Below are 50,489 nucleotides of genomic sequence, written 5' to 3'. Positions count from 1 at the left end.
CGTGTGGCATTGAAATTCTTAACGCCATTTTCTCAAGGCCGTTAATTTGTCATTATCCACAAAATCAACTGAAAGTTGTTGGTTACCTCGGGATGACCTTGACTTTTGAGACCCTTATTTTATTCTACAAACTGGCTTTAAAGGCTTCATAGCCAGTGTCGGTAGCAAGAGTGGTCTCACACCCAACAGATTCCGCCTGAGCATTAATGTCTGCAACACGATTTTCAGGACTAGGGTGGGTACTGAGAAATTCCGGAGGTGAAGCCTGACCTTCTTCAAGCAGCCTTTCAAAGAAAAAAGCAGCACCATTGCAGGCGTATGACGTTGCCGCCAGGTATACCACTGACTTGTTATCTGCTTCAGATTCATACTCCCGGCTGAATCTCAGACCAGCGACAGTACCAGCGATCTGTCCGGCAATCTGTTCCAGCGCATTGGGGTCTTTACCCAACACAACGCTCAATAATATGGAAACACCATACATCTTTTGGAGGTTTCTGCTCGTATGACGTAAGTCGGCATGTGCTATTTCATGACCCAGAACACCTTCAAGAGCATCCGCTGTTTCCAGGTATTTGATCAAGCCGGTATATACATAGATGTATCCTCCGGGGGTAGCAAAAGCATTAAGCACCGTGTCATTGTCAATGAGGGTTACCTCCCAAACAAATTCATCGCGATAAGCAACCTCTCCACTGTTCAGAATTTCATCAACCATATTATTGATGTATTCATAAGCTTCCGGGTTCTGCTCTTCAGGTATAAGCTTGAAGGACGGGTCTTTGCGTATCTCTTCGCTTACCTGGGCACCGAGCCGTCTATCATCTTCTACAGAGAAGATCACCAGGTTATCATTTTTATCACAACCCGACAAAATGAGCGCTATAAAAAAAAGAGCAACAGAAAATATAGCGGGGAAAATATATTTCTTCATCATATGCTATTTTGTTTTTTCCTGATAAGGAGTAAAAATTGTGCCAACTGATATTTTCGCCTATAGATCAACTCTTTACCCTCTAACAGTGGGCACTAATTTTCTGTTTAGCATCTTTTATCAATTTAATAGTATTTCCACATCTGTCATGCTATTTTTGCAGCATGGCAGAACAGATATTGATCCTAGATTTTGGCTCGCAGTACACTCAGCTAATTGCCAGGAGAGTCAGAGAGTTAAATGTATATTGTGAAATACACCCGTTTAACAACCCACCAGAGCTAACAGATGATATTAAAGGCGTAATTCTATCAGGTAGCCCCTGTTCGGTGAGGCAAGAGGATGCACCGGATGTTGACCTTGAAAACTATAGTGGAAAAGTGCCTGTGCTTGGCGTGTGCTATGGAGCACAGTTGATGGCACAAAAGAACGGAGGTAATGTTTTGCCTTCAAATATCAGAGAATACGGTCGCGCCAAGCTATCAAAAGTAGATCAGCATAATGATCTGATGAAGGAAATATCCATAGACTCACAGGTATGGATGTCGCATGCCGATACCATAGCTGAGCTTCCCGATGCTTATGAACTGATAGCTAGTACAGCCTCAGTGCGTGTTGCGGCGTTTAAGAAAAAAGGGGAAGATACCTACGGTATTCAGTTTCACCCGGAGGTTACTCATAGCCTGGAGGGCAAGACCATCCTCAGAAATTTCGTAGTTCACATTTGCGGATGCGCCCAGGATTGGACACCCGATATTTTTGTGGAGACTACAGTAGCTGGTTTGAAAGCGCAATTGGGAGATGATAAAGTAGTAATGGGCTTATCTGGAGGGGTAGATTCTTCTGTTGCAGCTACACTAATTCATCATGCTATAGGTAAAAACCTACATTGTATATTCGTAGATAACGGGTTGCTTAGAAAAAATGAATTTGAAGATGTATTGCATTCCTACAAAGACATGGGCCTCAACGTGAAGGGGGTAGATGCAAGGGAGCAGTTTTATGAAGCATTAAAAGGATTGACAGATCCGGAAGATAAGAGGAAAGCCATCGGTCGGGTATTTATTGAAGTTTTTGATGCAGAGGCTCATAAAATACAGAATGTAAAATGGCTCGGGCAAGGTACCATTTATCCTGATGTGATAGAATCAGTTTCTGTAAAGGGTCCGTCAGCCACCATTAAATCGCACCACAACGTAGGTGGATTACCCGATTTTATGAAGCTAAAAGTAGTGGAGCCGTTAAATACACTTTTTAAAGACGAGGTTCGTTTAGTGGGTAAGACTTTGGAGATACACCAGAATATCCTGGGAAGACACCCCTTCCCTGGTCCCGGATTGGGTATCAGGATATTAGGTGACATCACTCCGGAAAAGGTACACATTTTGCAGGAGGTGGATCATATATTTATCAATGGCCTTAAAAAAGCCGGATTATACGATGATGTGTGGCAGGCAGGGGCGATTTTACTACCCATTCAGTCTGTGGGTGTGATGGGTGATGAGCGTACCTATGAGCGCGTGGTGAGCTTGAGAGCTGTTACCAGCGTTGATGGTATGACTGCTGATTGGTGTCATTTGCCATATGAATTTTTAGCAGATGTATCTAATGAAATAATTAATACTGTCAAAGGAGTAAACAGGGTGGTTTATGACATCAGTTCCAAACCGCCGGCTACTATTGAGTGGGAATAACAATATGAAATATATAAAGAGTTTTGTTGTATTTTGGCTTTTTATTGGTCTTACGACCGCTTTTGCTCAGGTAAGTAACCAACAGCAGTATCTGAATGCAAAGGAATTATTTAACAATGGAAAATATAGCCTGGCAATGGAGGCCTTTAAGTCTCTGACTCAGGCGAATGAAAATAACCCGTTTGCACCATACGCCTCTTTTTACTATGCAGTGGCGGCCTACCGGGAAGGATACCCTCCGGTGGCGAAAAATATGTTTCTGCAGATCAGAGACAGATTTCCATCATGGTCTAGAATGAATGAGGTTAACTTCTGGTTGGGGAAGATCTATTTCGAAAATGAGGAGTATAACCAGGGGCTCAATGTACTCAAAAGCATTAGAGATAAGGCATTTCAAGATGATATCCGTAACCTGAAATATCATACTTTTTCAGGAATTGAGAAGGTAGAACGGTTAAAAGAGCTGTATAAAAATAATGCTGATGATAGGGTAATTGCAGAAGTACTGGCTAAGAACATTGCCAGTCAGACACTTATCAATCAGGACCAGGAGCTTTTAGATGAATTGATAAGGAAATTCGATCTGGATAAAGCGGGCCTGAGTGTAGTGAAGGTAGAAAAGAGCGTATTCAAAGACAAGTATAGAGTAGCCGTTCTTTTTCCTTTTCTCATGAACCGTCTGGAGCCAAACGACCGGAAAAAAGTTAATCAACTGGTATTGGATACCTACCATGGCATACAACTGGCAATAGATTCATTAAAAGCACAAGACATCAATATAGAGCTGTATGCCTATGATACTCGTGGAGATAGTACCGTTACCGCCAAAATATTGGAGAAAGATGAGTTGAAGAGTATGGACCTGATCATCGGACCGCTTTTCCCGGATGCAAGGGCTGTGGTTCAGCAATTTTCTTTTCGACATAAGATCAATATGATCAACCCCTTGTCCTCGGATTCTGACATTGTGGGCAATAATCCTTATTCTTTCCTTTTGAACCCAAGTAATGAAACAGTAGGGAGAAAAACGGCTGACTACATAGAAAAGAAGGCTCGAAATAAGAACTGCATTATTTTCTATGGTGAAACCAGGAATGATTCGGTGCTGGCTATTGCTTACAAGCAAAGGATAGAATCTTATGGCTTTAAGGTAGCTATTATGAAGGAGATCAAAAAGCGTAATTCTCGTCAAATACTGGACCTGCTTTTGATATCGGATGAGAAAATTAAGGAAGCTACTTCCGAAGAGGGCAGGAGTAACCTTACCATAGCTCAGGATAGCATTGGGCATATATTCGTTGCTTCCGATAATGATCTTATTTCCGCTAAAGTGATGAGTGCGGTGGAGACACGGGGCGACTCCATTATGGTAGTGGGTTCTGTCAATTGGCTGGATTTGCCTGCGATCAATTACGAAGCCTATCAGCGATTAGGAGTGGTGCTTTATGCACCATTATACATTCCCAAAGAGACAGAGGCGTATGAGGCCTTTAGAAGTAAGTACGTAAAAAAACATAAGGTGCCACCATCAAGGACCGCCGAAATTGGTTATGACCTGATGAAATTCTTAGGACATAGTCTTCATAAATATGGAAAATACTTTCAGTTGGGCTGGAACAAAGAATATTTAATGGATGGCTACCTCACCATCGGGTATTGTTATCATCAATCTCAGGATAATGAGGTAGTGCCGATGTTAACCTTCGGAGACGAAGGGTTAAAAGTAGTTTACGAAATTGAGCAAGAAGATGAAGATAGAAAAAAGTAGAGCGTTATTTTCCGAAGCACAAAAGTATATACCAGGCGGGGTAAACTCACCCGTAAGGGCCTTTAAAGCGGTAGGCGGAGACCCTCTTTTTATAAAATCTTCAAAGGGGGCATATATGTTTGATGAGGATGACAACAAATACATTGATCTCATCAATTCCTGGGGGCCGATGATATTGGGACATGGGCATGAAGGTATAGCTCAGGCTGTTCGAGAGGCTGTAGATCATTCACTGTCTTTTGGGGCTCCGACACGTAAAGAGGTTGAAATAGCTGAATTGATCACGCATATGATGCCATCTGTGGAAAAGGTGAGGATGGTAAACTCCGGTACTGAGGCCACTATGTCTGCATTAAGGCTGGCCAGAGGGTTTACCGGTCGTGATAAGATCATAAAATTTGAAGGCTGCTACCATGGTCATGGCGACTCTTTTTTAATTGCAGCCGGAAGTGGCGCGGCTACCATGGGTATTCCCAATAGCCCAGGAGTTACAAAAGGTACAGCTCAGGATACACTTACTGCTCCGTTTAATAACCTAAAAGCAGTTCAGGACCTGGTAGATAGGAATAACGGTAATATAGCGGCCATTATACTTGAGCCCGTTGCCGGCAACATGGGTTGCGTTTTGCCGCAAGAGGGTTATTTGCTCGGACTTCGCGATATCTGTGATAAAAACGGTATTGTTCTCATTTTCGATGAGGTGATGACCGGGTTCAGATTGTCAAAAGGAGGAGCTCAGGAGCTTTTTGGAGTGCGACCGGACCTGACTACCCTCGGGAAAATTATTGGCGGAGGTATGCCGGTAGGAGCGTACGGAGGAAAGGCTGAGATCATGGACTTTGTTTCGCCTGCAGGACCTGTATACCAGGCGGGAACTTTATCCGGAAACCCCGTTGCGATGTCAGCAGGATTGGCTATGCTTACTTACCTCAACGAACACTCGGAGATCTACAAATCCCTGCAAGATACTACTAGTAGAATAGCCGCAGGATACAGATTGAGTCTTGATAAACTGGACCTGAAGTATACCATTAACCATATTGGTTCTATGATCAGTATGTTCTTCACTGATCAGCCGGTATTTGATTTTGATAGCGCCAAAACCTCAAATACAGAGTTATTCGGCAGATATTTCAGGGGTATGTTAGAAAGAGGTGTTTATCTGCCTCCCTCGCAATTCGAAACCTATTTTATTTCCACTGCTATTGATAATAGCATCGCTGATGAGATTATCCGGGCTAACCATGAAGTGCTGGAAGAGCTGACGGTAGGTGCATAATCAAGCTGGTGTCAGGCGGATCTGACTCTTACATCTCGCCACTGCAATTTTATCACTGCCGGGTGCATGGATTGTGCTCTATACCCGTACTGACGGTTTTGAACCGTACAGACGGGGTCATCATCTCTGATGAGATCATGCGGGTGAACGGTGAAGTACCGAAAAACTGACGGGGGTATATAATAAACCTGGCGTCAGACGGTTCAAAACCCGTCAGCCTATCGGGGGTACTTTCCTAACCATAACATGAGTGCGATATAAAATGCTTAAAAAAGGGCAGTCTTCCTGACGCAACCAACAACTTTTCATTGATTTTGTAGATAATGACATAGCTTCAGAACGGCCTTGAGGAAATGGCGTTAAGAATTTCAAACTCACGTTAACCATAGGACTCCTACATCTTGCCACTGCAATTTATCCACTGCGGGTTGCATTGATTGTGCCATACCCGTACTGACGGTTTTGAACCGTACAGACGGGGTGGTGGGCATTTTAATCACTAAAAAAGCAGCATAGAGATGACCATTTCAGCAAGGAAGAATATCATTATAAAAAAGATGTAGATAAAGCCTGCAACATTGAATTTAATAAATGTCTTGAACCAGTGCTGCTTATAGACCTTTAAGAACGATATATATGCATAAGTGGATACTAAGATGAAGCTTAAGAGCGCAAGATTATTTCGTAGAGAGGAACCCTCCATCATAAAAAAGATAACCAGGAGGCTTATTCCATAAAAGAAATATGAAAATGTATGCAGGTGTAGGGCATGGATCAGGTGTTTAATATACAACTGTTTTCGTCTGACATATAGCAGCTTCAGGATCAGTGCAAAGATCGGTATAAGCAGCAGCATCATCAGGGGTATATTTTTCAGCATATATTCTACAAATTGCTCCTTATCAGCACGCTGTACCCGGATCGATTGCATAGCAAGGTGTCGATCAAACCCCGATAGTTCGCCAAGTTTCATCGAATCGAGTATTTCTGAGTCGGTATATTCCCTGTTGTGCTTCAATTCATTGATCAATTCCCAGTCCAGTCTTCCTAAAATGAAGCCACTATTTTCATTTTTAATGTACTCAGGCTTATTCTTCGTTGCTGTATTTTCAACATCAGCAATAGTATCCAATGAGTCAACCCTGGTACTATCCAAACCTAGCAATGCCAGGGTATTATTGCCAAAAGCATCTCTCAATGCCTCTTTGTCCTGATCGGTCAGGTTATTATTAAGCGCCTTTTGAAATTTTTCCAGATCATCATCACCCCGTATATCTTTGGCAATGGCTTTGACGGTATTATCGGATAAAATACTGTCGAGTTGATTTAGTGTTTCTTTATCCAGCCCGTCAATATCTTTAATAGAGTAAGAGGTTTGTATCACCGGTTTATCCTTGTCATCTTCACTGATTACTTTTTTTCCTACTACGGTGAAAATGAAAAAGAAGAATAAACTGATGATGAGGTACAATCGTAACGGATGAGCATAGCTTACTCGCTTTCCTTCGGCATATCGGTTGGTTAGGTGGCCCGGAGAAAAGAAAAAAGGTTTGATGGTTTTAGCTAACTTCGAGTCAAGCGCAAAGTAGGTATTAAAAAAATCACCTAGCAGGGTGCCTATCGAAACGTTATTATCATCATTTTCCTGGCCACAGTTGGGGCAGTAGTTATAAACCCGGTCAAGGGTATATCCGCAATTAAGACATTGATTTGTCTTTCTTCTTATCCGCATGAAGCTGGTCGAATTGAGGGGTGTAAATTATAAAAAATGTATTTTTTAATGAATACCAAAGAGATAATTGTTTTAAAAAAGTTACCTTGACGCAGATTCAACCATTAATTGAGTGAAACAGGGTTCAGGAAATAATTGTGGTATTTGTATCAGAATTTATTATTTTTATATCTTTGATTAACTGTTGTCTGCTTGGTAGAACCTATTTTTTAATATAATCATAGTGAAAAAGTCTCTCATTTTTTCTTTACTCATTCTTTGTGGAGTAGCTGTACATGCTCAGAAAAGAAGCGATCAACAGCCTGTCACTTACGAGGAATTATATGACGAACCTTATGCGATTAATGCATTGTTTGTGCAGTTTCAGCCCATTTATGGCGAGTTGTGGAAGGCTAATGTCAATGCCGGATTTGGTTTGGAGGCTACCTATTTCTTAAAAGATCAAATGAGCTTCAGGGCTCATGCCAGAAAGACCTATACAAGAAAGTTCGACCTGACAAGGGATATTGCACATAACAACAGCGATGTTGATAACCAAATAGATATATTAAACTACTTTGAGTTTGGGGCAACATACCACATCAAGGATTTCGAGGAAAGCTCTAAGACAAAAATGTACCTGTACAAAAAGAGCTACAAGGGTGATAAATGGGCAGCAAGGGTTCCTATAAATGCTGAAATACCCTGTAAAGTACGAAAGATCTACGGAGCGCGACTGGGAGGGATGTTCTTCGATACAGCTATTGATGTAGGGCGGGCGCTTGAGGCCCAGGATGAAACAATTGCGATATATACCGACCAGGGATTGCCGGCCACGGTTGTTGACAACGGAGAGGAAAGAGAGATCAATATATTCACTAGCATGGATGTGAAAGGTCTGTATGTCGGAGGGTCTATGAGCTGGATCAGGAATGTGGCTGTAGATTTCGATAATAAGTACCAGGAGGGTGTTGATGATCTGATACTAACAGCTTTTTTTGATGTACTAATTGCTCCTGCTATTACTGTTGACGATGTTTTATATCAGGGTACTGCATATTCTTCTGAAGATCTTAAGACGAGTATGATTGGGTTCAGAGCCGGTCTTGATGGAAAGTTTAACCGTACATTAAGCTGGGGCTATGGTGGCGAAGTGGGTATAAGACCAGGACTGAAAGGACAGGGTTTTTATGCCTTGGTGAAGATCAGCTTCCCTGTTTACAGTACAAACCTTGATTATTCAGTAGAGGCATTCGGTAAGTAAAAGAAAATATTAATAATAATAATGGAAGGCGGGTACCACAGAAGTATCGGCCTTTTTTATTTTTGTGGTATGGAAATACTCATTCAAAACATCAAAGGTCTGGTACAGGTAAGAGAGAAAAGCCCCAGGTGGGTTGCAGGAGTCGATATGGCGCATTTGCCGGTATTGGAGAATGCCTTTTTGCATCTGAAGGACGGCAAGATCGAAAACTATGGAGCAATGGAAGAGATGCCTCTCATTAACGCCGATGAGATCATCAATGCCTCAGGCAGATTTGTTTTTCCTTCATTTGTGGATTCTCATACGCATCTGGTATTTGCTGCCAGCAGGGAGGAGGAGTTTGTATACAAGATCAAGGGAATGTCATATCAGGAGATAGCTGCTAAGGGTGGCGGTATCCTGAATTCCGCAAAAAAACTGCAGCAAACTACTGAAGATGAACTGTTGGAACGTGCCATGATCCGTGCCGAGGAGATCATCGGTTTCGGTACCGGGGCTGTTGAAATAAAGAGCGGGTACGGTCTGACTACAAAAGACGAGATCAAAATGCTACGGGTGGCAAAGCGCCTGGAGGAAAACACTCCTCTGCGGGTGAAAACTACTTTTTTGGGCGCTCACGCTATTCCGAAGGAGTATTCTGATCGAAATGATTATATCAAGCTTATCAAGGAGGAAATGATACCGGCTGTAGCTGCGGAAGGACTGGCCGATTATATAGATGCTTTTTGTGAAAAAGGCTTTTTTACCCCCGAAGAGACGGAAGACATCATGGAGGCGGGCAAAAAATATGGGATGAGGCCAAAGATACATGCTAACCAATTGCATATTTCCGGAGGGGTGCAAGTAGGTGTGAAAACGGGTGCGTTAAGTGTAGATCACCTGGAGAGTATGGGTGAAGAAGAGATCACTGCGCTGCAAAATACAGACGTAATGCCTACATTACTGCCGGGGGCTGCATTTTTTCTAAACATGACATACCCTCCTGCGCGAAAAATGATCGAGGCAGGTCTTCCGGTGGCGCTCGCTACGGATTACAATCCCGGAAGTGCCCCTTGTGGTAAGATGCCTTTTATGCTTTCACTGGCATGCATAAAAATGAAAATGACCCCCGAGGAGGCCATAAATTCGGGCACCATCAACTCAGCATATGCCATAGAGCTACAGAATGACTATGGGAGCATAACAAAGGGAAAGGTAGCTAACGTATTTATTACCTCTGAAATACCTTCTTACGCCTATATGCCTTATGCATTTGGCGCAAACCTGATAGATGCCACCATACTTAATGGAGAGATCATACGGTCGAATTTTTTTTCAATACCTGAATAGCTGGATCACTCCCGAATAATTTCAGTGCTAAAAGTGATGTTGGCCTTAAGGGAAGAAGCAACAGAGCAATATTTTTCAAGGCTAAGTTTGGTGAGCTTCTCAACCTCTTCATTTGTTGCATCCGGAGACGTAACAATAAATTTGAGGTGAATATCCGTATAGTACCGCGGTGCATCGTCTCTTCGTTTTCCCTCTGCCTCTATCACCAGGTCTTTTAGTGTCTTTCTCCTTTTCTGTATAGTAAGCGCTACTTCTACAGCAACACATCCCGACAATGCCGACAATACCAACTCCATGGGAGACTGGTGAATTTTGCCAACATCTTTCATGTCAATGATCACCTTATTGCCTTTTTCATTGGCTGATTCATATTCATAGTCAGAAAGGTAGCGTGTGGTAGTCTTGGTGTACATGTCTTAATTTTTTTATTAGGTAAAAAGCGTTAACCAGGTTTTCATCCATTGCGTATAAATTCAAATGTGACCTGCACTTTTGGATTGCTTATGGATAAATCAGCGCCAAAAATAAGTTGAAAATCTCTGATGTTAAAGGTTTTGCCCAAAGAAGCAGTTCGTTTATTGCAAAATCATAAGAAGTTTAAGAATGAATGATGTAACGATCATAGACTATGCTCCCGAATATTCCCGGTATTTCAAGAGTCTTAACGTGGAGTGGCTGGAGCAATATTTCACGGTGGAGCCAATAGATCTGCCTATCCTCGATCAGCCGTTTGAAAAAATAATAGCGCCGGGAGAGGACGTTATATTCGCACTTTGGCAGGGTCGGGTAGTGGGTACCTGTGCTTGAAAAAAGTATAAAGACGATGTATATGAGCTGACAAAAATGGCTGTTACACCCAAAGCTCAGGGCCTGCAGATAGGTAAAAAGCTTGGGCTGGCAATATTGGAAAAAGCAAGGCAAAAAGGAGCCAAAGTTGTATATCTGGAGTCTAACAGACAACTACTACCGACCCTTAGCCTATACCGAAAGCTGGGTTTTGAGGAGAAGGAACCTCCCTTCGCGCAGTCGGTATATTCCAGATCGGATATTTATATGGAATTGAAGTGGTAGCCATAATAGTGGAGATAAATGGCTAACTTATTATTAGTCAATGTGCCATATTCAATTTTGCTTTTTGGGGTGATGTTTTTTTAGGTCAGTCTGGAAAAATACAATGGTAGAGGGTTAAAAAATCTGTAACATTCCGCTACAGGGGGTGTTATATTTTCAATGGAACAATTAGTTGAAATACCCGTTTTCCCTTTATCGATTCTTCCGCTTCCCAACGAGCTTATTCCTTTACATATTTTCGAAAACAGATATCGCGAACTACTTCAGGATATTGAAGACAAAGGAGGTGTTTTTGGTATTTACTACACCCATGGACTGAATACCGACAGGATCGGTTCACTCATGAAGCTCGAAGGAATACTAAAGCGTTACGATAGCGGAGAATCCGATGTGGTGACGAAATGTATCGATACTTTTTTACTGACCAAATTTTATAACCAATGGCTCCCTAAGCCTTATCCCGGGGGTGAAGTATACATGCTTCATGTCAATGCTGAGCAGCAGGTGAGTCAGCGGTTTTCGGATGAGTTCAGAGCTTATATGGCGTTAAAGAAGGTGTCCGATGTAGGCACGGATTTTAATATACACGACATTGCCAACGAGTTAAATCTGGATATTGGAGATAGGTTAAAATACCTGAGGCTCCTGACCAATGATAAGCGGGAAAGCTTCCTCCGTGAACGTTTGAAGTATCAAAAATTCATCCTGCAGCAGGAACTGAAACATAAGGATAATTTCTATTTAAATTAATGGCTTTCAAGCGGGGATCTGTTTTTGCGGGGGAAACCCACCCCTGCCCCTCCCAGGAGCTCCCAGGAGGGGATTGGGCCTGTGTTTATAGGAAGGGTTTGACTTGTGGTATAAGTATGTGCCCGAAATTGAAGTTTGCTTTATTTTACAAATAAAATACTAACCCTCAATCTGGTCTGCTGTGAGACTATCCACACTTTTATAGGGACTGCTGTCCAAAATCCCTCCAGGAGGGGCAGGGGTGGGTTAAGTCATTGCTTCCCTTCTTACATATTCCTCCTGTATTGCCCCCCCACTTCAAACAAAGCTTCAGTGATCTGCCCTAAAGAACACACTTTACATGCATCCATGAGTGCCTCGAAAATGTTGTGGTTCTGAATAGCCGTTTGTTGTACTTTTTGTAATTCGGTTTTGGCCTTTTGCTCGTAGTGCTTGTGAAGATTTCCGAGCATCCGGATCTGGTATTCTTTTTCTTCTTTAGTAGCCCTGATTACCTCTTGAGGAATTACCGTAGGAGAACCTTTAGAGCTTAGGAAGGTGTTTACACCGATGATCGGATATTCTCCGGAGTGCTTTAGCGTCTCGTAGTGCAGGCTTTCTTCCTGGATTTTACTTCGCTGGTACATCGTTTCCATTGCTCCAAGCACACCGCCACGTTCGGTAATCCTGTCGAATTCGCTCAGTACAGCCTCTTCTACCAGGTCTGTCAACTCTTCGATGATGAAAGATCCTTGTAACGGATTTTCATTTTTCGCCAGCCCCAGCTCTTTATTGATGATCAACTGGATGGCCATTGCTCTCCTTACAGAGTCCTCCGTTGGTGTTGTGATAGCCTCATCGTAGGCATTGGTATGCAATGAGTTGCAATTGTCATAAATGGCATAGAGCGCTTGCAGGGTGGTGCGTATATCATTGAAATCTATCTCCTGGGCATGCAGAGACCGCCCGGAGGTCTGGATGTGATATTTGAGCATCTGCGAGCGGGCATCCGCCCCGTATTTTTCTCTCATGGCCTTTGACCATATCCTCCTTGCTACACGACCGATCACAGCATATTCAGGGTCTATACCATTGGAAAAGAAGAATGACAGGTTCGGAGCAAATTTATTGATATCCATCCCTCTGCTCAGGTAGTATTCCACGTAGGTGAAGCCGTTAGCCAGGGTAAAGGCTAATTGTGTGATTGGATTAGCCCCTGCCTCAGCAATATGATATCCTGAGATAGATACTGAATAGAAGTTGCGTACATTTTTGTTGATGAAATACTCCTGTACATCACCCATCAGTCTGAGGGCAAATTCCGTGGAGAAAATGCAGGTATTCTGTGCCTGATCTTCTTTTAATATATCTGCCTGTACAGTGCCCCTTACGGCACTGAGTGTTTTTTGTTTAATATTTTCGTAAACATCTTTTGGTAGTACCTGATCACCGGTTACGCCCAATAGCATGAGTCCCAGTCCATCATTTCCCTGTGGCAATTGACCCTGATAGGAGGGGCGTTCATCTTCTCTTCCTTTGTAGAGCTCCTTAATCTTTTTCTCCACCTCTTTTTCCAGCCCCTGTTCTTTAATATAGACCTCACACTGCTGGTCTATAGCAGCATTCATAAAGAAGCCGAGCAGCATCGGTGCCGGACCGTTGATGGTCATGGAGACAGAGGTCTTCGGGTCAGCCAGGTTAAATCCGGAGTAAAGCTTTTTGGCATCGTCCAGGCAGCAGATGGAAACACCGGAATTACCTATTTTGCCATAGATATCAGGTCTGTAATCAGGATCATTACCATACAACGTTACTGAGTCGAATGCTGTTGAAAGTCTCTTCGCAGGCATATCCAGACTCACATAGTGGAATCGCCTGTTCGTTCTTTCTGGTCCGCCTTCTCCGGCAAACATTCTGGTGGGATCCTCGCCTTCACGTTTGAAAGGATAAATACCTGCAGTGTAAGGAAACTCGCCAGGTACATTTTCCTGCAGGCACCATTTTAGCAGGTCGCCCCAGGCCTCGTATTTTGGCAGCGCCACTTTGGGAACCTGACTGTGAGACAGCGATTCTGTATGTGTTTGGATGGAGATCTCCTTGTCTCTTACCTTAAACGTGTATACCAGATCTTTGTACTTCTTCTGTTTGTCGCTCCAGTCTTCCAGTATTTTTTTGTTTCGGGGGTCAAAGTCAAGGGCAATTTTTTCATATGACTCTTCTAACCCTTTTATCAACCTGTCCCTGTCATCGATTTCCGATTGTTTTAATGTGTCTATTGATTTCCTGATGCTGTACAGCTTTTGGGCTACCTCGGCCTGGGTAAGCACCCATTGGTCGTAATTTCGATTGTTCTCAGAGATCTCAGACAGGTATCTTGTTCTGTTCGGAGGGATCACAAATATCTTCTCCGACATTTCATTGGTGATCTCAAAAGTAGATTTCAACGGAGCATCGGTTTTCTTTACGATCACATCCATAATCTCCTTATACAGCCTGTTCATACCCGGATCATTAAACTGTGAGGCTATGGTGCCAAACACAGGTATATCATCATCTTTTACCTCCCAAAGGCCGTGATTACGCTTATATTGCTTCTTAACATCCCTCAACGCATCAAGGGATCCTCTTTTGTCGAATTTGTTGATAGCGATGATATCAGCAAAGTCTAACATATCTATCTTTTCCAACTGAGTGGCAGCTCCGTATTCCGGGGTCATTACATACAGGCTAACATCAGAGTGATCGGTAATTTCAGTATCAGACTGACCGATACCTGACGTTTCCAGAATGATCAGATCATATTCAGCGGCTTTAAGCACCTGAATAGCCTCACTGACGTGCTTGGATAGTGCCAGGTTCGACTGCCGGGTGGCAAGCGATCGCATGTATACCCTGTTATTTCTGATGGCATTCATCCGTATCCTGTCACCTAAAAGGGCGCCACCTGTTTTGCGCTTGGAAGGGTCTACTGAAACTATAGCAATGGTCTTGTCTTTGAAATCGATCAAAAATCGCCTCACCAGTTCATCTACCAGCGATGATTTCCCTGCACCTCCAGTTCCGGTAATGCCCAGCACGGGAGTGGCTACTTTTTCGGCTTTTTCATGAACTTGCAGCAGATCAGCCCTGGATTCCTCCGGGTAATTTTCTGCTGCAGATATAAGTCTGGCTATGGCCTTCGGGTCTTTTTCAGGCAGGTGACTCACTTCTCCATTAAGATTTTTCCCGGTTGGGAAATCGCTTTTTTCAACCATGTCGTTGATCATTCCCTGCAAGCCCATCGCTCTTCCATCATCAGGGGAGTAAATACGGGCGATGCCATAATCATGCAGCTCCTTAATTTCTTCCGGTAGTATCACGCCACCGCCACCGCCAAATATTTTGATGTGCTCCGCACCCTTTTCCTTCAGCAGGTCATACATGTATTTGAAATATTCTGTATGGCCACCCTGGTATGATGTCATAGCAATTGCCTGAGCATCTTCCTGAATGGCAGTATTTACCACCTCTTCCACACTGCGGTCATGGCCGAGATGGATCACTTCGCAGCCGGTGGCTTGTATGATCCGCCTCATGATATTGATAGCGGCATCATGGCCATCGAAAAGGCTGGCAGCAGTGACTATTCTGATCTTATTCTTAGGCTTATATGGAGCAACTTGTTTCATTTCAGTAAAATCGGTTCTACAATTTTCGCATTGAGCTGCAAAATTATTGAATTATTGGTGATTTTACTAACAATCATTAGTTAGCCTTGTGCGCACGGTGCCAACTACTGATTGACCAAAATGGAAGCAGGTACGGAGTTATCGCTAAGCAGGTTCTTTAACTTTTGAAGGGCCTCTTCATTCTTTTTAGTGTGGATATTTTCTATCAGACTTCGTTTTTCACGTCCTGTAAGTCTCCAACTTAATGAAGCACGTTGAACGTTCTCCATCCTCAGGCTATCAGATGTAGACAGATTTTCCTTGGCATAATCCTGAGGGATGTATTGAATATCAACCCGCTCTATCTCACCTTTAAACCAGGATTTGGCATACTCAATTTTGTTATCGTTGGTAATATCCTGGAGGCTTTCAAAATTTTGATAGATGCTGCTGATAGGTAGAGTGAAGCGTTCAAAAAGCGAGAGATTTGTTTCTTTGCTGATAGGGCCGTTCTTTTCAGAATCTCTTATTGAAACAAATACGACACCCCTTGTATTTTGGGCGATCCAGTCTTTAAAGGCAAACAAAAACCTGACAGCATCAGAAATGCCAAAATTATCAGTAATGCCAGCATCCATGATTTCAATGGGGGGTTCGCTGGGTAATGTAATATTAGGCGTGATGTATGGAAAGGTGGCGCTCATTCTCAAGCCACTGAGAAATCTCAATTCTTCGCTCTCCTGTTCTTTAAAGAATCTCAAAAATTCGACACCACTCACCTTTTCTCCGGTATATGTAGAGTCTACCGTTTCCATCATATAGGATATATGCTGAGAGGAAATATAAAGTTTTCGTCCGTCATTAATTATTGTAGGTGCCATGATCATCATCGGGATCTTACTTTCTCTTTCGGGTTTCCGGTAGTCGATAAGCTTTTTGTCAAGTATAAATTCTGTGTTTTTGTTGAGCTGCTGTTCGAAGGTATATCCTCGGTCTTTAGCATACTCATAGCCATTATATTTAAATTTTTGCATGCCTACAAAAGCATCGTTCATCAATAAACTAAAGATTATGGCATTGAGATTATCACTGCCGATCTTATCACGATAGAGTTTTGCATAGTGATCAATAGTATTGTCACTGAGTTGCCTCAGGTAGAGCTCCCGGTAATAGCTGGCTCCGATGAGGCCCCCGGAGGCCCCCGTGATTAACATCGTATTTTTCATTAACCGTCCTTCAGTAGTGCTGTCAGCCTTTTGCAGAGCATTAAGCGTCCATAACGCTGCCCGCTGTCCGCCACCACTAACGCACAGAAACACCATCCTGGGCTTTTCTTCTTTTGGAAATTTACTTCTCCAGGTGTCCAGGATCTTCAGTGTTTCCCGCTTGTCCTGCTCCTGATTTGTTTTGCTGTTGAGCTGATTAATACGCTGAAGGTTATAGCTGGCTAACTGGGTTGAATAGTCTAACCCAAATGCTTTGTAAGTTTTATTGAACATTCCTTCCTTAACAAGTGAGTTGACAATAAGCAAGACAATAATTGCGATGGTTGGAGACCAGCTTCCGAACCAGTAGGAAAATGCACCTGAGAACATTACAAAGATGGTTAAAAGGAGGACAAAACTGGCCGCTGCCGGTAGTTGAAATACTTCCTGGTCTCTGAAAATACCCATTAATAAAAGAAGCACCAGGATAAGTAGCTCAATGATCACCAGGTTAAAATGGTTTTGATCGAATACTTGCAGTATGGTATTCCTGTCATAAAATCTTTCTGAATCATCCACCTTTCTGGCTTCAAAGTCAAGATTCAGATAACTATCCACTCTTATCTGTTTTTTCTTGGCAATATTGAGCTTTTTCATGGCACTTGCCCGGGTGACTTTTATGTTTTGCTTGAGCTTTTCATCTACCTTGCAAACAACATATTTGAAGATGTCATTGTTGGTAAACCACAAGTAGATGAATATCGCCAGTGTCATAATAACATACCCTGACAATAAGCCCAACAGGTTTTTAAAGAGGAGATCATCAGTAATGAACTCATTGGATACCTGGTACTGTATGATATACACCACATAGCTAAAGAGGAAAATAAATGGTATAATGCTGTTGTTAAGGCTAAAAACCGTAAACGGCTTTGGTAAAACTCCAATAAATGAAAAGCGATGGCCATCAGTGATATAGCTGGTGATATGAAATGCTATACTAAAGCCTGCCAGAGTCACCCCCATGATAAAAAAGCCCGAGAAGTTAACTTTATTCAGGTATACAGGATCCAGAAAGAGGTAAGGAATGCCCAGGTAGTTGCCAAAATTACCGGAAATTATAGCAAAAAGTACCACCCAGCACAGCAATAGCACATGGTTTCTCTTGAAATGGTTTAACAGTAGTTGAACAGGGAAAGAATAATATAACCTTTTACCTATCTTTCGCAGCCTCTTGATCATCTATCCAAGATAATATTTTTTTTGCTACCGGCATATAATTCATATTCCAAAAGTCGACAGTCTATCTTACCGTTGAAAAATTCAATTCTACGCCTGGTCCTTAGCCCTATCTTCTTGGCCAGGTTCATATTTCCGGTGAAGATGTACCCGGTATAACCCTGGCATTTATTTTTGAAGAAGTCTCCGATCTCCTGGTAAATCGGTGTCAAATGAACTTCGTCTCCCAGGCGCTGACCATATTCCGGATTAATGAAAATTACACCTCCTTCTCCCTCCGGAACCTCTGTTTTTCTAAAATCACAGACATCAAAGTCGATAAATGCTTCTACCCCTGCTTCACGAGCATTATAGCGTGCCGCAGATACTGCTTCCGGGTTCAGGTCTGTAGCAATTATCTTAAAATTAAGTGTGTCCTTAATATGCCGCTTTGCATGGTGTTTTAGCTCTTCCCAAATATGTGGTTTGTACAGCTTTACATGCATGAAACCAAAGTTATCTCTGAATAGCCCCGGGGCATGATTTGTAGCCAAAAGAGCGGCTTCTATCGCCAGGGTGCCACTGCCACACATCGGATTGATAAAGGGACTATTACAGTTCCAGTGAGAAGCCAGGATGGTAGCAGCAGCCAAAGATTCCATCATTGGTGCTTTCATGGGTATTTTCCTGTAGCCATGCTTAGCAGTGGTTTCTCCTGAGGTATCGATATAAATGCTGGCATTTTCATCCTGCCAGTGCAGGAAAATGACTGTTTGAGATAAGTCTTTCCCGGAGTTGGGCCTTTTGCCAAATTTTTCGGAAAAACGGTCTACAATGGCATCTTTTGCTCGCAGGCTGGCGAAGCGAACATCCTGAATGAATTTATTACTGACGAAACTTTTAATGCTTATATAACCATCAACATCAAAATAGTCTTCCCACGGGATACTGGTTAGCCTTTTGTATAATTGATCGGGATGGTCAGCACGAAAACTCTTGATCAAAAATAATATTCTATTGGCCGTTCGCAGGTGCATATTGAGCTTTAGGGTGTCATCAAAGTTGCCTGTTAATTCCACACTTTGATGACTGGCCACAGTATCGGTGTAGCCGAGTTGGTTAATTTCTTTTTCCAAAACAGGGGCTATACGTGGGGAGCAGGTAACTACTATTTTTGTATTATTCATATTAAAAGGCTGATGATCTGGTGTTTTAGTTGAACAATTCGTTGATGTCGTTGTATTACTATTACCAATCGTTTTGTAAAACTAAGAAATACAGCTATGAAAAAGTTTACCATACTTCAATTATTAACAGGGAGTCTTTTGCTGGTGGTTTTTTATTCGTGTGCTCCAAAATATGGTGCACATTTTACTAACTCCGGCACCTTTTATCAGTCGAAAGCTGAGGAGCCCGCTGTCCGTCAGGAAGACGAAGTAGAAATTGCACAGGAAAATACGCCTGTGGAGATTAAAAGAATGGAAGCTAAGGGTGAAGAACCCGGTTACGCCATTGTAAGTAAGGACAGAGTGTTAACTGTTGTACCCAACCCCTCAATAGAGAAATTAGTGAAAAAGCATAAGGAGAGGGTAGAAGAGATCGAGAGTTCAGGCCTTGAATCTAAGGCTACCAGGAAGGAACTAAGAAAAGAGAAAAAAAGAGCCAGTAAGGAAATCAGGAAAGCGGTAAAAGAAGAAGTTAAGGAGATCAGGAAAATTGAAGGGCACAATGAAAGCGATCAATATGTACTGATGATGATTTTGGCTGTGCTTATTCCACCTCTTGCTGTAGGCCTGACCTATGGTATCGTAGATAAGTTCTGGATCAGCCTTTTGCTAACGCTATTATTCTGGCTGCCGGGAGCTATCTATTCGTTGATAGTAGTGAACAACTATTATAAATGATTGGCAGGCTTTTTCGGATATGGGAGCGTCTTTTAAATTGAGGCAGTTTTTTGGCTTTGCTTGATTTGATTCAAATGAAAGTAGTTGGAATCAGATGAAAAATAAGATATCAGCATCGTCATGAGGACCTTGTTGTATCTTTGGGTCAGCGTTGGTATGTGAGGGATCCAACACCGTCCGAATTGCGATGCGGGGCCTCGCGGCCCTGGAGCGTTACAGGCCGAGGCTAAGTGATGGAATAAACTTCTCGGGCAGATGAGTTAAAAGCCTACTTACTATGGTATAAAACAAAAATCATCCCGACTTAGAAATGATCTGTCATTTCCAGCCGGGATGACTTTTTGGAGACCGAAACGGTCAGTATCAGATATTATCCGAGCTAGATTTAGCTTTGATATACTCCCGGTTTAGTCGAGCTATATTTTCCAGGCTGATCTCTTTTGGGCACTCTGCTGAGCATGCTCCTGTGTTGGTGCAAGCTCCAAACCCTTCTGCATCCATTTGAGCTACCATATTTTCAACCCTGCTCTTCCTTTCCACTTTACCCTGAGGTAGCAGTGCCAACTGAGATACTTTGGCGCTGACAAACAGCATAGCCGAAGCGTTTTTGCAGGCAGCAACACATGCTCCGCAAGCAATGCAGGTAGCTGAGTCGAAAGCCTCATCAGCAATCTTTTTTGGGATGGGTATTTCGTTGGCATCAGGTATTCCGCCTGTGTTGACAGATACATAACCACCAGCCTGAATGATCCTGTCAAATGAGGTACGATCCACCACCAGGTCCTTCACCACAGGAAATGCCTGGGCTCTCCAGGGTTCTACTACAATAGTATCGCCATCTTTAAAACTTCTCATGTGAAGCTGGCAGGTAGTGGTTTGCTTAGGGCCATGAGGTTGGCCATTGATGTACATACTGCACATTCCACAGATACCTTCACGGCAGTCATGGTCGAAGTGTACAGGCTCTTCTCCCTTTTTTACAAGCTGCTCGTTCAGTACATCAAACATTTCAAGGAAAGACATGTCAGGAGATACATCGTCTAGCTGATAGGTCTTCAGCCCACCTTTATCCTGAGCATTTTTTTGTCTCCAAACTTTGAGTGTTATTTTCATCACGAAATTCGTTGATAGTTTATAAATTCGTTAATAGTTGTTGGTTAATGGTTAATCGTTGTTACTGTTATTTTTTGCACGTGTCAGATAGTTAATGTAGCCATTCAAGACAGCCAGAGATCTATTAATTTGCTCCACTACTTTGTCGTACTCTGATTGGGTGACGTACTTTTCGTCTAAGGCGATGATTGTATGATCAAGAAGTTCATACAACGAGCCTCTGCTTTGTCTGCAAAATTGAATATTCTCCTGAAAATGAAATCGTCCATATCCTTCTGCAATGTTGTTAGTTACTGATCTGGATGCTCTTTTCATCTGATCTGTCAACAAAAACTTTTCATCTTTGGGGAAATCAGCAAGCAGTTCCGAGATTAACCTGCGCAATTCTGTGCATAACTGCCAGCATTCCAAATCTTCAAAAGTCTTTATTTTAACCATTAACTAATAACGATTAACCATTAACCGATAACATTACTTATAGCTTCTTTGCGTTAGTTTTACATTTTCAAAGGCCAGGTCTTCTTTATGAAGCACTGCAGGTTTTTCAGGACCAGTGTACTCCCAGGCACCTACGTAAGAGAATTCATCATCTTTTCGCTTGGCTTCACCTTCCTCTGTTTGGGATTCTTCCCTGAAGTGGCCACCGCAGGACTCGCTTCTGTTCAAGGCATCATCTACCATTAGCTCTCCCAGCTCTAAAAAGTCCGCAACGCGATTGGCTTTTTCCAGAGACTGATTTAGCTCATCATTGGAGCCGAACACATTTACGTCTTCCCAAAACTCGGCTCGCAACTTTTGTATCTCTACTTTTGCTTTTTTAAGGCCTTCTTCGTTTCGGGACATACCGCAGTATTCCCACATAATATTACCCAATGCTTTGTGAAATTCATCCACAGTTCTCTTTCCTTTGATGCCAAGAAGTTTCTCGTTGGTGGCCTTCACTTTTGCCTCAGCTTCTTTAAAGGCTGCATGATCAGTAGAGATACGTTCATACGGCATGGTAGCCAGGTAGTCGCCAATGGTATAAGGAATTACGAAGTAACCATCGGCAAGTCCCTGCATCAAAGCGCTGGCCCCAAGCCTGTTAGCGCCATGATCTGAGAAGTTACATTCTCCAATAGCATACAAGCCATCGATATTCGTCATCAGGTTATAATCAACCCACAGGCCACCCATAGTATAGTGTACTGCAGGGTATATCTTCATTGGTGTCTCATAAGGGTTATCACCGGTGATCTGCTGGTACATGTCGAAAAGATTTCCGTACTTCCCTTCTATGGTAGCGCGTCCATCTCTTTTTATAGCATCTGCAAAGTCAAGATATACTGCCAGTCCGGTAGTGCTTACTCCTCTGCCCTCATCACACACATATTTGGCATTTCGCGAAGCTACATCGCGAGGCACCAGGTTACCGAAAGATGGATACCTTCTTTCGAGGTAATAGTCCCTTTTATCTTCAGAAAGATCGGTTGGTTTCAATTGTCCTTTTCTGATCTTTTCAGAATCGGCTATATCTTTAGGCACCCATACACGACCGTCATTTCTGAGTGATTCAGACATCAAAGTCAGCTTTGACTGGTGATCGCCTGAAACGGGAATACAGGTAGGGTGGATCTGCGTATAGCAGGGGTTTGCAAATAGAGCGCCTTTTTTATGAGCTCTCCATGCTGCAGTGGCGTTAGAGCCCATAGCATTGGTAGAGAGGTAGAATACGTTTCCATAACCACCCGTTGCCAGTACTACCGCATGCGCGCTGTGTGATTCAATGGCTCCTGTAATCAGGTTTCTGGTGACAATACCCCTTGCTTTGCCATCGATCATTACCAGATCGAGCATTTCATAGCGGGAATACATCTTCACCTTACCATTGGCTACCTGCCGGCTAAGCGCACTATAGGCACCAAGTAGCAACTGCTGTCCGGTTTGGCCCCTGGCATAGAATGTTCTGGAAACCTGCGCACCCCCAAACGAACGGTTAGCTAGCAAACCCCCGTATTCACGGGCAAATGGAACTCCCTGGGCTACACATTGATCGATGATGTCAACACTTACTTCAGCTAAACGATACACATTAGCTTCTCTTGAACGGTAGTCACCACCTTTTACAGTATCATAAAACAGCCTAAAAATGCTGTCTCCATCATTTTGATAGTTTTTTGCAGCATTAATACCTCCCTGAGCTGCAATGCTATGTGCTCTTCGAGGGCTGTCCTGGAAGCAGAATGCTTTTACATTGTAGCCAAGTTCTCCAAAGGAAGCTGCCGCTGATGCTCCGGCAAGGCCGGTACCTACTACGATAATATCATATTTTCGTTTATTGGCAGGGTTAACCAGCTTTATATTGAATTTATGCTTAGCCCATTTCTCAGCTATAGGCCCTTCTGGTATTTTAGAATCTAACTTCATCTATCAGACAGTTTTATTAGTTCGATTATAAGGTTTTCAAAAATATGATAATGGGAATAGCGGCAAACATGGCCGGTACTATGATTGCGAAAGCTACGCCAACAAATTTAATGGCAGGGTTGTACTTTACATGATTAAGCCCTAAGGTTTGGAAGGCGCTCGAAAAACCATGATATAGGTGGAACATTAAGCCTATCATACTCACAACATACAGTGCTACATACCACCATTGAGAAAAGACAGCTTCCACAGTAGCAAATAAATTCCTGTATTCCTGGCCGTCATAGTTGACGCTTGTAATCGGTCCCCAGTGCATTACATACCAAAAGTTCTTCAGATGAATAACCAGGAAAATAAAAACTATTGTTCCTAGAAAACCCATATTCCTTGAACTCCAGGTGCTATTGGCAGATGGTTTAGTCTTTGCATAACCAACAGGCCTGGCTTTTTTGTTGTTAATGGTAAGGATAACAGCCCAGATGATATGAATTAAAAAGGAGGCATATAATATAAATGAAGTAGTTTTTATCAGGGGATTGGAAGTCATGAATCTGGCATAAACATTAAATGCCTTTCCATCATCATCAAGTAATAGCTGTAGGTTTCCTGAAAGGTGTACTACTAAAAAAATAACTAGAAATAACCCCGTTAAAGCCATGATGACTTTCTTGCCAAGGGTGCTGGACATAGCGTTCGTGAACCAACTCATGGTGTAGTTTTTGAAGATTTTAAATTGTTAAAATTAAACCTTGCCAAAGGTACGTTTGAAAGGATTATCAAGCAATTTTGCCGATCTATTTTAAAACATTCTAAATAGATTGTGTAAGCGAATGGTACTAACATTGAGAGTAGATCTCAAAAAACAGCACCATCAATCCGAGGAGGAAAAGTAGCGTGACCAGGAGAAGATCCTTTTTTAACAGTCGCTGAATTTTTATACTTAATATCCTAACCCACTTCATAAGTCTTATCAAATAAAAACTTACCTGCAACTTACATACCACCCGAGATGTACCTTTCAAAATTGAATAAAATCAATCATTCAATACTTTATTTGGGGTCAATTTGGGAAAAAGTCTAATAACGGGATTGCTGAGGTCTTCATGTATAATGTTATTTCTTAAAGTAGTTTCTTACTTTTGCGCAAACTAAACCTACAAGGTGATGACTCCGGAATCTATACTGACCATTGTACTGATCATAATCACTGCTGATTTTTTGCTTGAACAGGTGTTGGAATACATCAACTTAAGGTCAGCTAAGGATGATATACCTGATGATATCGCTGCTTTTTATGACCGTAACGAATATAAGCGGTCCAGGGAGTACCAACGTACCCTCACCAGGTTTTCATTTTTAACAGCAACGTTCAGCTTTATTGTTTCATTTCTGCTACTAATCACAGGAGGCTTTGGTTATATAGACGAGTTGCTAAGACCTTTTTTTGAAAATGAGATATATCTGGCATTAAGCTATTTTGGAATCCTTTTTCTGGCATCGGACCTGCTCAATACTCCTTTCGAGATCTATCAGACCTTTGTGATCGAGGAAAAGTATGGCTTCAACAAAACAACACCGAAAATATTTATTATGGACAAGCTTAAGGGATACTTGCTAACCATAGCGATCGGTGGTTTGCTCATCGGCTTATTATTGTATCTTATTCTAAATATAGGAGAGAGTTTTTGGGTCTACTTTTGGGTAGTGGCGGCACTGTTCATCCTTTTTGTGAACATGTTCTACACCTCTCTCGTGTTGCCCTTATTCAATAAACTGACTCCTCTGGGGGAGGGTGAGCTGAAAACAGCCATTGAAAACTACAGCCGGAAAGTCAATTTTCCACTAGACAATATTTTTGTGATCGATGGGTCAAAGAGGTCGAAAAAGGCCAATGCTTTTTTCTCAGGGATCGGTAAGAGGAAAAAAATAGTGCTATACGATACGCTGATAGAGAACCACTCTACGGATGAGTTGGTAGCTATTTTGGCTCATGAAGTAGGACACTTTAAAAAGAAACACATCATTGGCAGCTTCATTTTTTCTATACTTCAGATCGGCATTATGTTATTCATTATGTCAAGAATGATCTATAATGAAAATCTCTCCCTGGCATTAGGAGCTGAGCAAATGGGGGTACATCTCAACCTGCTGGCATTTGGTATTTTATATTCACCGATATCTAAAGTGTTGGGGATTATCAGCAATGTAATAAGCCGTAAGAATGAATTTGAGGCCGATGCTTACGCTGGAACGACCTATGGAGGCTCCGCTCTGGCAGCTTCATTAAAAAAGTTATCGGTGGATAATCTGAGCAACCTTTATCCGCATCCGGCTTATGTGTTTATGTATTATTCACACCCACCATTGTTGAAGCGGTTGGGAGCTTTGAAGAACCAATAGTGGTGATTCCTGTAAGCATTCGTGCCACTACTTTGCTTTGGAGAAGTAGTGGCATGAAGTGACAGAAAGGAGAGACGGTAATTAAAGCTGTTTTTTGATTGTCCACCCTAAACTGCCAAGGAAAACCAGTAAGAGTAGTACCGAAAACGCTAACGTCACTTTATTGCCAACAAAATACGCCTCAGGTTCAAATTTGAATACAATAGTGTGCTTTCCTTTAGGTACTTGAAGGGCTCTCAGTACATAGTTAGCTCGTAATATTTCCACCTCACTGCCGTCAATAGTTGCTGTCCAGCCTTTTGGATAATATATTTCCGAAAATACAGCCAGCCCGTCTGTATTGCTTTCGGAGTCATACTCCAATCTGTTAGGTTGATAGTCTGTGAGCTCAATTGATGCAGCACTGTCATAGTTGATGCTTTCCGGAACATTAAATTTTGACACGTCAATAACTGCCCTATTTCTAGTGTTAATTTTGCATGTGGTCGTCAACTCATCATCAGGAGAATTTACCCTTTCAACGGACGATACAAACCATGCATTGCCCAGGGCTTCCGGATTTTTAATGATATTATTCTTTGCCGGACCAAAAGTCAGGTATTTGGCATTCAGCATGTTGATCACTCCGAAGCTGCTCAAATCGCGATTTCCGGCTTGCAAACTCTTTATCAGTTCGCCAGTTTCATTTTGCAGGCAGTAATCGTACAGGTCCTGATATCTCCTGAGTTTGGCTCCATGATATCCTCCTAATGACATGTGGTGATATGATGTTCGTGCTTCATTCCATGCACCCTGCAGGTTATATACCCTGTAGCTTAGGTCTTCATCTCTTTTTATTTCTTTATCTGCATCAGTAAGGGCAAAAAATGAGTTGTCCCGTTCTCTTTTATAGTTATCCTCATTAAAATATCGCCTGTCAATCACCCAAATGTCAACCAGGATAAATAAGGAGAGTAGCCCGGCAACAATACCAAAAGATAGCTTCTTTTTAAGGTGAAGGAAGATCACAAAGAAAGCAGCCAGTATGAAACCCAATGATCGTAATGCATCCCCTCGCATCAGGCTTTCACGGTCTTCCTGCAGAGCATTCAGAAACCATATGGGTAACTGTGATTCGCCTTCTTTTTCAAAGGACGCCATTCCTGCAAAGACGACCACTAGCAGGCACAGCCCGCCGGTAGTCCCCAGCGCTATAAAAAGTTTTTTTTGGGTTGCTTTGTTTATTCCTTGCTCCAAAAGTCGCTCTAATCCTATAAACCCCAGTAGCGGCATAGCCACGAGGGTCATTATAAGAGCGAAGGTAACGGACCTGAATTTGTTATAACCCGGAAAATAATCAAACATAAAATAGTTAAAAGCCTTGAAGCTATCGCCCCAGCTAAAGACGATTCCCAGTGCAGCAATAATAGTAAGCCAAACAATATACTTTTTGTCAGCGAATAAGAGACCGATAACAAATAGCAGGCAGATGATGGCGCCGGCATAATATGGCGCAGTAAGCGGCTGGTTTCCCCAATAGGCGGAGGTATAACGAGCCAGTTGATTGGCAGCTTGAGGGTCGCCTGTACGCTGGAGCGCCTTAAGTACCTCACTGTCTTCATCCTGTACCAGGAAATGGGAGCTAGCGCCACCGTAGAAGTCGGGGATCAAGAGGGTCATGGGCTCCAAAATGCCATAGCTGTACTGAAAGGCATAATCCTTTTTAAGGCCTGAGCTGTTTTCACCAGCTTCCACAGTAGCTGTCAACTCAGACTCCCCTCTCATCGAATACTTACTATATTCGTATGTAGCCCAAAATTTACCAAAAAAGGTACCTAGTGCTATGATTGCGGCAAGGATCAAAAGAGCAGTATTTTTCAGGAAGCTATTGAGCTCCTGCTTTTTTATAGCGTCTATTAACATTACCACACCGTAGACAGCTATCATCAGGATCAGGTAATAGGTTATCTGCAGGTGATTCTCCCTGAGTTCCAGTGCAACGGCTGTGGTGGTAACTCCAAAACCGAGTATTCGGTTTCTCGTGAAAGTGATATGGATACCTGCAAGTACAAGAGGCATCATAGCTATAGCTCCTATTCTGGCATTATGTCCCGCAGCAAGACCTATTATGAGAAAAGAGGAGAGGCCGAATGCCAGCGCCCCGCCAATAGCAAGGTACGGTCTCACTTTAAACGCCAGTAGCAGGATGTAGAATGAAAGAAAGGCGAGGTAAATATTCCAAACGGGATGTGGTAAAAACAATGCGGCCACCTTTTTTATGCCGGTAACGATCCCATCACTCCAGCGAACGTTGACCAGATAGGCCGGCATACCGCTAAACATGGAATTGGTCCATAGACCCTCCTCACCCGTAGCTTCTCTGAACTTCTCAAGTTCCTGAGCGCTACCTTTCCATTGTGTGATATCGTGCTGATCAAGCGTTTTATTCCCGAAAAAAAGCGGATTGAAAAATAAAATTGAAATGGTAAAAAATGCCAGTACGGCTATGATATGGGGTAAAACTTGCTGTCTGAAGTTGATATTTTTCATAATTACTCTATTATAGGGTGGTGCAAAATAGAGGTTTTATCTTTCTTTAAAAAAATATCAAAATGAAAACGTAAATCTTTATATCTGAAAAATGCTAGCCACCAATTGTAGACATCGATTCGTGGTTTTTCTTATCCTTGCGAGAAGCCTCGGCTGCCCAGCCATCCTTATGCCTTGAATTAATGGCTCGGATCAGTTCCGCTTTTAATGCTTCATCAGATGTGCTACTGCGTAATAGACTTTTTATATCCAGGGCGCCCCTATCGTACAAGCAGGTTTTCAAAACACCTTGAGAGGTAACCCGAATTCTGTTGCAACTGCCACAGAAAGTGCGGGTATAGGCAGCGATAATGCCTATATTACCAGAGGCGCCCGGAATTTTGTAGTGGCTGGCCGTACTGTTTTTTGGGTCTTCCATTTTGCTTATATCCGGATAGGTTTCTTTTAAAGTAGATAAAATACGCGCATGGTCCCATTTCAACGCTTTGTAGGTACCGGTGCCGTTAAAGGGCATTTCTTCAATAAATCTTACAGATACCGGCAGGTCACGGGTTAACTCTGCCATGGGAAGGATATCTTCAATATTTTTTCCATCCATTACCACCATGTTCAGCTTGAGTGGAATGCCCGCTTCAAGCAACAAGTTGAAAGTTCGCATTACCTTATTAAACTCATCTCTCCGTGTTATGGCCAAAAACCGATCAGGATCAAGCGTGTCCAGGCTTAAGTTAACGGACGATATGTTGATCGCTTTTAGTTGCTCAATGTAAGCGGCAGTAAAAACACCGTTTGTGGTGACATGCAGTTCATCTAACAGGGGAATTTTGCTGAGCTGCTCCAGGAAGGTGATCATATCTCTTCTTACAAACGGCTCTCCTCCTGTAATGCGCACCTTTTTAATCCCCAGTTCGGATGTTACGGAAATAAGTCGCTCCATTTCTTCATAGGTCAGAAGTTCCTTCTTCGGTAGATAGTTGATCCCCTCTTCCGGCATACAATAGAAGCAACGCAGGTTGCACCTGTCTGTTACAGCCAATCTGAGATATGTAATGGGCCTGCCAAAATTGTCTGTTAATTGAGCGTTAGGCATATCCAAATTTAACCTATATCCGCAAATTTTGGTTCTTTTTGTCGTTTTTTTAAATCCGCCAATAGTTCGCCTGATTGATAATCCATTACGTTAAGTGAAGCGTATACAAACAAATTCCGGAGTTTTGTAAGCAATTCTCCTCATATTATTGTTACTACTGAAAGGTTTTAAGTTATCTTAGTTTTACAAGGCAGTTTTACAAGGCATCACACAGAAGCACATGGATCTGAAGATTTTACTTTTTGGCATTACCAGGGATATTATTGGGGATCATTCATTTACGATCCGCCTAAATGAGGGGGGATATGTTGGGGACCTGAAGAAATACCTGTACGCGGAATATCCGGAAATGAAGAAATTACGTTCACTGTTGATAGCCGTGAATAACGAATACGCACCGGACGATCTTCGGCTTTCCGAAAAAGATGAGATTGCACTGATCCCACCTGTAAGCGGAGGATAATATGATAAAAATTACCGAGCACCCTCTAAACCCTGAAAATATCACAGCCACAGTATATGATGACAATGCCGGAGGAGTCAGTGTATTTATAGGTACTGTGCGTTCATCCACCAGGGATAAAAAAGTGATAAGGCTTGAGTTTGAAACCTATTTGAATATGGCCATAAAGGAGATTGAAAAAATCATTGAGGAAGCTAAACAAAAATGGCCTATTCTGCACATGACTATTCACCATAGAATCGGGAAGCTTACTATTGGAGAAATTGCCGTGGTCATTGCGGTCTCGTCATCTCATAGAAAAGAAGCTTTTGCCGCCTGCCAGTATGCGATAGATACACTAAAGCAGACAGTGCCCATCTGGAAGAAGGAAATCTTTGAAGACGGTGAGGAGTGGGTTTCGGCACACCCCTAAAGGAGCATAAAGAATACTACTACAATTGCTACGGAAACTATAAAGCTGAAGATGAAAATCCCAATCAGCTCTTTCGTAATGGTGTTGTTTTCTAAATCCTTCATCTGTATATAATTTAGTATTGAGATATTAGTATTGAGTATTGAGAATCAATTTACGATTTACGATTTTTGATTTACGAATTAAGCGACAAGCCGCAGGTTTCAAGCTGTAAGTTTTTAACTGAGACTATAAACTCAGTGTTATTTACTCTTTTACTCATGACTCACGACTAGGTACTCACGTCTCTCTTTTTTTGCCTATTGCTTCTGCCAACTGCCGACTATTTATCTCCGGCCTGGTATGGCTTAGCCCTATGGTTACTTTATGAGCTTAACGGTTGCTACAAATGAAGCATAGCAATAATAGTGCTTAACTTTGTGTTTATCATGAAGAAAATCAGCTACTTACAATTTTATGCATGCATAACTTCCTGTTTTATAACACTTAATAAATTTGTAGTTCAATTAAATTATTGATTCTGAAAAATGTAGAAGCTCTTCTACGAATTTTAAAGGAGTTCTCCCAAAATAAGACTCACGCAGCCATATTGGGGCTGATATTTATTCAATTCTCTTTTTTTCTTCAGGTGTATTAATGTTGACCAGTTTTGAAGTTAGCGATGCGTCTGCTTTTATATACTCTACCTTATTGATTTCCAGGAATATGCGTGGCCTTGGTCTTTGTTTTTCTAAAAATTCCTTCAAAGCTTCGAAGGCAGCAGGTTCCCAGATGGAGCATAGGGGTTCCGGGAAGTTTGTATAGTAGCAGGTAGCTAACATGTTTGGGTTTCGATTGCTGATCAACTGTTCGATCACCTCATTGTCAATTTTGGGCATATCACATGCAACAACCAGCCAGGCTACGTCAGGTCGATATGTGAAAGCGCTCATAATGCCGGACAACGGGCCGAAATCACGTTTTATATCGACTATGTATGGAAGGTTTAATTCATCAGCTTGTTCCTGGTTACATGATAAAAATACTTTTGAGCAGTATTGGTCGAGTAGATGATAAACCTGTTCTCGTTGATCTTTATCGTGGTATTTCAGCAGGCTTTTGTCTGTACCCATACGGGTACTTTTACCACCGATAAGCACCAGGCCATATAGAGGAGGGGTCATTATCGAAAAAAATCTTTTTTCCCACCCGTTTTGCTCATTAACCGGGTGTCTTTGATCACAATATCATGTGACAGGGCCTTACACATATCGTAAAAGGTGAGGGCTGCTGCCGATGCACCCGTTAATGCTTCCATCTCCACACCTGTTTTTCCCGTGGTGATGGCTGTACAGTCTATCACGATTTCATTCTGTTCTACATGTATACTGATCTGACAGTCATCTAATGCTATGGGGTGGCAAAACGGAATAATATCTGATGTCTTCTTCGCGGCCATTACACCTGCAATGATGCAGGTATGAAAAACAGGTCCCTTTTTGGTGTGGATTTCGTCATTTTTCAACAAGCTCAAAATATTATTATCAACTGCAATACGTGACTGAGCCCTGGCTGTACGCTTCGTAATTGATTTATCCGATACGTCAACCATTTTAGGATTTCCTGCTCCATCAACGTGGGTGAATTTGTTCTCTTTCAAGGGTTTCGTTTTTCTGATTTATAAATTAAAGGCTAGTTTTACCATGTCTATCACCTATAAACAAAGTTACGCAAATGATCGCTGTAGAGGAAGCCACCAGTATAATCTTATCACACGTTGTCAGCCCTGAAGTGGAGGAGGTGGGGTTTAATGACGCTCTTAACCGTGTCTTAATGGAAGATGTATATGCAGACCGGGACTTTCCACCTTTTAATCGTGTGATGATGGATGGAATAGCTATCGACTCACATGAATGGGAAAAAGGAAGGAGAGAATATACTATAGAGGGCATACAGACAGCAGGTTCTCCACAGGCTGTTTTATCTGATAGTAAAAATTGCCTGGAAGTGATGACAGGCGCGATGCTGCCACAGGGAACAGACGTGGTGATTCGGTATGAGGATGTTACCGTTGAAGGTAAAAAGGCTCTCATTGATCTCGAAGAAATAAAGGTGTTACAAAACATACATTTGAAAGGCACCGATAGAAAAGCAGGCGATGTGCTGATGAGCAAGTCACAGGTATTGTCTCCGGCGGAGATAGCAGTATTGGCCACGGTAGGAAAATCTAAAGTAAAGGTAGCCAAACACCTGCGGATAGCTATTGTAAGTACTGGCGATGAGCTGGTGGATATCGAGGATACCCCCAACCCCTATCAAATCAGAAAATCGAATGTATATGCACTGGGAGCTGCTCTGGCCGACCTTCGGCACAAGACAAATATCTTTCATATAAAAGATGAGAAACAAGTGTTGACATCAGAGTTGAAAGTTATTTTAGCTGAGCATGATGTGGTGATATTAAGTGGAGGTGTTTCAAAAGGTAAGAAGGATTATGTTCCGGAGGTATTGAGCAGCTTAGGTGTCGAAAAGTATTTCCATGGCGTAAAGCAGAGGCCCGGAAAACCCTTCTGGTTCGGCAAGCATAATTCAGGAACCGCTGTATTCGCATTGCCCGGCAATCCCGTTTCAACATTCATGTGTTTTTACAAGTATGTGGTGGCCTATCTTAACGCTTCTTATGGTAAAAAAGGTAAACAGGCTAAAGCAAAACTGGCAGCGCCTTTCTCTTTTGCACCGGAGCTGTCTTATTTTCTACAGGTGAAGGTTGTATATGCAGGAGGTGAGTTGCAGGCTGAACCGGTGGTGGGCAGGGGATCAGGAGATTTGGCTAATTTGCTGGAAGCAGATGCCTTTCTGGAGCTGCCCCCGGATCGTGCGCAGTTTGAGGCTGGAGAAGTATTTCCTCTATATACATACCGATAGCAAAACTGAGAACGGACACACTGAGAACTGAGAACAGAGCAGAAAAGCCGTAAAAGATCGCGAACAGATAAAATTTCATCTTTGAAATTCTTATTTTTGCAAACCCAAAATCCATTTGAGAAAGATATGTTTGATAATTTAAGTTATAAGCTAGAAAAAGCATTCCAGACCTTAAAAGGGCAGGGCAGTATTACGGAAGTAAACGTAGCCACCACAGTAAAGGAGATCAGAAGAGCGTTGATCGATGCGGATGTAAACTATAAGGTAGCCAAGGAGGTAACGGATGAGATAAAAGAGCAGGCATTGGGGCGAGATGTACTTACTGCAGTATCACCAGGCCAGCTTTTGACTAAAATTACTAATGATCAGCTCACCGAACTCATGGGCGGGCGGCATGAAGATATAGACATAGAGGGCAATCCCGCGGTTATATTGATTTCCGGTTTGCAGGGTTCCGGTAAAACCACTTTTTCCGGTAAGCTGGCCAACTATCTGAAAGGGCAGGGGCGTCAGGTACTTTTGACCGCATGTGACATTTACCGACCTGCTGCCATCGACCAGTTGAAAGTACTTGGCGAGCAGATCAAAGTAGATGTATATGCCGAGCCTGAGAACAAGGATGCCGTTAAGATTGCCAATAATGCGATCAAATACGCGAAGGATAATAACAAGAAGATAGTAATAGTCGATACAGCCGGCCGTTTGGCGGTTGATGAGGAGATGATGGATGAGATCACTCGTCTGAAGCAAGCGCTCAATCCCTCTGAAACCCTCTTTGTAGTCGACTCCATGACAGGTCAGGATGCGGTAAATACAGCCAAGGCTTTTAATGACCGCCTGAACTTCGATGGTGTTGTATTGACCAAACTGGATGGTGATACACGTGGCGGTGCGGCCATTTCTATTCGCAGGGTAGTGGATAAACCGATTAAGTTTATCAGTACCGGTGAAAAAATGGATGCTATTGATAAATTTCACCCTGACAGGATGGCCAACAGGATCCTGGGTATGGGTGATGTGGTATCGCTGGTAGAGAAAGCACAACAGACTTTTGATGAAGAGGAGGCTCGCAGACTTAATAAAAAGATCCGTAAAAATCAGTTTGATTTCAACGATTTCCTTTCTCAACTGGAGCAGATCAAGAAAATGGGTAACATCAAAGACCTGATGGGAATGATCCCAGGTATGGGTAAGGCCTTAAAAGGTATTGATGTAGATGATGACTCATTTAAGCCGATAGAGGCCATCATACGCTCTATGACCAACGAAGAGCGCGAGCAGCCTGAGCTTATCAATGGAAGCAGAAGAAAGCGAATTGCGACTGGTAGTGGCACATCCGTACAAGAAGTGAATAACCTGCTTAAGCAGTTCAACGATATGAAAAAGCTGATGAAGACCATGAATAAAATGGGAGGGGGAAAGAAAGGTCTGGCAGCGTTGAATCCGTTTGGTAGATAGAGTTTTCTTCAAAATAATATTTAGGCGATCGCAGAGTCTTTGTTATAGGCTCTGCGATTTTTTTTGAACCCCCTTGTGTGACAAAAGTCACACTTCTCCCTGGGATAATTGTGTACTATTTGTGATATCATAATTTTTAATAAGAATGAAATCACATTATCAAGTACTCATTATCGGGGGAGGAACTGGTGGCATAATGACAGCAGCCAGTATGTTGAAGAAGAATAAGTCTTTTGATATAGGCATTATTGAACCTTCAGAAACACATTATTACCAACCTGCCTGGACACTGGTAGGGGCAGGGACTTACAATTTTGAAAAGACACGTAAACCAATGACTTCAGTGATACCGAAAGGTGTTGATTGGATAAAAGATTACGCTACCGGCTTTGAACCGGATAATAATAGTGTAAGCACCAGAAGCTCAGGAAAGATCACTTATGATTATCTGGTGGTAAGCCCAGGATTAGTTATGGAACCTTCGATGATAGAAGGTCTGGAGGACTCGTTGGGCAAAGGGGTTGTTTGTAGTAACTATACCGATCCTAACCATACGTGGGAGGTAATCAAAAACTTCAAAGGGGGTAACGCTATATTTACGCAACCTACTACACCTATCAAGTGTGGAGGAGCTCCGCAAAAGATCGCATACCTGGCAGCGGATCATTTCCAGCGCAATGGATTGAAGGAGAAATCAGAAGTAATTTTTGCAAGTCCCGGAGGTGCCATATTCGGAGTAAAGGAAATAGCCAGTACGCTCATGAAGGTTATCAACCGATATGGCATTCACTTTAAGCCATTTTATGCGCCGGTGAAGATTGATGGCGAGAGGAGAATAGCCACCTTCAAGTATGTAAAGCCTGGTGAAAATGAATGTATCGTAAACGAGGATAATAATGTGATAAATGAGCAGTTAATGGGAGAGTCTTTCATTGAGATCCCTTTTGAAATGCTTCATATTGCACCACCGCAGGCTACACCGAAATTTGTCAGAGAATCTTCGTTGGTGAACGCTGCCGGATGGTTGGATGTCGATCATCATATGCTACAACATAACAAATATGCCAACATATTTGGAGTTGGAGATGTAGCCGGTTTGCCAACAGCAAAGACAGGCGCTGCCATAAGAAAGCAGGTCCCTGTTATTGTTGACCATATCATGACGCTGATCGGGCAAAAGACGTTAGGAGGGAAATTGTACAATGGATATTCATCATGTCCACTGGTAACGGGCAAAGGCAAAATGACTTTAGCGGAGTTTGACTACAACAATAATTTCACACCGGATCCAAAGCTGAAGCGCATGCTGGTGTTCGATAGCAGTAAAGAACATTGGAGGCTGTGGATGCTGAAGAAATATGGTTTGCCCCACTTGTATTGGAAAAATATGCTGAAAGGAAAAGAAGTTTAGTTAACCCAAATACGGAAAAAGGCAGAGTCTTGTGGGGCTCTGCTTTTTATTCTTGACTATTGGCGGTTAATTTCTCTGATAATTCATTCATTTTTCTATTCCAATAGGCCTTCATTTCCTCCCTTTGCGCAGCGTTTAAAAGTTTCTCCTGGTGAAAGCTGATGGTAGTTTTTCCATTATTTTCAATTGTACGCACCTGCACGGTCGACATATTTTTCCAGTTCTTCTTCTTCCAGTTCATTCGCACATGTGAGTAAGGTTTAATAACTCTCACAAGCCCTTCGATACCCTCCGTTGTTTTATACTGCATGTTCAATTCAAGTTCGGAATCTAACGCTCCGAGCCAGATCTTTAATCCTTTATCTGAAAACAGGAAATCCCAGGCCTGTTCAACCGAAACAGGAAAGGTTTTTCTTAGGCCAAACTGATAACCGACATCTTTGGTAAGACCAACTTCTTTTTGCATGTTATTATAACAAATTTTACTCAACATCTTCCTTCAGGCACCTTGAGAAAATAATGTTTTTGCAGTTTGTTTACTTAGTCCATATGGCAGTAATCTGCTTCAGTTTTTTGCTGTGTTGATTAGGTTTTTTTAGCCCCTCATCATTATCCCTGATGTGTAATTCATCGTCCATTTTGAAGCCAATCATATGACCACCGATAGAGACCATTCCATGCCTCTTGTTCCCAATTACATTGGATAGATTTTCAAGTCGGGTCTGATTTTGAGGAACTGATTTGCTATAGCCCAAGTGCTCGTATAATGATTTATAAACTGCATCATCACTATAATGTCTCCAGGTACTTCCAAAGCGAGTGGATAAAATGAAATGTAGTTCTTCCACACTCTTTGCCCCAAGTACGCCACCACCCTCTGAAAACATCAAGGCTGTAATCACACATGCCTTGGCTGTAGTCATTTTACTGTCAATTTCGAAATTTTCACGCCCCTCTTTCTTATTGGGGATCTTCACTGTTGAGGCGGTAATATCCGGTCCATCAGTATCCTGATCATCAGGACTGATGGCCTGGCCAGTTCCTAATTTCCCTCTCATTTCAGGTGTTATTTCCGCAGTTGCAGTGCTGTCATGATATTTTCGGGCTAATATCTCTTTTGTCATTGCAGTCTGCTTACCATCATCTGCTGATTGAAACTGGCTGAAAGCCTTTTTGTGTTCTGCAGCGTTTTTGATAAATGCCTTAGTATCAATCAAGTTGGTGATTTCGTGCATTAGGTTATTTTTTTTGATGTAGCTATATATTCTGTCAACAATGATCTTTCGCTTATAATTGTTTTCCAGATCTTCTTCGCCAGCATTCATTTCAATATCCTCGACCCTCTGAATGGCATCAGAGTTAGTTGTAGGAGTAAGGGTATTCATGACCAGGGGGTAGTCTCGGGAATGCCTCTGTACGATAGCTCCCATTTTGTCGGCTTCCTGCTCCAAAGTTGGATTATTGTTGATATTCACACCGCTTTTTAGCTTTAAGGTGGGCGCTACCCGTCCCTGTTTTTGTTGTACCACATGCCACGCTTCATGCCCCAGATGCTTCTCCTGTCCGGGTGCTATATGGATGTCACTGCCTTGTGCATAGGCGTGAGCATTGAGCTGAGTTGGTTTTTCAGAGTTATAATGCACCTTTACGTCATCCATGGAATAACCGGAGAGGTGCTCAATATTTGACTTTATATTATCGGGTATACCCGTTCTGTTGGGTTGTTTCGCTTTTAAAAGTTGTGTAGCAGACCCGTTGCCTGAATGCAGGGCCTCGTCAGCTAAACCCTGAAAGGCCTTGTATTGCCTTACCTGAGGGCTGTTATCGATAACCTGCTGCAGGTGATTATTTTGTACTGTAGTTTTGTGTGTACTTCCATTTTTATGGGCATTGTTCGCAGCAGCTTTGTTCTTTTTTTTAAATTCAGCATGAGTTCTCATAAGGATGAATCAGGTTAAATTTCAATATAAAAAAAATCCGGTGCTACTCATAATCATGTCACTTTAAAGCATGATGCTAGCCTTTGCACAAGCGGTTGGATAATGGAATACCCGTTTATCTGCGAAAATCTTCTGCTAACAGTCCGTAAACTATTTCATCAACCCATTCCTTGTCAATGGGATCATAGAAACACTTGCGGATATGTCCTTCTTTAACAAAATTTAATCGATCAAGAAGTCCAAGCGAGCCTTCATTTCTTGGATCTACCCGGGCAGTGATTTTATGAACATCCATCTTATCAAAGAAGTGACTGATGAGCAACTGCAGCGCCTCAAAAGCATAGCCTTTACGCTGATGGCCAGGGGTTATGGCATAACCTACCTCTACAAGGCTTCCATCTTTGTCATACCTCCGGAAGGCAATATCACCGATGAGGTGATTTTCCGCCTTTAGCTCGATGGCCAGTTGTACCCACTCTTCCAGGTCATGCATTCCTTTTTTCTGCTGATCTTTGATGAATTCCAGAGTAGCCTCCTTATCAAAAGTATCCCAGTCCTGGTAGCGACAAACCTCAGGATCGGAGCGGTAGTGAAAGAAATGATGAAGGTCCTCTTCCTTTAGGTTGCGGATCATCAGTCTTTCGCTTTCCAGGTTTAAACTCATTGAGTTATTGTATTGGCCTGAAACAAGCAATGAATAATGGGATGGGTGTCCTGTGGTAAGCGTCAGAGGGTTTAGAACCGCCTGACGCTTGAGAGTTTCTTTGTCCAACGCTATGCGACATTATTTATAGGTAACCGCGCTAATAGCATCCATGGTCCTTTTTACGTTAGGTAGAATGGCCTCTATCAGTGTGGGAGCATACGGAAGCGGCACATCCATGCTATTGATCCTGTGGATAGGAGCATCTAAATAATCAAAAGCATGCTTTTGCACATGATAAGTGATCTCTGAGCTGATAGCAGCCAATGGCCATGCTTCCTCTACTATAATTAGCCTATTCGTCTTTTTTACCGACTCTACCACGGTAGCATAGTCGATCGGACGTACTGATCGCAAATCTACCACCTCAACGGAAACACCATTTTTAGCGGCCTCTTCGGCAGCTTGCATCGCTACCTTCAGCACTTTTCCAAATGACACTATTGTTACATCACTTCCTTCTCTCTTTATATCCGCTGATCCAAGAGGTATCAGGTACTCACCTTCAGGTACTTCACCTTTTTCTCCGTACATCAATTCAGATTCCATGAAGATGACAGGGTCATTGTCTCTGATCGATGATTTCAGCAAGCCTTTGGCATCATAAGGGTTAGAAGGTACAACCACTTTTAGCCCTGGGCAGTTGGCATACCAGCTTTCAAAATTCTGAGAGTGCTGCGAGCTCAACATTCCGGCATTTCCGGTAGGCCCTCTGAAAACCATTGGTATATTAAATTGGCCGCCAGACATCGACATCATTTTGGCAGCGCTGTTGATCACCTGATCTATTGCTACTAAAGAGAAATTAAAAGTCATAAATTCGATGATTGGCCTTAGCCCATTCATAGCAGCGCCAACGCCTACACCGGCAAAACCCAATTCAGCAATAGGAGTGTCAATTACACGTTCCGGACCAAACTCATCAAGCATGCCTTGGCTTACTTTGTATGCGCCATTGTACTCTGCTACTTCCTCACCCATCAGGAATACCTTTTCGTCCCTGCGCATTTCTTCACTCATGGCTTCGCCTAAAGCTTCTCTAAATTGTATTTCTCTCATTTTATAGGGTTTAAAATTGGTTTGTAAAAATAGCACTCGCGACATTAACAGCAAAATCCATAATCATAAAATATTGATTATCTACAGACGGTGATCAACATTTTACGGTATGTAGAAAGTGCCGGGAGCGTATACCATGTCTGGCGCAAACGATTGTATCTCTGTCAGATGCAAATTGCCAATAAATACTTCAGAGAATCGATAAAAAAAGCCCCGGGAGAAATTTCCCCCAGGGCTTTTAAATATTCTTATAAACTTAATTATTTAAGTATATTTCTGAATTGCTCATTGCTTACGTAAGTAGCAAATTCAAGATCATTAAGCACTTTTTCTTTAAGTTCAGGGTTAGCCTGAACAGCTTTTTCGATGCTGCTGTAAACATCAGACTCTTTTCCTAAGTGTGCATTAGCGATAGCCGCACCGTAGTATGCGATAGCCATGTTGCTGTCTTTCTCAGTGGCTTCTTTGAAAGAAGTCAATGCATTTTGATAATCTTTGTTCAATACTTGAGCAAGACCTTTGTTGAATAAGTTTTCAGCAGTATTCTCAGCATTTGCAGTAGATTTAACGGCATCATCATATTTCGCCATCATGATCTCTGCAGAACCTTTAACACCGTTGATCCCTTGAGAAAGCTCATTACCAGGGCTCATAGAATTTGCCTTCTGGATGTGAGAGTATGCTTTGTAGGCATTGCCTTTCATCAGTTCAACAGTAGCCATGTTAGCATGTACCTCTGCAGTTTCTTTTTTGTTCATAGCAATCTCGAATTGAGTTGCAGCCATATCCATATATTTCTCCTTGTCACCTTCTTTAGCCATTTCTACATAAACAGCGCCCAGGTTGTTGTGAGCTACCCAACTGGTATTTTTCGTAGCAGCTTTGTAGATAGCTTCTTTTTCCTGAAGTGAAGGAGTTAAAGTGGCGGCATAAAGCAATTCTTCTTCTGATAAAGTGTCAGCAGGAGCTGATTCGTTAGCAATTTGCTTAGCTAAAACAGAGATCTCAGCATCGGTTTTCTTTTCTTTTACGGTAAGTATCTCAGTTTTTGCTACCCTTAATTTAGGATACAGCTCTCTGAACACTTTGGTGTAAGTAGGAAGCTTATGAAGTTTGTCTTCTTTGTCTTCGTAAGAACCCGGTCCGTTGATGATATCAAGATAAGCTGATTTCTCCTCAGAAGAGATGCCTTCGTAAACAGCTAAAGAATCTTTAAATACTGACCAATCTTCAACAACATCCTTTGTGATAAATTTGATAGAATCAGCAAGGCCTTTGTAGTCATACTTTTTCATCTCTCTGGTGTAGAACGTCTGGATGGCCACCGCTCTGTCTTTAGCAAGTCTGGCGTTGATTCGTTCTGCACCCTCAGGAGAGTGGGTACCAGTGATAGTTACTGTTCTTGTAGCATTCTTTTCAGCAATATAAGCCGAAAGTTTGCTGCCTCTGTTACTTCTTCTCTCAGAGTACTTCAATTCAGACCTGCCCTGATCGAAATAGAAGTTAACTCTTGTTGGGACTAGTTCTTCCTGGTTGTTGTAGCCATGATCAGCATAAGCTGCAAAATATACAGGCTCTACCAACTTGGAAGTGGTTATTACTCCGGGAGCAACAGCCATTCTTTCTGTTTCTTTTGATTTTCCGTTTTTAGGATCAGAAGCTACACCCTGTACTTCGAGCATGCCATTGTTCATAGCAGGAGAATAGGCAAAAGCATATTCTTTTGTCTGCTTAGGCTGCTGATCCCCTGCATTAGGATAATCATCGGCTTTAAATTGAACCGGTTCTAATGCAATTTCGTTGTCCCCATACTTATAGAATGTGTTGATGGAATAAACTTTTCCTTTCTTAAGCATTTTTACAGGAAGGTTTGCTGACATTTCAAAAGCAACGGTGTCTGCATGTACCTCCAGGGGATTGGGAGTAACGGTAAGATTCTGGTCCTCCGCCATCTTAACCATTTGGTTCAGTGCGCAACCTGATAAGGATAACACTCCAAACAAAGCTATAGCGTAGAATAATTTTCTCATTGGATTTCGTTTTTAATGTCTTGGTTGAATTTTAGGATATCAAAATTATGCGTATATAATATTTAATGCAATTATAGTTAAAAAAAATAAGAAATAACTAGGTGACTTTTGTTAATATGCTTATTATATTTGTAAAGGCGCATATTTGTCGATAAGTAACATAATAATACGGATCAAGTGCCGTTTTTATTAATTGATGTATATGTTCTTCTTCTTAAAAGTGCCTCATAATGAAAAGGTTACAACATTTTTTTGAAAAGTACGCTTTCGGTGTCTGTTCCAGGTTGGGTGAAAAGTTGGGGATTGCCAGCTCCAGTATCAGGTTGTACTTTATTTATGCTTCGTTCCTGACATTTGGCTCTCCACTGATTATTTACCTTGCTATGGCTTTCATTATGAACATACGAAAGCACTTGCGCAGAAGGAAAAATTCCGTTTGGTATTATTAAAGTCGGAAGACCGGAGTCGGAAGTCGGAAGTATGGGGCAAGCGAAACGGTAGATTCGGGGAGTGCTTTACTAAACTTTTATAGTTTGGTAAAGCTTAGCGTTCCACAGCATTGGTAGAAATTATGTTTCATGGCCTGCTTTTAACTGGTGTCTCTAAGAAAACGTCAATGTCTGCGTTATGCTCATCCCAAAAATGCTCACATACCCCAGCACGCTCCGCTTTTTGGCACTTCACAAGCTTGACCTTAACGTTTTCTTAAAGCCACTTAGAGTTTTCTTATAGATACTAACTAAGAAATCCGGAGCGGTGAAGTTGTTTTTGAAGTAACCTTTGCCTACTGCTTCTGCCGATTGCCAACTTTTTCATACTGATACTGATCCATTATGGCTTAAACTTCAATGCAGAAAAGCTTCGTACACCTTTTATAAAGTATTGGAACACTACAGAGCCTTTGTAAATGGTTGATAGATGGAAATACCTCTTCTGCTTTTGAGTATTTCTTCGCTTTTTATAATTGACCTTCCATTCTATCCAGAAATGCCAGTGAGCCTTAAGCACTGCCATACCATCAGCCACAGTATCAAAAAGCATGAATTTCATGGCCGCTACAATGTCCAGCGCAATCCTGATGGGAAATTTCAGCCAGAGCTCCCTGGTATTGTAGTTTTTGTAGACCAATGCAAGGCCATTTCTGAAATTAAGGTATGTTTTATGTGGATTGGATTTATGCAGGGTGCCCCCTCCAACATGATAAACTGTACTGTTGCCATTGTACATTATCTTATAACCTGCCCCATTGATCCTCCAGCAGAGATCGATTTCTTCCATGTGGGCAAAGAAATCAGGATCGAAACCACCCAATTCGTGGAAAGTGTCAGCACGAATAAATAAACAGGCCCCTGTGGCCCAGAATATCTGTTGGGTACCGTTGTACTGCCCTTTGTCTTCCTCAAGGGTATTAAATAAGCGACCCCGACAGAAGGGATATCCCAGCGAATCGATGTAGCCACCGCCTGCACCCGCATATTCGAAATAAGACTTTTGATGCCAGGATAATATTTTTGGCTGAGCTGCTACAACCGAAGGATCGCTGTCCAACATTTCAAGAATAGGTTGTGTCCAGTTTTCAGTTACTTCTATATCGGAGTTGAGCAGTATGTAGTAGTCAGCCTTAACAAGCTGCAATGCTTCATTATACCCCTGGCTGTAGCCGGAGTTTTTCGATAGCCGAAGTATCTCTACTTCCGGGTGATGCTGCTCTATATATGCCAAGGAGCCATCAGTTGAGCAGTTGTCTGCAACTATGACATAGCAATTGACACTGTGGGTAATAACTAAAGGCAAGAATTGACGGAGATAACGCTCTCCGTTGTAGTTGAGAATAACAACAGCAGCTTTTTTCATTTATACCAATCCGCCCAGGTCAAGTCCCGGGATGTTAGGAAGCATACCCTCAGTGCTCTTCTTTAATTCTTCTTTAGCTAAAACCTCGACTTCCTGCATAGCTTTATTTACTGCGGCAATTACCAGGTCCTGGAGCATCTCTTTGTCATCAGGTTTTACCAGGTCCTGATCTATTTCAAGGCTTACAAGCTCTTTTTTTCCATTCACAGTGGCTTTTACCATGCCGGCACCCGACTCCCCGGTCACCTTGATGTGTACTAAATTTTCCTGGGCTTCTTTGATCTTGGCCTGAACCTCCTTCATTTTGCCCATCATCTTCATCATGTCAAACATAGCTATAAATTTTGATGAGTTAGTGTATAAAACCCCAGTTACAGGTTTGGAGTTTCATATTTTGGACGGCAAAAATGGACTGGATAAACTCAATTTCAAAACTTTCTTTCTTTTTTCCTTTCATGCGTATGAATTTAGTATTGAGATATCAATGCCATTAAGTTAAGAAACAGTACTCATGACTTTTTTTGCCATCTGCTTTTGGTACCTGCAGACTATTCGGAGCGGTATGGCTTTACCTTATGATATTTCATTTACCTTCGCAGAAGCAGAATGGTGCCTGACTTCTCGATCTCGCGGCCTGCCATATCGTGCATTCTGGCTATAAAAGCATAGGTGCCTTCCGGAAGCATACTGCCATTGTAAGTGCCATTCCACCCTTTGTCCATGTTGTCGGAAAAGAAGATCAGTTCTCCCCAACGATTGTATACCTGCAATTCATAACTGGCAATAAACTTCCCATGCACTCTGAATTCTTCGTTGGTTCCGTTTCCATCCGGTGTGAAGGCGTTGGGGTAATATACATTGACCGGTTTTATAATGGTAATTACGTTGGATACAGATCCTGTGAGTGTATTATTTACAGGCCTTGCTATAATTCTATACTGGATTACCTGTTGGTTGTTGTTGTTTTCAACTTCTTCGAAGGAAGTGTCATTTGTGGTTATTTGTGAGGTGCCTCCTGAGCTATATGATTTTTCAATGATATACTGTGCTGCGCCATTTGTCCAGCCTTCATATGAATTCCAGGATAGCTGTATGTTATTATTGCTGTCTATGGTGCCGGTTAGTCGTATGGAGCATGCTGTGATGCTTTGATTGTTGTTGTTTCCGCACTCATCTGTAGTATTTATATTATAGCAGTATGATTTTTCTTGTGGAGCTAAGCCTTCGTCCAGATATTCTGTAGCATTAGTTACTGTTGCAATAGCATTGACATCTCTTTTTATCCTGTATTCAGCAATGTTATTGGCCGGAGCCTCCCATACAATGTTGATAGCAGTACCATTTACAATGGTAGATATATTACGCACCTCTGCGGGAGGAGTGGTGCTGAAAGAAGTGCCACACTGTGTAAGAGATGTACTCGTATGTCCGTTGGTGTAGTTGGCCACCAGCGTATAGCAATAATCAATATTACATTCAATGTTGGTGTCATTATAAGATCTTGCGGAAGCTGAAACAGGCTGTGTCAGCAAATCATCCCTCACCAGACTGAAATTAATATCCGGATCAGTAGTTTGCCAGGTCAGTACATTTACATTGTCCTGAGTGGAAAGGTTGAGGTCAATGCTGCAAACACTATTGGAATAGGCCGCCACGGTGTTGTTGCACGGATCACGAACGGCTATTCTAAAACAATAATAGTTATCGGATAGACTAAGGTTTCTAATGGTATCTTTTAATGTGCTTTCTGATATCCCTTTTACATAGCTATATTTAGTAGCGTTTGGAGGGAGTATTTCAAGATCATATTTTATATCCGGCTGTAGGTCGTAGTTGAGTTCCAGGCTACTGTTATCCAGCATGGCCAGCGAAGTGATGGCCGGTGCGGGAAGCGTTGCCAGTGGGGTAACCGTATTATTGGCTACCGCGCAATTGTCGGCAGCATTATTGTTTAATCCCCTGACACGTACTGTTCTTGCTGTATTATTCGCATAGTTGTGCTGTGGAGCCGGACTTCCCTTGGTAATGGTTTCTACCACACCATCATCATAGTCAATGATATAGTTGTCAAAATTGTTATCCGTGATGTCGATCACGATTGTTTCTCCGGAACAGGAGTGGATGTTAAAATCAGGGGCAATGTTATTTGCAATTTTGATGTCAATATAGTCTGACCCGAAGGGATTAGGAAACAGGATCTCCAGTCTGTAGTTACCCGGATCATCAAACGTAAAGGTGAATGGATTGCTTTTTGGATCATATGTGCCATCGCCTTCGTAGTCAAAATCGCATGGGCAGCCTGATGTGCCACAGTTACAAGGAGCGCTGGCATCAATAGTAATGTTAACGGTCAAACCTTCACAACCGCTCACCTCATCGACTGTAAACCACCCGTTATCGCTGGAATACTGTGCTGTTGCCGGGGTTGTCAGCAGGAAAAACAGTAAAACAGCGATATTTTTCAGTATGGTTTTCAAAGTTTTACAGCCTTACGGTCCTTAGAAACTGCACCGCCCGGGCAATATCCTCATATAGCACCCGGTCGTCTTCTATAAACGGTACTTTTTCTCTGAAATTGCTCACGAAGCTTTCCAGGAAAGGGGAAGTTTTCAGCGGCCTTCTGAATTCCAATGCCTGTGTGGCAGTGATCAGCTCGATCGCGAGAATGCTGCACAGGTTGTTGACTACCTTATAAACCTTCACAGCAGCATTGGCGCCCATACTCACGTGGTCCTCCTGACCGTTGGAAGACACAATGGAGTCGGCAGAAGCAGGAGTACAGTACTGCTTATTCTGGCTCACAAGTGATGCGGCTGTGTATTGTGGTATCATCAGTCCTGAGTTAATACCCGGATTGGCCACAAGGTAATTGGGTAGGTCACGAGCTCCGGATATCAACTGATAGGTCCTGCGCTCGGAAATATTACCTAGCTCAGCCAGCGCCAGACACAGGAAATCCAGGGGAAGCGCCAGCGGCTGTCCGTGGAAGTTGCCGGCCGATATGATCTGATCGTCATCAGGGAATACATTTGGATTGTCGGTTACGCCATTAATTTCAGTGAGAAAAATCTCTTTCACATAAGCAATGGCATCCGCGCTTGCGCCATGCACTTGGGGGATGCATCTGAAAGAATAGGGGTCCTGTACGTGTTTTTTGGGTTGAGAGATGATCTCGCTGCCATCCAGCAGTTCCCTAAACCTTGTGGCGGTGGAAATTTGTCCTCTTTGTGGCCTGATCTGATGAACCTTGTCATAAAAAGGTTCAATTCTGCCATCAAAACCGTCCAGTGAGAGTGCCCCAATGGTATTGGCCAGCTCCAGGAGCCGCCCTCCATTGATCAGCGACCATACCCCATATGCACTCATCAACTGGGTACCATTCAGCAGGGCAAGTCCTTCTTTGGCACGAAAGGAGATGAGGTCATAGCCCATTTGCTCATTAATGTCTTTGCCGGAATATCGTTTGCCCTTATAGTTTACTTCGCCAAGCCCGATGAGAGGGAGGGAAAGGTGGGCCAGAGGCGCCAGGTCACCGGAAGCTCCTAAAGAGCCCATTTCGTACACTACCGGATGAATACCCTCGTTGAAGAAGTCTATCAGACGATTAACTGTGGCTAACTGCGTACCTGAGTTACCATAGGAAAGCGACTGGATCTTTAAAAGCAGCATCAGCCGTACAATATCTTCCGGAACTTCAGCGCCAGTTCCGCAGGCATGTGATTTTACCAGGTTTTCCTGGAGCTTGCTAAGGTCGTCCTTTGAAATGTTTTTATTGTATAGGGAGCCAAATCCTGTATTGATACCGTATACGGGTTCGGAAGAAGTCTGTACCTTCTGATCCAGGTAATTGCGGCACTTGTTGATCTTTTCTGCTGCCTCAGGGCTCAACTGAAGGCTGTATTCTCCATAAATAATGTCCTGGACCTGCTCCAGGGTTAAAGGTTGATCTGAGATGTAATGGATTTTACTCATTTAGTGCTTTGCAATTTATGGATTATTTCTTCAATGGTTAATTTCTCCTCCTGGCCGGATACCATGTTTCTAAGGGTCAGTTTACCTGAGGAAACTTCTTCGGAGCCTATGACGATGGTATGTTGAATGTTTTTCTTATCAGCATAGTTGAACTGTTTCTTGATCTTTGCCTGGTCGGGGTATATCTCTGATTTTATGCCGGCCCGGCGCAATTTTCCCAATACCGAAAGGCCGTATTTCATTGATGCTTCATCGAAATGGATGATCAATACCTCAGTGGAAGTCAGCGCTTCTTTCGGGAAGAGATTCAACTCTTCCATGACATCGTAGATCCTGTCTACGCCAAATGAAAAACCCACCCCTGAAAGTCCAGACATACCAAACACCCCGGTCAGGTCGTCATAGCGGCCTCCACCACTTACACTTCCAATGCTAACATTTTTGACTTTCACTTCGAAAATGGCTCCGGTGTAGTAGCTCAGACCTCTTGCCAACGTTACATCGAAATCAATGCGATGGTTGCTTAGGTCAAACGATTTTAGTGTCGTAAGTGCTTCTTCAATATCGCTGATGCCTTTTTGTCCTGCATCAGAGTTCTTTAAAATATCTTTAAGCGCGGCTATTTTCTCTTCGATGGACCCCTGAAGCTGAAGAATGGGAACAGCTTTTTCAGTAGCTTCCGGGCTAATGCCCCGTTCCTTCATTTCTTCCAGTACTTTTTCAAGTCCTATTTTGTCAAGTTTATCTATGGACACACAAAAATCACTCTCTTTTCCCCCTGCTCCGATAGCTTCGGTAATACCGGTGAGAATCTGTCTGTGGTTGATCTTTATATTGAAATCATCTATACCCAGTTTGCTGAACACTTCATTGATCATCAATACAATTTCAGCTTCACAAATGAGGGAGTCGGTACCTACAACATCGGCATCACATTGAAAAAACTCCCTGTATCTTCCTTTTTGGGGTCGGTCAGCCCGCCATACCGGTTGTATCTGATACCTTTTAAATGGCAGCGTCAGCTCATGCCTGTTCATGACCACATATCGTGCAAAGGGTACGGTGAGATCGTATTTGAGCCCTTTTTCTGCTATTTTTGGTAGCAATGCTCTGGAGCCTTCATTAAAATCATTCACATCGGCATTGGAAAGGAAGTCGCCCGAATTCAGGATCTTAAACAGCAACTGATCCCCTTCGTCACCATATTTGCCTGTCAGCACAGACAGGTTTTCCATAGCCGGTGTTTCGAGTGGCATAAAGCCGTATTTTTCAAATACCTCCTTGATAGCGCTGAAAACAAAGTTTCTCTTCGCCATTTGCTGAGGTCCGAAATCGCGGGTACCTTTGGGTAGTGTAGGTTTCTGACTCATGGCCGCAAAACTACAAAAAAGCGATGAAATGATTTTTGTAAAATAAAAGCCTTCACAGGTGATTAATTTTATATTTTTCTTTTATTATTAATTCCTATTACACTATCTTTGCAGCCTCTTTTGACAAAAATATATCAGAAATGGCTGTTACCAGACTTAAAAGAAAAGCGAAAAGAAATAAAGTAAAGGCTAAAGTGAGACAGGAAAATATCCAGAGGTTGAATACTAAGCCTGTTATTAAAAGCGTTGACGTAGAGCAGATCAAAGAAGAGTTCAAAAAAGGCTCTAAAGGTGCTGCTAAAGCCGATACTAAGAAGGAAGAAGCTAAGGCTGAAAAAGCTGAGGCTAAAGCTCCTGCAAAAGAAGCTAAAGCTGAAAAAGCTGAAGAGCCTAAAGCTGAGAAAAAAGAAACTAAAAAAGCTGCTCCTAAGAAGGAAGAGAAAGAGGATAAGGAGTAATAGCTTTAATAATATTTACAGGAAGGCTGTACCGTTGAGGTATGGCCTTTTCTATTTTACAGTTCACCGTTCTTAGTTTACAGTTCTCAGTTCATTCTTAACATCAAACACGAGTCACGCTAAGCGCTCTGCTCTCCGCCCTCAGCTCTATGCTCTCTTCCCCAGCTCAATCACCTGCATATCTTTTACTTCTTTGCCGATTACGTCAAAGCGTACCAGGGTTTTTACCTTATGAAAGCCATGGATGCCCGCAGCTCCGGGGTTGATGTACAGGAGATTGTTGATCTTTGGATCGCGCATGATCTTTAGTATGTGGGAATGGCCACAGATGAAAATGTCCGGTGGTGATTTGATAAGCGCTGCCTTGATCTTCGGATTGTAGCGTGGCGGGTAGCCACCTATATGAGTGATCCAGACTTTTAACTCTTCGCATTTAAATTTATAGTGCTCCGGACATACAATCCTGATGTCGTGCCCATCGATGTTGCCATAAACGGCCCTGGTGGGTTTAAAGTCTACCAGTGGCTCCAGAACCCCCGGCCCGATATCACCGGCATGCCATATTTCATCAACCTCTTCAAAGTATTTAAAAACCTTCGGATCAAGGTGGCCATGGGTGTCTGAGAGGAGTCCGATTTTCATATTGAGTATTGAGATGTTAGTATTGAGTATTGAGACGTGACGTAATTATTTGCCAACTGCCTACTGGCCATAGCCGTGCTAAGCTAGGTAGATGATTTTATATGAGCAAGTGGGTGGGGCGGGGTGTGAGGCGCTTGGAGCAGAGCGTAACTGATGTAGGCTATGCGTATGGTGCAAATATTTCTTTGAAAGGGAGTAGGAATGTGGTAGATTCAGAGGTATAATGGGTATATGAGTTACGTTGCATTTAGACACTTGTTGTGGGTAATACAAGAACGACTGAGATATGAAGAAATTGAATGAAAATCATATGCATAGATTATCCTTTTCCAAATTTATATTTGAAGAAGGTGAAAGACATTGCAATTCAATAAATCCAAATAATTCGATTGCAGTGTTGCACATGCATGATAGTGTAGATATTTATATTCAGCTACTTTGTGAATTATATGATAAGAAACCTACAAAAACTAACCCCGTGGCTATTTCGGTCGGACCATGCCAGTGATTTCGGTCAAAAGG

Annotated in this window: 41 protein-coding genes and 1 pseudogene; 17 read left to right on the top strand and 25 right to left on the bottom strand. The window is 42.4% G+C overall.

Annotation, left to right across the window (positions count from 1 at the left end):
• Nucleotides 1–124: 124 nt before the first annotated feature.
• Entirely contained in the window at nucleotides 125–937 is an 813-nt protein-coding gene (locus C900_RS18150) for a M48 family metalloprotease (protein ID WP_009581600.1), read from the bottom strand.
• 161 nt (nucleotides 938–1,098) lie between these two features.
• Between C900_RS18150 and guaA the strand changes: the two genes are divergently transcribed.
• From guaA to hemL, 3 genes are read left to right on the top strand one after another with little or no spacing between them, the layout of a single operon-like run.
• Entirely contained in the window at nucleotides 1,099–2,628 is a 1,530-nt protein-coding gene (guaA, locus tag C900_RS18145; RefSeq protein ID WP_040497057.1) for a glutamine-hydrolyzing GMP synthase, read from the top strand.
• Between the two features lie 4 nt (nucleotides 2,629–2,632).
• Nucleotides 2,633–4,396 carry an ABC transporter substrate-binding protein gene (locus C900_RS18140; RefSeq protein WP_009581598.1) on the top strand — a complete coding sequence of 588 codons (1,764 nt, stop codon included), beginning with the start codon at nucleotides 2,633–2,635 and terminating at the stop codon, nucleotides 4,394–4,396.
• A complete protein-coding gene (gene hemL / locus C900_RS18135) occupies nucleotides 4,377–5,675 on the top strand; it encodes a glutamate-1-semialdehyde 2,1-aminomutase (RefSeq protein WP_009581597.1) in 1,299 nt (432 codons plus the stop codon). The genes C900_RS18140 and hemL overlap by 20 nt, the downstream gene beginning before the upstream one ends.
• A 499-nt stretch (nucleotides 5,676–6,174) precedes the next feature.
• Here hemL and C900_RS18130 read toward each other — a convergent pair whose 3' ends face one another.
• Complete coding sequence (locus C900_RS18130) at nucleotides 6,175–7,407, bottom strand: DUF3667 domain-containing protein (protein ID WP_009581596.1); 1,233 nt, start codon at nucleotides 7,405–7,407, stop codon at nucleotides 6,175–6,177.
• Between the two features lie 223 nt (nucleotides 7,408–7,630).
• Here C900_RS18130 and C900_RS18125 point away from each other — a divergent pair, with 223 nt between their 5' ends.
• Together C900_RS18125 and hutI are read left to right on the top strand one after the other, a co-directional pair.
• Nucleotides 7,631–8,650: a hypothetical protein gene (locus C900_RS18125; protein WP_051052892.1), complete on the top strand. Its 1,020-nt coding sequence runs from the start codon at nucleotides 7,631–7,633 to the stop codon at nucleotides 8,648–8,650.
• Nucleotides 8,651–8,719: 69 nt separating this feature from the next.
• Complete coding sequence (hutI, locus tag C900_RS18120) at nucleotides 8,720–9,979, top strand: imidazolonepropionase (RefSeq protein ID WP_040497062.1); 1,260 nt, start codon at nucleotides 8,720–8,722, stop codon at nucleotides 9,977–9,979.
• Nucleotides 9,980–9,984: 5 nt separating this feature from the next.
• On the opposite strand, the gene C900_RS18115 is transcribed toward hutI, so the two are convergent.
• Nucleotides 9,985–10,392 carry an OsmC family protein gene (locus C900_RS18115; protein ID WP_009581593.1) on the bottom strand — a complete coding sequence of 136 codons (408 nt, stop codon included), beginning with the start codon at nucleotides 10,390–10,392 and terminating at the stop codon, nucleotides 9,985–9,987.
• A 190-nt stretch (nucleotides 10,393–10,582) separates the two neighbouring features.
• On the opposite strand from C900_RS18115, the gene C900_RS30665 reads away from it, so the two are divergent.
• The 3 genes and pseudogenes from C900_RS30665 to C900_RS28645 all read left to right on the top strand — a co-directional run bounded on the left by C900_RS30665 (nucleotide 10,583) and on the right by C900_RS28645 (nucleotide 11,800).
• Nucleotides 10,583–10,786, top strand: a complete 204-nt coding sequence (locus C900_RS30665) for a hypothetical protein (RefSeq protein WP_009581592.1) — start codon at nucleotides 10,583–10,585, stop codon at nucleotides 10,784–10,786.
• A gap of 24 nt (nucleotides 10,787–10,810) precedes the next feature.
• Nucleotides 10,811–11,050: pseudogene (locus C900_RS30660) on the top strand (GNAT family N-acetyltransferase); the annotation flags it as partial.
• 159 nt (nucleotides 11,051–11,209) lie between these two features.
• Complete coding sequence (locus C900_RS28645) at nucleotides 11,210–11,800, top strand: LON peptidase substrate-binding domain-containing protein (protein ID WP_009581590.1); 591 nt, start codon at nucleotides 11,210–11,212, stop codon at nucleotides 11,798–11,800.
• Between the two features lie 266 nt (nucleotides 11,801–12,066).
• On the opposite strand, the gene C900_RS18100 is transcribed toward C900_RS28645, so the two are convergent.
• From C900_RS18100 to C900_RS18090, 3 genes are all read right to left on the bottom strand, one after another.
• Nucleotides 12,067–15,447 (bottom strand): methylmalonyl-CoA mutase family protein, encoded by a 3,381-nt coding sequence (locus tag C900_RS18100; RefSeq protein ID WP_009581589.1) that lies wholly within the window; start codon nucleotides 15,445–15,447, stop codon nucleotides 12,067–12,069.
• A 104-nt stretch (nucleotides 15,448–15,551) separates the two neighbouring features.
• Nucleotides 15,552–17,873 (bottom strand): patatin-like phospholipase family protein, encoded by a 2,322-nt coding sequence (locus C900_RS18095; protein WP_040497055.1) that lies wholly within the window; start codon nucleotides 17,871–17,873, stop codon nucleotides 15,552–15,554.
• Entirely contained in the window at nucleotides 17,870–19,036 is a 1,167-nt protein-coding gene (locus C900_RS18090; protein ID WP_009581587.1) for a THUMP domain-containing class I SAM-dependent RNA methyltransferase, read from the bottom strand. The genes C900_RS18095 and C900_RS18090 overlap by 4 nt, the downstream gene beginning before the upstream one ends.
• 96 nt (nucleotides 19,037–19,132) lie before the next feature.
• Here C900_RS18090 and C900_RS30655 point away from each other — a divergent pair, with 96 nt between their 5' ends.
• Entirely contained in the window at nucleotides 19,133–19,753 is a 621-nt protein-coding gene (locus C900_RS30655; RefSeq protein WP_009581586.1) for a YqaE/Pmp3 family membrane protein, read from the top strand.
• A gap of 363 nt (nucleotides 19,754–20,116) precedes the next feature.
• On the opposite strand, the gene C900_RS18080 is transcribed toward C900_RS30655, so the two are convergent.
• Genes C900_RS18080 through C900_RS18065 form a run of 4 tightly spaced genes read right to left on the bottom strand, consistent with a single transcriptional unit; the run spans nucleotide 20,117 to nucleotide 23,981 of the window.
• Nucleotides 20,117–20,866 (bottom strand): succinate dehydrogenase/fumarate reductase iron-sulfur subunit, encoded by a 750-nt coding sequence (locus C900_RS18080; RefSeq protein WP_009581585.1) that lies wholly within the window; start codon nucleotides 20,864–20,866, stop codon nucleotides 20,117–20,119.
• A gap of 51 nt (nucleotides 20,867–20,917) precedes the next feature.
• Nucleotides 20,918–21,304 (bottom strand): four helix bundle protein, encoded by a 387-nt coding sequence (locus tag C900_RS18075; RefSeq protein ID WP_009581584.1) that lies wholly within the window; start codon nucleotides 21,302–21,304, stop codon nucleotides 20,918–20,920.
• A 33-nt stretch (nucleotides 21,305–21,337) separates the two neighbouring features.
• A complete protein-coding gene (locus tag C900_RS18070; RefSeq protein WP_009581583.1) occupies nucleotides 21,338–23,272 on the bottom strand; it encodes a fumarate reductase/succinate dehydrogenase flavoprotein subunit in 1,935 nt (644 codons plus the stop codon).
• A gap of 25 nt (nucleotides 23,273–23,297) precedes the next feature.
• Complete coding sequence (locus tag C900_RS18065; protein WP_040497054.1) at nucleotides 23,298–23,981, bottom strand: succinate dehydrogenase cytochrome b subunit; 684 nt, start codon at nucleotides 23,979–23,981, stop codon at nucleotides 23,298–23,300.
• A 455-nt stretch (nucleotides 23,982–24,436) separates the two neighbouring features.
• Between C900_RS18065 and C900_RS18060 the strand changes: the two genes are divergently transcribed.
• Nucleotides 24,437–25,672, top strand: coding sequence for a M48 family metallopeptidase (locus C900_RS18060; protein ID WP_009581580.1), 1,236 nt, complete (start codon nucleotides 24,437–24,439; stop codon nucleotides 25,670–25,672).
• An 81-nt stretch (nucleotides 25,673–25,753) separates the two neighbouring features.
• On the opposite strand, the gene C900_RS18055 is transcribed toward C900_RS18060, so the two are convergent.
• Complete coding sequence (locus tag C900_RS18055) at nucleotides 25,754–28,201, bottom strand: YfhO family protein (RefSeq protein WP_009581579.1); 2,448 nt, start codon at nucleotides 28,199–28,201, stop codon at nucleotides 25,754–25,756.
• A 94-nt stretch (nucleotides 28,202–28,295) separates the two neighbouring features.
• Nucleotides 28,296–29,291 (bottom strand): GTP 3',8-cyclase MoaA, encoded by a 996-nt coding sequence (moaA, locus tag C900_RS18050; RefSeq protein ID WP_009581578.1) that lies wholly within the window; start codon nucleotides 29,289–29,291, stop codon nucleotides 28,296–28,298.
• Between the two features lie 220 nt (nucleotides 29,292–29,511).
• On the opposite strand from moaA, the gene C900_RS18045 reads away from it, so the two are divergent.
• Together C900_RS18045 and C900_RS18040 are read left to right on the top strand one after the other, a co-directional pair.
• The gene (locus tag C900_RS18045) at nucleotides 29,512–29,754 is read left to right on the top strand and encodes a MoaD/ThiS family protein (protein WP_009581577.1); all 243 of its coding nucleotides are present in this window, start codon (nucleotides 29,512–29,514) and stop codon (nucleotides 29,752–29,754) included.
• 1 nt (nucleotide 29,755) lies between these two features.
• A complete protein-coding gene (locus tag C900_RS18040) occupies nucleotides 29,756–30,166 on the top strand; it encodes a molybdenum cofactor biosynthesis protein MoaE (RefSeq protein WP_009581576.1) in 411 nt (136 codons plus the stop codon).
• Between the two features lie 602 nt (nucleotides 30,167–30,768).
• On the opposite strand, the gene C900_RS18035 is transcribed toward C900_RS18040, so the two are convergent.
• Entirely contained in the window at nucleotides 30,769–31,329 is a 561-nt protein-coding gene (locus tag C900_RS18035) for an NTP transferase domain-containing protein (RefSeq protein WP_009581574.1), read from the bottom strand.
• Nucleotides 31,329–31,805, bottom strand: a complete 477-nt coding sequence (gene moaC / locus C900_RS18030; protein ID WP_009581573.1) for a cyclic pyranopterin monophosphate synthase MoaC — start codon at nucleotides 31,803–31,805, stop codon at nucleotides 31,329–31,331. The genes C900_RS18035 and moaC overlap by 1 nt, the downstream gene beginning before the upstream one ends.
• Before the next feature lie 74 nt (nucleotides 31,806–31,879).
• Between moaC and C900_RS18025 the strand changes: the two genes are divergently transcribed.
• The 3 genes from C900_RS18025 to C900_RS18015 all read left to right on the top strand — a co-directional run bounded on the left by C900_RS18025 (nucleotide 31,880) and on the right by C900_RS18015 (nucleotide 35,939).
• Complete coding sequence (locus tag C900_RS18025; RefSeq protein WP_040497053.1) at nucleotides 31,880–33,070, top strand: molybdopterin molybdotransferase MoeA; 1,191 nt, start codon at nucleotides 31,880–31,882, stop codon at nucleotides 33,068–33,070.
• Between the two features lie 126 nt (nucleotides 33,071–33,196).
• Nucleotides 33,197–34,528 (top strand): signal recognition particle protein, encoded by a 1,332-nt coding sequence (gene ffh / locus C900_RS18020; RefSeq protein ID WP_040497052.1) that lies wholly within the window; start codon nucleotides 33,197–33,199, stop codon nucleotides 34,526–34,528.
• Between the two features lie 145 nt (nucleotides 34,529–34,673).
• Nucleotides 34,674–35,939 (top strand): NAD(P)/FAD-dependent oxidoreductase, encoded by a 1,266-nt coding sequence (locus C900_RS18015; RefSeq protein WP_009581569.1) that lies wholly within the window; start codon nucleotides 34,674–34,676, stop codon nucleotides 35,937–35,939.
• A 46-nt stretch (nucleotides 35,940–35,985) separates the two neighbouring features.
• Here the strand turns inward: C900_RS18015 and C900_RS18010 are convergent, their stop codons facing one another.
• From C900_RS18010 to C900_RS17990, 5 genes are all read right to left on the bottom strand, one after another.
• Entirely contained in the window at nucleotides 35,986–36,405 is a 420-nt protein-coding gene (locus C900_RS18010; RefSeq protein ID WP_009581568.1) for an SRPBCC domain-containing protein, read from the bottom strand.
• 70 nt (nucleotides 36,406–36,475) lie between these two features.
• Nucleotides 36,476–37,879, bottom strand: a complete 1,404-nt coding sequence (locus C900_RS29410; protein ID WP_009581567.1) for an eCIS core domain-containing protein — start codon at nucleotides 37,877–37,879, stop codon at nucleotides 36,476–36,478.
• Between the two features lie 115 nt (nucleotides 37,880–37,994).
• Nucleotides 37,995–38,543, bottom strand: coding sequence for a GNAT family N-acetyltransferase (locus C900_RS18000; protein WP_009581566.1), 549 nt, complete (start codon nucleotides 38,541–38,543; stop codon nucleotides 37,995–37,997).
• Nucleotides 38,544–38,663: 120 nt separating this feature from the next.
• Complete coding sequence (locus C900_RS17995; protein ID WP_009581565.1) at nucleotides 38,664–39,641, bottom strand: pyruvate dehydrogenase complex E1 component subunit beta; 978 nt, start codon at nucleotides 39,639–39,641, stop codon at nucleotides 38,664–38,666.
• A gap of 260 nt (nucleotides 39,642–39,901) precedes the next feature.
• On the bottom strand, nucleotides 39,902–41,671 hold the full coding sequence (locus tag C900_RS17990; RefSeq protein ID WP_009581563.1) for a tetratricopeptide repeat protein: 1,770 nt from the start codon (nucleotides 41,669–41,671) through the stop codon (nucleotides 39,902–39,904).
• A 230-nt stretch (nucleotides 41,672–41,901) separates the two neighbouring features.
• On the opposite strand from C900_RS17990, the gene C900_RS17985 reads away from it, so the two are divergent.
• Complete coding sequence (locus tag C900_RS17985; protein ID WP_009581562.1) at nucleotides 41,902–42,120, top strand: PspC domain-containing protein; 219 nt, start codon at nucleotides 41,902–41,904, stop codon at nucleotides 42,118–42,120.
• A gap of 382 nt (nucleotides 42,121–42,502) precedes the next feature.
• On the opposite strand, the gene C900_RS17980 is transcribed toward C900_RS17985, so the two are convergent.
• From C900_RS17980 to hisS, 5 genes are all read right to left on the bottom strand, one after another.
• Nucleotides 42,503–43,525, bottom strand: a complete 1,023-nt coding sequence (locus tag C900_RS17980) for a glycosyltransferase family 2 protein (protein ID WP_040497050.1) — start codon at nucleotides 43,523–43,525, stop codon at nucleotides 42,503–42,505.
• The gene (locus C900_RS17975; RefSeq protein WP_009581560.1) at nucleotides 43,526–43,858 is read right to left on the bottom strand and encodes a YbaB/EbfC family nucleoid-associated protein; all 333 of its coding nucleotides are present in this window, start codon (nucleotides 43,856–43,858) and stop codon (nucleotides 43,526–43,528) included. It lies immediately after the preceding gene.
• A 254-nt stretch (nucleotides 43,859–44,112) separates the two neighbouring features.
• On the bottom strand, nucleotides 44,113–46,002 hold the full coding sequence (locus C900_RS17970) for a T9SS type B sorting domain-containing protein (protein ID WP_009581558.1): 1,890 nt from the start codon (nucleotides 46,000–46,002) through the stop codon (nucleotides 44,113–44,115).
• 4 nt (nucleotides 46,003–46,006) lie between these two features.
• Nucleotides 46,007–47,497: a histidine ammonia-lyase gene (hutH, locus tag C900_RS17965; RefSeq protein ID WP_009581557.1), complete on the bottom strand. Its 1,491-nt coding sequence runs from the start codon at nucleotides 47,495–47,497 to the stop codon at nucleotides 46,007–46,009.
• Nucleotides 47,494–48,867 (bottom strand): histidine--tRNA ligase, encoded by a 1,374-nt coding sequence (gene hisS, locus C900_RS17960; protein ID WP_009581556.1) that lies wholly within the window; start codon nucleotides 48,865–48,867, stop codon nucleotides 47,494–47,496. Before hisS ends, hutH begins: the two co-directional genes overlap by 4 nt.
• Before the next feature lie 140 nt (nucleotides 48,868–49,007).
• On the opposite strand from hisS, the gene C900_RS30270 reads away from it, so the two are divergent.
• Nucleotides 49,008–49,325, top strand: coding sequence for a hypothetical protein (locus tag C900_RS30270; protein WP_009581555.1), 318 nt, complete (start codon nucleotides 49,008–49,010; stop codon nucleotides 49,323–49,325).
• 147 nt (nucleotides 49,326–49,472) lie between these two features.
• Here the strand turns inward: C900_RS30270 and C900_RS17950 are convergent, their stop codons facing one another.
• On the bottom strand, nucleotides 49,473–49,967 hold the full coding sequence (locus C900_RS17950) for a metallophosphoesterase family protein (RefSeq protein ID WP_009581554.1): 495 nt from the start codon (nucleotides 49,965–49,967) through the stop codon (nucleotides 49,473–49,475).
• Nucleotides 49,968–50,489 lie beyond the last annotated feature (522 nt).

It is taken from the genome of Fulvivirga imtechensis AK7, from assembly GCF_000331535.1.
Lineage (GTDB): Bacteria > Bacteroidota > Bacteroidia > Cytophagales > Cyclobacteriaceae > Fulvivirga > Fulvivirga imtechensis.
The sequence above is the reverse complement of the archived record's forward strand: the minus strand, read 5'-3'. Positions and strand labels throughout refer to the sequence as shown.

Coding starts and splice junctions, on each gene's coding strand:
- C900_RS18015 (WP_009581569.1), top strand. CDS start 34,674: ATGAAATCACATTATCAAGTACTCATTATCGGGGGAGGAACTGGTGGC.
- C900_RS17995 (WP_009581565.1), bottom strand. CDS start 39,641: ATGAGAGAAATACAATTTAGAGAAGCTTTAGGCGAAGCCATGAGTGAA.
- C900_RS30655 (WP_009581586.1), top strand. CDS start 19,133: ATGAAAAAGTTTACCATACTTCAATTATTAACAGGGAGTCTTTTGCTG.
- guaA (WP_040497057.1), top strand. CDS start 1,099: ATGGCAGAACAGATATTGATCCTAGATTTTGGCTCGCAGTACACTCAG.
- hutH (WP_009581557.1), bottom strand. CDS start 47,497: ATGAGTAAAATCCATTACATCTCAGATCAACCTTTAACCCTGGAGCAG.
- C900_RS18060 (WP_009581580.1), top strand. CDS start 24,437: ATGACTCCGGAATCTATACTGACCATTGTACTGATCATAATCACTGCT.
- C900_RS18035 (WP_009581574.1), bottom strand. CDS start 31,329: ATGACCCCTCCTCTATATGGCCTGGTGCTTATCGGTGGTAAAAGTACC.
- C900_RS18115 (WP_009581593.1), bottom strand. CDS start 10,392: ATGTACACCAAGACTACCACACGCTACCTTTCTGACTATGAATATGAA.
- C900_RS30665 (WP_009581592.1), top strand. CDS start 10,583: ATGAATGATGTAACGATCATAGACTATGCTCCCGAATATTCCCGGTAT.
- C900_RS17950 (WP_009581554.1), bottom strand. CDS start 49,967: ATGAAAATCGGACTCCTCTCAGACACCCATGGCCACCTTGATCCGAAG.
- C900_RS18055 (WP_009581579.1), bottom strand. CDS start 28,201: ATGAAAAATATCAACTTCAGACAGCAAGTTTTACCCCATATCATAGCC.
- moaA (WP_009581578.1), bottom strand. CDS start 29,291: ATGCCTAACGCTCAATTAACAGACAATTTTGGCAGGCCCATTACATAT.
- hisS (WP_009581556.1), bottom strand. CDS start 48,867: ATGAGTCAGAAACCTACACTACCCAAAGGTACCCGCGATTTCGGACCT.
- C900_RS28645 (WP_009581590.1), top strand. CDS start 11,210: ATGGAACAATTAGTTGAAATACCCGTTTTCCCTTTATCGATTCTTCCG.
- C900_RS18040 (WP_009581576.1), top strand. CDS start 29,756: ATGATAAAAATTACCGAGCACCCTCTAAACCCTGAAAATATCACAGCC.
- C900_RS18090 (WP_009581587.1), bottom strand. CDS start 19,036: ATGAATAATACAAAAATAGTAGTTACCTGCTCCCCACGTATAGCCCCT.
- C900_RS18045 (WP_009581577.1), top strand. CDS start 29,512: ATGGATCTGAAGATTTTACTTTTTGGCATTACCAGGGATATTATTGGG.
- C900_RS18070 (WP_009581583.1), bottom strand. CDS start 23,272: ATGAAGTTAGATTCTAAAATACCAGAAGGGCCTATAGCTGAGAAATGG.
- C900_RS30270 (WP_009581555.1), top strand. CDS start 49,008: ATGGCTGTTACCAGACTTAAAAGAAAAGCGAAAAGAAATAAAGTAAAG.
- C900_RS18000 (WP_009581566.1), bottom strand. CDS start 38,543: ATGAGTTTAAACCTGGAAAGCGAAAGACTGATGATCCGCAACCTAAAG.
- C900_RS18065 (WP_040497054.1), bottom strand. CDS start 23,981: ATGAGTTGGTTCACGAACGCTATGTCCAGCACCCTTGGCAAGAAAGTC.
- C900_RS18140 (WP_009581598.1), top strand. CDS start 2,633: ATGAAATATATAAAGAGTTTTGTTGTATTTTGGCTTTTTATTGGTCTT.
- C900_RS18130 (WP_009581596.1), bottom strand. CDS start 7,407: ATGCGGATAAGAAGAAAGACAAATCAATGTCTTAATTGCGGATATACC.
- C900_RS18075 (WP_009581584.1), bottom strand. CDS start 21,304: ATGGTTAAAATAAAGACTTTTGAAGATTTGGAATGCTGGCAGTTATGC.
- hutI (WP_040497062.1), top strand. CDS start 8,720: ATGGAAATACTCATTCAAAACATCAAAGGTCTGGTACAGGTAAGAGAG.
- C900_RS18150 (WP_009581600.1), bottom strand. CDS start 937: ATGATGAAGAAATATATTTTCCCCGCTATATTTTCTGTTGCTCTTTTT.
- C900_RS17975 (WP_009581560.1), bottom strand. CDS start 43,858: ATGTTTGACATGATGAAGATGATGGGCAAAATGAAGGAGGTTCAGGCC.
- C900_RS17980 (WP_040497050.1), bottom strand. CDS start 43,525: ATGAAAAAAGCTGCTGTTGTTATTCTCAACTACAACGGAGAGCGTTAT.
- C900_RS17985 (WP_009581562.1), top strand. CDS start 41,902: ATGAAAAGGTTACAACATTTTTTTGAAAAGTACGCTTTCGGTGTCTGT.
- C900_RS18080 (WP_009581585.1), bottom strand. CDS start 20,866: ATGAAAATAACACTCAAAGTTTGGAGACAAAAAAATGCTCAGGATAAA.
- hemL (WP_009581597.1), top strand. CDS start 4,377: ATGAAGATAGAAAAAAGTAGAGCGTTATTTTCCGAAGCACAAAAGTAT.
- ffh (WP_040497052.1), top strand. CDS start 33,197: ATGTTTGATAATTTAAGTTATAAGCTAGAAAAAGCATTCCAGACCTTA.
- C900_RS17990 (WP_009581563.1), bottom strand. CDS start 41,671: ATGAGAAAATTATTCTACGCTATAGCTTTGTTTGGAGTGTTATCCTTA.
- C900_RS18095 (WP_040497055.1), bottom strand. CDS start 17,873: ATGATCAAGAGGCTGCGAAAGATAGGTAAAAGGTTATATTATTCTTTC.
- C900_RS18025 (WP_040497053.1), top strand. CDS start 31,880: ATGATCGCTGTAGAGGAAGCCACCAGTATAATCTTATCACACGTTGTC.
- C900_RS29410 (WP_009581567.1), bottom strand. CDS start 37,879: ATGAGAACTCATGCTGAATTTAAAAAAAAGAACAAAGCTGCTGCGAAC.
- C900_RS18010 (WP_009581568.1), bottom strand. CDS start 36,405: ATGCAAAAAGAAGTTGGTCTTACCAAAGATGTCGGTTATCAGTTTGGC.
- C900_RS18100 (WP_009581589.1), bottom strand. CDS start 15,447: ATGAAACAAGTTGCTCCATATAAGCCTAAGAATAAGATCAGAATAGTC.